Origin of the sequence: Azohydromonas aeria (assembly GCF_009760915.1) — a bacterium.
Lineage (GTDB): Bacteria > Pseudomonadota > Gammaproteobacteria > Burkholderiales > Burkholderiaceae_C > Azohydromonas > Azohydromonas aeria.
In genome coordinates this window covers 1-57,134 of the sequence record NZ_VIDQ01000021.1, presented here as the reverse complement: position 1 = coordinate 57,134, position 57,134 = coordinate 1, and the positions used below count along the sequence as shown (strand labels likewise).

Annotated in this window: 50 protein-coding genes and 1 pseudogene (1 of these 51 running past the window's edge); 23 read left to right on the top strand and 28 right to left on the bottom strand. The window is 66.9% G+C overall.

The features are described 5' to 3' along the window. The 3 genes in view from FJ694_RS36705 to FJ694_RS14560 are tightly spaced (at most 60 nt apart) and all read right to left on the bottom strand, a layout consistent with a single transcriptional unit that may run on beyond the window. Positions 1-38 carry the 5' end (the start) of a winged helix-turn-helix domain-containing protein gene (locus tag FJ694_RS36705; protein ID WP_198320839.1) on the bottom strand. The gene continues 568 nt to the left of window position 1, outside the view, so only the first 38 of its 606 coding nucleotides appear in the window; its start codon is at positions 36-38; its stop codon lies beyond the left edge, outside the window. 48 nt (positions 39-86) lie between these two features. Next, positions 87-1,760 carry an IS1182 family transposase gene (locus tag FJ694_RS14565; protein WP_157267969.1) on the bottom strand — a complete coding sequence of 558 codons (1,674 nt, stop codon included), beginning with the start codon at positions 1,758-1,760 and terminating at the stop codon, positions 87-89. 60 nt (positions 1,761-1,820) lie between these two features. After that, positions 1,821-3,380, bottom strand: coding sequence for a DUF4158 domain-containing protein (locus tag FJ694_RS14560; protein WP_157267968.1), 1,560 nt, complete (start codon positions 3,378-3,380; stop codon positions 1,821-1,823). A gap of 150 nt (positions 3,381-3,530) precedes the next feature. On the opposite strand from FJ694_RS14560, the pseudogene FJ694_RS37930 reads away from it, so the two are divergent. Then, positions 3,531-3,665 (top strand): annotated as a pseudogene (locus FJ694_RS37930) (IS630 family transposase); the annotation flags it as partial. Between the two features lie 89 nt (positions 3,666-3,754). Here the strand turns inward: FJ694_RS37930 and FJ694_RS14555 are convergent. After that, positions 3,755-4,834: a tartrate dehydrogenase gene (locus FJ694_RS14555; protein WP_157267967.1), complete on the bottom strand. Its 1,080-nt coding sequence runs from the start codon at positions 4,832-4,834 to the stop codon at positions 3,755-3,757. A 109-nt stretch (positions 4,835-4,943) separates the two neighbouring features. Here FJ694_RS14555 and FJ694_RS14550 point away from each other — a divergent pair, with 109 nt between their 5' ends. After that, on the top strand, positions 4,944-5,867 hold the full coding sequence (locus FJ694_RS14550; RefSeq protein ID WP_310735043.1) for a LysR substrate-binding domain-containing protein: 924 nt from the start codon (positions 4,944-4,946) through the stop codon (positions 5,865-5,867). A 259-nt stretch (positions 5,868-6,126) separates the two neighbouring features. Here the strand turns inward: FJ694_RS14550 and FJ694_RS14545 are convergent, their stop codons facing one another. Continuing rightward, a complete protein-coding gene (locus FJ694_RS14545) occupies positions 6,127-7,044 on the bottom strand; it encodes a LysR family transcriptional regulator (protein ID WP_157267965.1) in 918 nt (305 codons plus the stop codon). Positions 7,045-7,288: 244 nt separating this feature from the next. On the opposite strand from FJ694_RS14545, the gene FJ694_RS14540 reads away from it, so the two are divergent. The 5 genes from FJ694_RS14540 to FJ694_RS14520 are packed head-to-tail and all read left to right on the top strand — an operon-like array spanning position 7,289 to position 12,655. Next, on the top strand, positions 7,289-8,374 hold the full coding sequence (locus FJ694_RS14540) for an alanine racemase (protein WP_157268005.1): 1,086 nt from the start codon (positions 7,289-7,291) through the stop codon (positions 8,372-8,374). Positions 8,375-8,388: 14 nt separating this feature from the next. Next, a complete protein-coding gene (locus tag FJ694_RS14535; RefSeq protein WP_232540035.1) occupies positions 8,389-8,808 on the top strand; it encodes a RidA family protein in 420 nt (139 codons plus the stop codon). Beyond that, on the top strand, positions 8,805-9,677 hold the full coding sequence (locus tag FJ694_RS14530) for a GNAT family N-acetyltransferase (RefSeq protein WP_157267963.1): 873 nt from the start codon (positions 8,805-8,807) through the stop codon (positions 9,675-9,677). Before FJ694_RS14535 ends, FJ694_RS14530 begins: the two co-directional genes overlap by 4 nt. Positions 9,678-9,720: 43 nt before the next feature. Then, positions 9,721-10,998 (top strand): NAD(P)/FAD-dependent oxidoreductase, encoded by a 1,278-nt coding sequence (locus FJ694_RS14525; RefSeq protein ID WP_157267962.1) that lies wholly within the window; start codon positions 9,721-9,723, stop codon positions 10,996-10,998. Positions 10,999-11,035: 37 nt separating this feature from the next. Beyond that, positions 11,036-12,655 carry an ABC transporter substrate-binding protein gene (locus FJ694_RS14520; RefSeq protein WP_157267961.1) on the top strand — a complete coding sequence of 540 codons (1,620 nt, stop codon included), beginning with the start codon at positions 11,036-11,038 and terminating at the stop codon, positions 12,653-12,655. A 118-nt stretch (positions 12,656-12,773) separates the two neighbouring features. Here the strand turns inward: FJ694_RS14520 and FJ694_RS14515 are convergent, their stop codons facing one another. From FJ694_RS14515 to FJ694_RS14435, 18 genes are all read right to left on the bottom strand, one after another. Beyond that, positions 12,774-13,262 carry an SLC13 family permease gene (locus FJ694_RS14515; protein WP_198320838.1) on the bottom strand — a complete coding sequence of 163 codons (489 nt, stop codon included), beginning with the start codon at positions 13,260-13,262 and terminating at the stop codon, positions 12,774-12,776. A gap of 9 nt (positions 13,263-13,271) precedes the next feature. Then, positions 13,272-13,400, bottom strand: a complete 129-nt coding sequence (locus FJ694_RS37605) for a hypothetical protein (RefSeq protein ID WP_259373165.1) — start codon at positions 13,398-13,400, stop codon at positions 13,272-13,274. A gap of 527 nt (positions 13,401-13,927) precedes the next feature. Continuing rightward, a complete protein-coding gene (locus FJ694_RS14510) occupies positions 13,928-14,437 on the bottom strand; it encodes an Lrp/AsnC family transcriptional regulator (RefSeq protein ID WP_157267960.1) in 510 nt (169 codons plus the stop codon). 33 nt (positions 14,438-14,470) lie between these two features. Next, complete coding sequence (locus FJ694_RS14505; protein WP_157268004.1) at positions 14,471-15,826, bottom strand: aspartate aminotransferase family protein; 1,356 nt, start codon at positions 15,824-15,826, stop codon at positions 14,471-14,473. Between the two features lie 5 nt (positions 15,827-15,831). After that, a complete protein-coding gene (locus FJ694_RS14500; protein WP_232540034.1) occupies positions 15,832-16,827 on the bottom strand; it encodes a phosphotransferase in 996 nt (331 codons plus the stop codon). A 52-nt stretch (positions 16,828-16,879) separates the two neighbouring features. Then, entirely contained in the window at positions 16,880-17,581 is a 702-nt protein-coding gene (locus FJ694_RS14495; RefSeq protein ID WP_157267959.1) for a haloacid dehalogenase type II, read from the bottom strand. Further along, positions 17,463-18,935 (bottom strand): aldehyde dehydrogenase family protein, encoded by a 1,473-nt coding sequence (locus FJ694_RS14490; protein ID WP_157267958.1) that lies wholly within the window; start codon positions 18,933-18,935, stop codon positions 17,463-17,465. Before FJ694_RS14490 ends, FJ694_RS14495 begins: the two co-directional genes overlap by 119 nt. 191 nt (positions 18,936-19,126) lie before the next feature. Next, positions 19,127-19,372 (bottom strand): ATP-binding cassette domain-containing protein, encoded by a 246-nt coding sequence (locus tag FJ694_RS14485; protein WP_198320837.1) that lies wholly within the window; start codon positions 19,370-19,372, stop codon positions 19,127-19,129. Positions 19,373-19,492: 120 nt separating this feature from the next. Next, on the bottom strand, positions 19,493-19,978 hold the full coding sequence (gene fur / locus FJ694_RS14480; RefSeq protein ID WP_157267957.1) for a ferric iron uptake transcriptional regulator: 486 nt from the start codon (positions 19,976-19,978) through the stop codon (positions 19,493-19,495). Positions 19,979-20,069: 91 nt separating this feature from the next. Further along, on the bottom strand, positions 20,070-21,311 hold the full coding sequence (locus FJ694_RS14475) for a M20 aminoacylase family protein (protein WP_157267956.1): 1,242 nt from the start codon (positions 21,309-21,311) through the stop codon (positions 20,070-20,072). A gap of 62 nt (positions 21,312-21,373) precedes the next feature. Continuing rightward, positions 21,374-22,135 (bottom strand): cupin domain-containing protein, encoded by a 762-nt coding sequence (locus FJ694_RS14470; RefSeq protein ID WP_157267955.1) that lies wholly within the window; start codon positions 22,133-22,135, stop codon positions 21,374-21,376. A 286-nt stretch (positions 22,136-22,421) separates the two neighbouring features. After that, a complete protein-coding gene (locus tag FJ694_RS14465) occupies positions 22,422-23,726 on the bottom strand; it encodes a D-amino acid dehydrogenase (RefSeq protein WP_157267954.1) in 1,305 nt (434 codons plus the stop codon). A gap of 244 nt (positions 23,727-23,970) precedes the next feature. Continuing rightward, complete coding sequence (locus FJ694_RS14460; RefSeq protein ID WP_157267953.1) at positions 23,971-25,131, bottom strand: NAD(P)/FAD-dependent oxidoreductase; 1,161 nt, start codon at positions 25,129-25,131, stop codon at positions 23,971-23,973. Next, complete coding sequence (locus FJ694_RS14455; protein ID WP_157267952.1) at positions 25,128-26,516, bottom strand: FAD/NAD(P)-dependent oxidoreductase; 1,389 nt, start codon at positions 26,514-26,516, stop codon at positions 25,128-25,130. Before FJ694_RS14455 ends, FJ694_RS14460 begins: the two co-directional genes overlap by 4 nt. After that, the gene (locus tag FJ694_RS14450) at positions 26,513-26,857 is read right to left on the bottom strand and encodes a (2Fe-2S)-binding protein (RefSeq protein WP_157267951.1); all 345 of its coding nucleotides are present in this window, start codon (positions 26,855-26,857) and stop codon (positions 26,513-26,515) included. Before FJ694_RS14450 ends, FJ694_RS14455 begins: the two co-directional genes overlap by 4 nt. Further along, positions 26,858-27,352, bottom strand: coding sequence for an Lrp/AsnC family transcriptional regulator (locus tag FJ694_RS14445; protein ID WP_157267950.1), 495 nt, complete (start codon positions 27,350-27,352; stop codon positions 26,858-26,860). 34 nt (positions 27,353-27,386) lie between these two features. Next, positions 27,387-28,784: an aspartate aminotransferase family protein gene (locus tag FJ694_RS14440; protein WP_157267949.1), complete on the bottom strand. Its 1,398-nt coding sequence runs from the start codon at positions 28,782-28,784 to the stop codon at positions 27,387-27,389. Positions 28,785-28,939: 155 nt separating this feature from the next. Beyond that, complete coding sequence (locus tag FJ694_RS14435; protein WP_157267948.1) at positions 28,940-29,806, bottom strand: GNAT family N-acetyltransferase; 867 nt, start codon at positions 29,804-29,806, stop codon at positions 28,940-28,942. 209 nt (positions 29,807-30,015) lie between these two features. Here FJ694_RS14435 and FJ694_RS14430 point away from each other — a divergent pair, with 209 nt between their 5' ends. The 9 genes from FJ694_RS14430 to FJ694_RS14390 all read left to right on the top strand — a co-directional run bounded on the left by FJ694_RS14430 (position 30,016) and on the right by FJ694_RS14390 (position 41,767). Continuing rightward, positions 30,016-31,494 carry an aldehyde dehydrogenase family protein gene (locus FJ694_RS14430; RefSeq protein WP_157267947.1) on the top strand — a complete coding sequence of 493 codons (1,479 nt, stop codon included), beginning with the start codon at positions 30,016-30,018 and terminating at the stop codon, positions 31,492-31,494. A 162-nt stretch (positions 31,495-31,656) separates the two neighbouring features. Continuing rightward, positions 31,657-32,322, top strand: a complete 666-nt coding sequence (locus FJ694_RS14425; RefSeq protein ID WP_157267946.1) for a haloacid dehalogenase type II — start codon at positions 31,657-31,659, stop codon at positions 32,320-32,322. Between the two features lie 13 nt (positions 32,323-32,335). Next, positions 32,336-33,628 carry an NAD(P)/FAD-dependent oxidoreductase gene (locus FJ694_RS14420; RefSeq protein ID WP_157267945.1) on the top strand — a complete coding sequence of 431 codons (1,293 nt, stop codon included), beginning with the start codon at positions 32,336-32,338 and terminating at the stop codon, positions 33,626-33,628. 56 nt (positions 33,629-33,684) lie between these two features. Beyond that, positions 33,685-35,301 carry an ABC transporter substrate-binding protein gene (locus FJ694_RS14415; RefSeq protein ID WP_157267944.1) on the top strand — a complete coding sequence of 539 codons (1,617 nt, stop codon included), beginning with the start codon at positions 33,685-33,687 and terminating at the stop codon, positions 35,299-35,301. Positions 35,302-35,322: 21 nt separating this feature from the next. Further along, positions 35,323-36,279 carry an ABC transporter permease gene (locus FJ694_RS14410; protein WP_157267943.1) on the top strand — a complete coding sequence of 319 codons (957 nt, stop codon included), beginning with the start codon at positions 35,323-35,325 and terminating at the stop codon, positions 36,277-36,279. Positions 36,280-36,289: 10 nt separating this feature from the next. Further along, positions 36,290-37,168, top strand: a complete 879-nt coding sequence (locus FJ694_RS14405; RefSeq protein ID WP_157267942.1) for an ABC transporter permease — start codon at positions 36,290-36,292, stop codon at positions 37,166-37,168. Beyond that, on the top strand, positions 37,168-38,805 hold the full coding sequence (locus FJ694_RS14400) for an ABC transporter ATP-binding protein (protein WP_157267941.1): 1,638 nt from the start codon (positions 37,168-37,170) through the stop codon (positions 38,803-38,805). The genes FJ694_RS14405 and FJ694_RS14400 overlap by 1 nt, the downstream gene beginning before the upstream one ends. A 17-nt stretch (positions 38,806-38,822) precedes the next feature. Next, positions 38,823-40,337, top strand: coding sequence for an NAD-dependent succinate-semialdehyde dehydrogenase (locus tag FJ694_RS14395; protein WP_157267940.1), 1,515 nt, complete (start codon positions 38,823-38,825; stop codon positions 40,335-40,337). Between the two features lie 467 nt (positions 40,338-40,804). Then, a complete protein-coding gene (locus FJ694_RS14390; RefSeq protein WP_157267939.1) occupies positions 40,805-41,767 on the top strand; it encodes a porin in 963 nt (320 codons plus the stop codon). Between the two features lie 106 nt (positions 41,768-41,873). Here the strand turns inward: FJ694_RS14390 and FJ694_RS14385 are convergent, their stop codons facing one another. Further along, positions 41,874-42,821 (bottom strand): LysR family transcriptional regulator, encoded by a 948-nt coding sequence (locus tag FJ694_RS14385; protein WP_198320836.1) that lies wholly within the window; start codon positions 42,819-42,821, stop codon positions 41,874-41,876. A 374-nt stretch (positions 42,822-43,195) separates the two neighbouring features. Here FJ694_RS14385 and FJ694_RS14380 point away from each other — a divergent pair, with 374 nt between their 5' ends. Together FJ694_RS14380 and FJ694_RS14375 are read left to right on the top strand one after the other, a co-directional pair. Continuing rightward, positions 43,196-43,399, top strand: a complete 204-nt coding sequence (locus tag FJ694_RS14380) for a hypothetical protein (RefSeq protein ID WP_157267937.1) — start codon at positions 43,196-43,198, stop codon at positions 43,397-43,399. A gap of 483 nt (positions 43,400-43,882) precedes the next feature. After that, positions 43,883-45,208 carry an NAD(P)/FAD-dependent oxidoreductase gene (locus FJ694_RS14375; protein ID WP_157268002.1) on the top strand — a complete coding sequence of 442 codons (1,326 nt, stop codon included), beginning with the start codon at positions 43,883-43,885 and terminating at the stop codon, positions 45,206-45,208. A gap of 203 nt (positions 45,209-45,411) precedes the next feature. On the opposite strand, the gene FJ694_RS14370 is transcribed toward FJ694_RS14375, so the two are convergent. Next, entirely contained in the window at positions 45,412-46,350 is a 939-nt protein-coding gene (locus FJ694_RS14370; RefSeq protein ID WP_157267936.1) for a 2-hydroxyacid dehydrogenase, read from the bottom strand. A 351-nt stretch (positions 46,351-46,701) separates the two neighbouring features. Between FJ694_RS14370 and FJ694_RS14365 the strand changes: the two genes are divergently transcribed. Together FJ694_RS14365 and FJ694_RS14360 are read left to right on the top strand one after the other, a co-directional pair. Next, entirely contained in the window at positions 46,702-47,568 is an 867-nt protein-coding gene (locus FJ694_RS14365) for an ABC transporter permease (protein WP_157267935.1), read from the top strand. A gap of 162 nt (positions 47,569-47,730) precedes the next feature. Beyond that, a complete protein-coding gene (locus FJ694_RS14360; RefSeq protein WP_157268001.1) occupies positions 47,731-49,065 on the top strand; it encodes an NAD(P)/FAD-dependent oxidoreductase in 1,335 nt (444 codons plus the stop codon). Positions 49,066-49,231: 166 nt separating this feature from the next. Here the strand turns inward: FJ694_RS14360 and FJ694_RS14355 are convergent, their stop codons facing one another. Both FJ694_RS14355 and FJ694_RS14350 read right to left on the bottom strand, forming a co-directional pair. Beyond that, positions 49,232-50,266: a tripartite tricarboxylate transporter substrate binding protein gene (locus FJ694_RS14355; protein WP_157267934.1), complete on the bottom strand. Its 1,035-nt coding sequence runs from the start codon at positions 50,264-50,266 to the stop codon at positions 49,232-49,234. 39 nt (positions 50,267-50,305) lie between these two features. Further along, on the bottom strand, positions 50,306-51,286 hold the full coding sequence (locus tag FJ694_RS14350) for a LacI family DNA-binding transcriptional regulator (RefSeq protein ID WP_232540033.1): 981 nt from the start codon (positions 51,284-51,286) through the stop codon (positions 50,306-50,308). Between the two features lie 405 nt (positions 51,287-51,691). Here FJ694_RS14350 and FJ694_RS14345 point away from each other — a divergent pair, with 405 nt between their 5' ends. Beyond that, on the top strand, positions 51,692-53,359 hold the full coding sequence (locus FJ694_RS14345; RefSeq protein WP_157267932.1) for a tannase/feruloyl esterase family alpha/beta hydrolase: 1,668 nt from the start codon (positions 51,692-51,694) through the stop codon (positions 53,357-53,359). Between the two features lie 1,190 nt (positions 53,360-54,549). Here FJ694_RS14345 and FJ694_RS14340 read toward each other — a convergent pair. Next, positions 54,550-55,086 (bottom strand): phasin family protein, encoded by a 537-nt coding sequence (locus FJ694_RS14340; protein WP_157267931.1) that lies wholly within the window; start codon positions 55,084-55,086, stop codon positions 54,550-54,552. A 332-nt stretch (positions 55,087-55,418) separates the two neighbouring features. On the opposite strand from FJ694_RS14340, the gene FJ694_RS14335 reads away from it, so the two are divergent. Continuing rightward, positions 55,419-55,724, top strand: coding sequence for a hypothetical protein (locus FJ694_RS14335; protein WP_157267930.1), 306 nt, complete (start codon positions 55,419-55,421; stop codon positions 55,722-55,724). A gap of 116 nt (positions 55,725-55,840) precedes the next feature. Beyond that, positions 55,841-57,134, top strand: a 1,294-nt coding sequence (locus FJ694_RS14330; RefSeq protein WP_198320835.1) for a DNA polymerase II, incomplete at its 3' end; no start/stop codon positions are given.

Genomic DNA, 57,134 nt, shown 5'->3' with positions numbered 1-57,134 from the left:
CGCCAGTCGACGGCTCGACTTGAAAGCAGTTGTCCCATGCCGGCCTCCTCGAAAAGCCTGATGGAGTTGAGCAATTTACGCGCCGATCAGTAGGATCCGGCAAAGGCAGTGAACAGGCGCTGGAACGCGGTCGGGAGCACGCCGGCTTTCGGTTCACCCGTGACCCAGCGCAGTAGGCGGCCGACGTTGATTGCCGCAGCTGTCATGAGATGGGCCAGATGTGTCTTGGCTTGGCCGATGTAGCGGGTGCGACGAACCGAGTGGCTGCGGACCGCCTCCGAGATGGTGCCTTCGATACCGGACCGCCACGCATGCTCGCTGGCATAGGCGGCGTGCTTTTCCTGCTCGCGTCGCTCAGTCAGAAGCTCACGCTGCCCTTGAGGTCTTATCGTGATCTGCCGTTGCGGAGGCATCGAACTGGTACATCGTGCATGCATAGCACACTGGCCGCAATCGTGGCGCGACCAGCGAATCTTGACGATGGGCTTGCCGAACGGGTTGGCTGTCGGTTTCCAATAGATGCTGTCCTTGCCAGCCGGGCAGACGGCACGGTGATTGTCGTAGTCGATGTGGAAGTCACTGGCTGCGAAGCCGTTTCGTTCTTTGGCTTGCCGTTCGTTGTCGCTGCGGGTCGGTCCAATGAGCTCCACCTGGTAGAGCTCTCGGGACTGCTGGAACAGCGCCGAGTTCACGTACGCGGCATCAGCGACGTGGACACCTGGCAGTACGCCGCGCTTTTGCAAGGCAGCATGGATGTCAGGTGTCACGTTGGCGTCGTACACGGTGGCAGCGGTCGTCTCAACGTTCGTGATCAGGTTCGGCGCGGCGCTGTCACAGGTCTCGGTCAGATGAACCTTGTAGCCGGTCCACACGGTCTTGCCTTTGCTGCAGCGGCGCGCCTGCGTATCGTGAGGCGAGCATATGAAGAGGCCAGCCCGAGGAATGTTGTCCCTGGAGCGCCAGGCAACGCGTTCTCCTTCTGCCGTGCGCACGATCATAAAGTTCTGCACCCATACCTGGCGCAGGGCCTCCAAGGCCGGTAAATGGCGCAAGTCCGCGGGGGCCTCTGGAGAGTTCAAGGCAATGAGCAGTGCCATGCCGTCTTCGCCAATCTGAGCGGCCCACGCGAGGCGCTTGGCTTCACTCCTGGGCACCCGCAGTTCGCCGGTGGGCAGCGCATAGCGGTCTACCCACGCCGGCGTAACGTGCTGGCATAGCCAGTCTGGGTCTGTTCGGGCAAGGGCGTCGAGCGCATGCCGCACCGTCTCGGTCACGAGGTCGAATCGCGTCAAGGCCTGGACGTTGGCCAGCACGTTGGTAGAGTCGCTGCGCTGCCGCCCGCCACCGTGCAACAGCTCGCGATCCCGTGCTATTGCCAGAACCGCCTCGAACACCCGATGCTCCGCGTCGTGGGCAAGCAGCCGTGCGCGGAATTCGCTGAGCACGGTGTGGTCGAACCCTGAGTCTGTCAACTCCAGGCACAGCAGGTACTTCCAATCAATGCGGGTTCGGACAGCGTCTGCTGCTTGGCGATCAGTAAGCCCCTCCATGAACTGCAGCAGCGTCACGAGCGCGAGCCGTGCAGGCGACTCCGCTGGCTGACCGCGGATGGGGAACAGATCCGCGAAGTCTTCGTCAGCCACGGCCAACTGCAGCACGTCGAGCATGTACATGACCGCGTTGCCTTCGGGGTAGATCGACCGCGCCACTCGGGCCGTCTCCTTGGGAACGGCGCTTCTGCGCCGGGCAAGCATGGACATCACCTGCCTCCTGGAACTTGCCGCGCACCCGGGCGCCACCATCACCGCCACGCCGCACGGTCAGAGGCCGAACTGTGCGCCTGCTGCCCCGAATTCGCCACCGGGATCATTCTTTAAGTGGACACGATCCTTAACGCTCGATGCGTCCTCATCAACACGGGATCGCCGCGCGCTTACGAGCATCTGGTCGCGCTCGCGAAAACTCAGCGAGTGATCTACCCAGACCGAGCCGCGGCGCACGCTCTTGCGCAGCGCCATCATCGTGCTGGCCTCGAAGGCACGCCAGGCAGCCTTGGGGTCGACGCCATGGACGAGCGGATTCCACGCCGGGCCTACGTCGGGCAGCGCGGAGCCTGAAGGCAGGCTGCCGGCACTGCGTTGTTGCAGCTCTCGCCATGCCTGCCACTGGACGATGCCGGCGTCCTTGGGTTGGCCCTGGAAGTCCAGGTCCTCAAGAACTGTCAGGCAGGCATGCACCCGCTGCGAGTCCTGTGCCAGCACCGCCCGCACGTGGAAGGCGAATGACCGTTCGGCTTCAGCGCTGCCGTCGATGCCGGCGAGCAAGCGCTGCGCTTCCAGCACGCGCTGCTGCCAATCCTTCGTTTCGTCGTGGAGCACGCCCTTGAGCTGCACGGCCTGCTTCAACAGGTCGACAGCTTCGTGGCCGCGCTGGGCTTGGGCACGCTCGACCGCGGCGCGCAGCAGTTGCTGGCTGCGCCGGCCTGCCTGCTGCAGCGCCGTGTCGGTGAGTTCCAGCAGCACCACGCGCAGGAAGCACACGAGCTCAACCAGCTGGAGCTTGGTGCGGATCTCGCGCGACTTGACCGGGCGGCGCCCCCGGATTTGGCGCGCATAGGCCTGTTGCCTGGCGAGCACCACATCCGACAGGTCCCACTCATGGGCACCCAGGGACTTCAGGTAGCGAACCTTCTCCACGGTCTGCGCCAGCGTCGTGGGGCTGTGCTTCTTTGGCGGCGTCTTCAGCCACTCAAGGTGCGTGGCGTCCCCCGGCGGCCGCAGGGTGTGGACCGCATGGATCAGCTGCTTGCCGCGAGCGCCGGGAACGGCCCTCGCCACGCACGCCACGATCTGATCCTCGCCTTGCCAGAACGCGGCACGGGCCCACTCCAGCAGCCGAAACGACGACGGGATGAGGATGCGGCGCGCAAACAGCCACTGCTTGGCCGCTTCGATGAGGTCATCGGTGTGCGGTGCATCCTGGGCCTGCAGCTTCAGCGCGGCCGTCAGCTCATGTTCGTCTGCCGGAGCAATCTCGGACAGGCCAAGGTAGTCCTTGGCCCAGCGCTGATGAGCGGAATGCGTCTGGCGCCGCCGGTAGATGGCCCTCAGGCTGGCAATGGACGGCGCGGAGACACTGACCGCGTCCGCCGCGTAGCGCAGCAGGTTGCGCGGGATGACCGTAAAGCCGTCTAGTGTCCGACCGGCGACCCGCATGAACAGCACCATCAGCGCTGCCGCCAGCCGGTGCTCGTCGCGGAATTGCTCCTGCAGCGCCTTGATGTCGTCCCGGGAAAGCTGGAAGAAGTGGTCGAGGTCGAAATCGCTCAGCCGTGCAGGCAGGCTGCTTTGTCCGACGAAGCGGTGAGCGAACGCTGACATGGCCGCCTCGGGGGAGCGCAAGGGGAGCTGACTCCACGCAGCAATCGGCCGTCAGCGCGACCGGACTGCCCTCGATGCGGGTACAGAACCAGGGGGCGCGCCTGCTGCTGGGCAAAGCGCACCAAAATTGCGAATTAGTACGAGACCCCCGTCACGAAGCTGGCGCCGGCGCGCACGAAGCTGCAACTGGTCAAGGCCACCGCGCAACGCCTGCGCAGCGTGCAGCGCCAGCCCGACCGCATCCGCAGCTACTTCGAGCACGAGCCGGTTCGCTATGCCGCCTGATTCAAGTTCATTAGTGCCGGCTCAATAAAGGAGCTCACATTGATTGACGCGCCGCAACGGCCGCTGCCGCTCTGATCAGCTGCTGATGATCAGATCAGTGCCGCAATCGCCTGCCCCATCTCTGTCGTGCTAGCGCTGCCGCCCAGGTCACGCGTGCGCGGACCCTCGCGCAGTACGGTTTCGATGGCCTTAACGATCGCGTCGTGCGCCTGGCGCCCCGCGCCCTGACCATGGGTCAGGAAGTCCAGCATCAGCGCGCCCGACCAAACCATGGCTACGGGGTTTGCGATGTTCTGACCAAAGATGTCCGGCGCCGAGCCGTGCACGGGCTCGAACAGGGAGGGGAAGCGGCGCTCGGGGTCGAGGTTGGCCGAGGGCGCCAGGCCGATGGTGCCGGTGCAGGCCGGGCCCAGGTCCGACAGGATGTCGCCAAACAGGTTGCTCGCCACCACCACGTCGAATCGGTCTGGCTGAAGCACGAAGCGGGCGCTGAGGATGTCGATGTGCTGCTTGTCTGCCTGCACTTCGGGATAGTTGCGGCCCATCTCGTCGGCGCGCTCGTCCCACCAGGGCATGCTCACCGCGATGCCGTTACTCTTAGTGGCCACGGTGAGCTTCTTGCGCGGGCGCGACTGCGCCAGCTCGAAGGCGAATTTCAGGACGCGCTCGGTGCCGTGGCGCGAGAACACCGACTCCTGGATCACGATCTCGCGCTCGGTGCCCTCGTAGATGCGCCCGCCCAGGTTCGTGTACTCGCCTTCCGTGTTCTCGCGCACCACGAAGAAGTCGATGTCGCCGGCTTGGCGCCCGGCCAGCGGGCAAGGCACGCCCTCAAAGAGGCGCACCGGGCGCAGGTTGATGTACTGGTCGAACTCGCGGCGGAACTTCAGCAGCGAGCCCCACAGCGACACGTGGTCGGGCACGGTGGAGGGCCAGCCCACGGCGCCGAAGAAGATTGCATCCATGCCCTTGAGTTGCGCCTTCCAGTCGTCCGGCATCATTTTTCCGTGAGCCTGGTAATAGTCGCAGCTCGCCCAGTCGATGTGCGTGACCTCCACCGTGAGGCCAAAACGCTTTGCTGCAGCCTGCACCACACGCAGGCCTTCAGGCATGACTTCCTTGCCAATCCCGTCGCCGGGAATTGCGGCGATTCGATACGTCGTGCTCATGTCCGATCTCCTCGAATGACACGAGGAATGGTAAAAGTTCACGCCGTATTTACAATGCTTTGTACTGTGAACTGATCATGCACAAAACGTGAGCAATAGTGCGCCTGACTTGGAAGACCTGCGCGTGTTCAGCCTGGTTGTGCGCAAGTCCAGCTTCGTTGCCGCGTCCGACGAACTCGGAGCATCGCCCGCCTATGTCAGCAAGCGGGTGCGGGTGCTCGAAGAAACACTGGGAGCACGGCTCCTTCACCGCACGACGCGCCGTGTAGCACTGACGGAAGAAGGCGAACGGGTTCACCGCTGGGCGCAGCGCATCCTTGACGATATTGACCAGCTCGTACAGGAGGTTGGTGGCACGCCGGCACAGGTTCGCGGGTCTTTGCGTGTATGCAGCAGCTTCGGTTTCGGGCGGCAGCAAGTAGCGCCGGCGCTGGGGGCACTGGCCGAACGCCACCCGCGTTTGCAAGTGCGGTTGGAACTCTTCGATCGACTCATCGACATCGGTGCCGAGGGCTTTGACTTGGATGTGCGTGTGGGTGACGAGATCGCACCGCATATGATCGCGCGCCGCCTGGCGGCCAATCACCGGGTGCTCTGTGCTGCGCCCAGCTACTTGGCGCGCAAGGGTGAACCGCGCTCACTGGACGATCTGCGTGGACATGACTGCCTGGCTATCAAGGAGCGGGATCACCCCTTCGGCGTATGGCGCCTTCAATGCGATGGGCGCGAACAGGTTGTCAAGGTGTCAGGGCCGCTGTCGAGCAACCATGGCGAAGTTGCACTGCGTTGGGCGCTGGATGGCCGAGGCATCGTGCTTCGATCGATGTGGGAAGTGGCGCCACTGTTAGCCGCAGGCGTTCTGGTACCCGTGCTTCCTGAGTGGGTCCAGGTGGCCAATGTATGGGCGGTGTACCCGACACGCCTGGAACGTTCGAACAACCTCCGAGTGGCGGTCGAGTTCCTGCTGCAGTGGTTCCGCACATCCGGAGCTGCGGATGGAAACTGGCAGACTGCAGGACCCACTGGTCCATGAGCATTGCTGTTTGAAAGCGTGCGCCATGGCAAGCGAAACATGTCGTTTTCCTGACCCTGGCTGACCTTGTCCCTGCAAATAGGCGCGAGCTGCGGTTCCTTATGCCTGCAATGCATCGGCAAGGTTGATGCACCATGCGAGAAAAACGTTGCTGACACATCTAGATTGTGTCGACCATTTTCGGCTCTTGATCTTGCCGATCGATCACGTGCGTCGCACCGAGGGAAGTAGCTGCAAGAACCGTGGTCCCACCCCGGCGTTATCGAACTGTCTTTTGCCTCCAAGGCGGTGGCGCAAGGGATTGACGCAACATGGCCAGAAAGGCCGTGGTGCGGGCACTTCGCCCGAAGCGCGTGCCAAGCATGGCGACCACATCGGCCGCAGGAACTTCCCAGCTTGGGAGCACGCGCTTGAGACGACCGGCTGCGAGGTCGGCAGCGACATTCCACTCCGAGCGGATCGCGACACCGTGCCCTGCGAGCGCCCACTCGCGCACCACCGCCCCGTCGTTGCTGCACATGGTGGGATGGATTCGGACGGTATCCGGCTCGCGGGAAGGGCGCAGGAAACGCCACAGGGTGACGTCCTCGTCGTTCTCCCTGACCACGAGACATCGATGCCGCGTCAGGTCCGAAGGCGATTGAATGGCTGCGGCGTTGGCAAGATAGTCCGGGCTGGCGCAGAGGATGCGTCGGTTCGGTGCCAGCGTGGTGACGATCTGGTTCAGCGGACCTGGCGGGCCGATGTGAATCACGACGTCGCTGCTTTCGACCAGCCGCGCGCCCGGATGGTCGGAGAGATCCAGGGTCACCGTCACGCTGGGATGGGCTTTTGCAAAGGCGTCCACCACCGGCGCTACATGAAGCCGGCCAAAGCCGTGGGGGGCGGCGACCCGCAGGTGCCCGCCGACGGCATTCTTCCGATCCGCCAAGGCCTCGGACAGCGCCTCCATCGCCTCTGCCACGATCGTCCCGTGCGATGCGACGAGGGCGCCTTCGTCAGTCAGGGTCATCTTGCGGCTGGAACGGTCGATCAACTGAATGCCGAGCCGCGCTTCCAGTGCACGCAAGCGCTGGGTGACGGCTGGCGGCGTGACGTCCAGCTTCCTTGCGGCTTCGGCGAGCGACGCGGACTTGGCCAGCACGTTGAAGAAGCGAAGGTCCTCCGAACTGATCATTTAGCGCCGCCTTAATTAACCATGCAGATTCAGTAAATTGTAGATTGCCTCCTTCCGGCGCAACATCCGGCTCATGTCATTCGCCAATACCAGATGCCGCATCCCGGGATGAGTCGTCTGGAAAGGCACTACTGGAGGCAAGACTTTGGGCCAGGCAATTTCTGTGGAGAGGGCGAAAGCCGACGAGATCGCAACGACGGTGGGAGAACTGGCGACACCTTGCCTTCTCCTCGATGTCGAGCGGATGGAGCGGAACATCGCACGCCTGCGAGCCAGGCTCGACCGTCTGGGCGTATCGTTGCGTCCCCATCTCAAGACGGCCAAATCCGTGGACGTTGCACGGCGCGTCATGACATCGCCGGCGGGTCCCGCCACTGTTTCGACGCTCAGGGAAGCAGCGCAGTTCGCGGCCGCCGGCGTGCGGGACATCATCTACGCCGTCGGCATTGCGCCGTCGAAGCTGCCGCATGTGCTCGAGTTGCGCGCCCAGGGCGCCGACCTTGCCGTGGTGCTGGACACCGTGGAGCAGGCGCAAGCTGTCGCACAGGCTTCGCGCCAGGCGGGAACGCGCATTCCGGCCCTCATCGAAATCGACTGCGATGGCCACCGCTCCGGCGTGTTGCCCACGAACGCGCAGCGTCTCGTCGAGATCGGCCGCGCCCTCGAGGCCGGTGCGGAACTGCGCGGCGTGCTGACCCATGCCGGCGGGAGCTACACCGCACGTGGGAGCGAGGCGTTGCGGCAATGCGCAGAGGCCGAACGCCGCAGCGTTGTCGAGGCCGCCACGACCCTGCGGGAGGCGGGGCTGGCCTGCCCGGTGGTCAGCGTCGGCTCTACGCCCACGGCTCACAACGCGACAGACCTCACCGGCGTGACCGAAGTACGGGCGGGCGTGTTCGTGTTCTTCGATCTTGTGATGGCCGGCATCGGTGTCTGCCAGTTCGAGGACATCGCGGTCTCGGTGCTCGCGACGGTGGTCGGACACCAGCGCGACAAGGGATGGATCCTGGTCGACGCCGGCTGGATGGCCCTGTCTCAGGACCGAGGCACCCGCAAGCAGCCGGTCGATCAAGGCTATGGGCTGGTGTGCGACGCCGCCGGCACGCCCTATGCCGACCTGATCGTTGCCGATGCCAACCAGGAGCACGGAATCATCACGGTGCGGCCGGGCTCGGACGGCGTGCTTCCAGATCTCGCCATTGGCGACCGCGTGCGGATCCTGCCGAATCACGCTTGCGCCACGACCGCCCAGCACCGGTCCTATCACGTCGTCCGGGGCAGCTCAGACAAGGTCGAAGCCGAGTGGTCGCGTTTCGGGGGCTGGCAATGAGCGATGGCCCCATCGTGACCGGCATCCTGACGCAGCGCGCACCCGCGCCGGCAGGGCACTACTCCCAAGGCATCGTCTCGCGCGGACACGTCTTCGTCTCCGGCCAGTTGCCGATCCGCCCGGATAGGCAACCGTTGGCCGACGATGGTTTCGAGGCACAGGCCAGGCAGGCGATCCAGAACATGCTGGAGGTCCTGCGCGCCGCAGGCAGCACGCCGCAACACCTCGTCAAGGTGACGGCCTACATCGTGGGCATCGACCATTGGGCCCGCTTCAACGCGGTCTATGCGTCCATGTTGCCGGAGGCGCGCCCCGCACGCAGCGTGGTTCCCGTGTCGGAATTGCACTACGGATACCTGGTTGAGATCGATGCGATCGCCGTGCACGAGCCTGGCAGCGGCACGGAAACCGACCCCGCGGGATCGCTTCAATGACCACCGCAGCGACCCAGGCCCAACGTCGGGACCAGCACGACGTGGTTCTGGTCCCGTTTGGCAGGAGGCACCTGGAAGGCGCCCTCGCGCTCTCGCAGGAGATGTCCTGGCCCTATAGGCTCGAAGACTGGGCGGTGGCGCTCGAGCTGGGTCAGGGCTTCGTGCTGGAGAGCGCCGGTGTGGTGGTCGGGACCGCGCTCTGGTGGGCCTACGGCGAGACGCAGGCTTCCGCCGGGATGATCATCGTCGCCAAGGCTGCCCAAGGCCGCGGCCTCGGTGCGCGGCTGATGGATGCGCTGCTGGCAGCGGCGCATCCGCGCACCATCACGCTGAACTCGACAGCCGACGGCCTGGTGCTTTATGAGCGGCGCGGCTTCGTCCGCATCGGCGACATCCGCCAGCACCAGGGCGTTCCCACGCAGCGCCATGAGGCGCCGCCCCCGGGCCTCGTCAGGGCGATGGCTTCATCGGATAGGGCCACCGTCAGGCGTCTGGATCAGGACGCCACGGGCTGGGCGAGAGGCCGGATGCTGGAGCGGCTCGTCCAGGCCGGTGACGGCTATGTGCTTGTGCGTGGCGGCGAGCCGCGCGGCTACGCCATTTCACGCCCATTTGGCCGCGGGCATGTCATCGGTCCCGTCGTCGCCGAGAGCCCGACCGATGCGCGCGCATTGATTGAAGCGGCGCTTGCGCGCCTCGGGCGTGTTTTCGTGCGCGTCGATACCTCTGCCATCTCGCAGCTCGGGGACTGGCTCGAAGACATCGGCCTGCAGCAGGTCGGTGACGCCACCACCATGGTCCTCGGGACGCAAGTCCCGTCGACGGGGCCGGCGCGCATGTTCGCGCTCGCCAACCAGTCGTTCAACTAGGAGACACCGAGATGCTGCGCTCGGAGATGCGAGGAACGCGGATATGAAGCTGAAATCCTACTGGCTGGACACATCGGAGCCCTTCAAGAGCGCCACAGCAGGACCGGTGCAGGGCACTTGCGATGTCGCGGTGATCGGCGGCGGGCTGACGGGCGCGTCGGCCGCGCTGGCGCTCGCAAAGAAGGGCGCGCGCGTCGTGCTCCTGGAGGCACAGACCATCGGCAACGCGGCGTCCGGCCGCAACGGCGGCATGTGCAACAACGGCTTCGCCCAGGACTACGGCTCCCTGTCGGCCAAGCTCGGCAAGGAAGTCGCCAACCGGCTGTATCGGGCCTTCGACGCCGGGGTCGACATGGTCGAGCGCCTGGTGGCGGAAGAGAAGATCGACTGCAGCTTTGCACGCGTCGGCAAGATCAAGCTCGCGGCCAAGCCCGAGCATTACGACAAGCTGGCACGCAGCCAGGAGCTGCTCGCCGCCAACGTCGATCCGGACACGGCGATGGTGAGCCGTGCCGATCTGGCCAGCGAGGTGGGGTCGGACCGCTATTACGGTGGGCTGATCTATCGCAAGGGCGCCGGCATGCATGTCGGGCGCTTCGTCCGCGGCCTGGCGGAAGCTGCGGTGCGGCGTGGTGTGGAGATCCACGAGCATGCGCCGATGACGGGCCTGCGGCCTGCCCCCGGCGGAGGCCATCTGATCGACACGCCGAAGGGCCGGGTTCGGGCCTCGCAGGTCCTGCTGGCAAGCGGGACCTCGCAGACGGGGCCGCTGGGCTGGATTCGGCGCCGGATCGTGCCGGTCGGCGCGTTCCTGATCGTCACCGAGCCCTTGCCGATGGAGATGCTCGATCGGCTGATGCCGCGGCGCCGTATGGCGGTCGATACCAAGAACTTGGTCAACTACTTCCGAACGACGCCCGACAACCGGCTGCTTTTCGGTGGACGCGCCCGTTTCGCCGTATCCAACCCGGCCTCGGATGAGAAGAGCGGCGCGATCCTGAAGGCGGCGCTGCACGACATCTTCCCCGAGCTTCGCGCCGCACGCATCGACTATTGCTGGGGCGGCATGGTGGACATGACGCGCGACCGTCTGCCACGCGCCGGCGAGCGCAACGGCATCTACTACTCCATGGGCTACAGCGGCCACGGCACCCAGATGTCCACGCTGATGGGGACGATCATGGCCGAGGTCATGGACGGACGCGCCGAGCTCAATCCGTGGAAGGACTTCGACTGGCCCGCCATCCCGGGCCACTTCGGACGTCCCTGGTTCCTGCCGCTGGTCGGCGCCTATTACCGGCTCAAGGACAAGCTGGCCTGAAGTCGATCCCGCCACCGCATTCATCGAGGAGACAACCATGAGCGAACACAAGGCTCTGCACGGCCTCATCGGGGCCGAGGAAAGCATGCGCCTGATGGGTGAGCTGAAGCGCGGCGCCCGCCGCCGCGACGTGCTGGCGATGCTGATGGCTGGCGGCACGCAGGCCACGCTGGCAGGCTCCGTCGCGACGCTGGCCACCACGGCGCATGCCCAGACGCCGCGCAAGGGCGGCCGCATCAGGGTCGCAGGTACCGCTTCGGGCGTGAACGACACGCTCGATCCTGCCAAACAATCCAACCACACCGACTACTGCCGCGGCTACATGTTCTACAACGGGCTGACGTCGCTGGACGGCGCCCTGACACCGCAGCCGTCGCTGGCCGAGGAGTTCACCACCAGGGACGCCCAGACCTGGGTGTTCAAGCTGCGCAAGGGCGTCACCTTCCACGACGGCAAGCCGCTGACGCCAGCCGACGTGGTGTTCTCGATGATGCGGCACAAGGATGCGGCGACCACATCGAGGGCCAAGGTGCTGGCCGACCAGATCGAGGCGGTGACCGCCACCGGCCCCAACGAGGTGACCTTCCGCCTGACCTCGCCCAATGCCGACCTGCCCGTGATCCTGGGAACCTACCACTTCCATATCGTCAAGGAAGGCACGACCGACTTCACGGCCGGCATCGGCACAGGTCCCTACAAGGTGAAAGAGTTCAAGCCCGGCATGCGCTCCGTCGCCGTGCGCAACGAGAACTACTGGAAGCCGAACCGCCCGTATCTGGACGAGATCGAGTTCGTGGGCATCACCGACGAGTCGGCGCGCGTCAACGCGCTGCTGTCGGGCCAGGTGGACCTGATCGGCGCGGTCGATCCGCGCTCGGTCGAACGCGTCAAGGCCACCGGCAAGCACGCGATCTTCGAGACCAAGTCGGTCTCGTACACCGACCTCATCGTGCGGCTCGACCGCAGCCCGGGCAGCAACCCGGATTTCGTACTGGCCCTGAAGCACCTGTTCGACCGCGAGCAAATGCTCAAGTCCATTCAGCTCGGCTATGGGGTGGTCGCCAACGACCAGCCCATCCCCGCGACCAGCCGCTTCCACTTCAAGGGCTTGGCGCAGCGTCCTTACGACCCCGAGAAGGCCAAGTGGCACCTTCAAAGGGCCAACCTGGGCAGCACGCCCATCCCGGTGGTGGCGTCGCCCGCTGCGACCAGTTCGGTGGAGATGGCGCTGGTGCTGCAGCAGGCGGCCCGGCAGATCGGGCTGAACCTGGATGTCAAGCGCATGCCTGCCGACGGGTACTGGTCCACGCACTGGATGAAGCACCCTGTGGGCTTCGGCAACGTCAATGCGCGCCCCAGCGCCGACCTGGCGTTCACGCTGTTCTTCAAGTCCGATGCGCCCTGGAACGAGGCGGGCTGGAAGAACGAGAAGTTCGATCAGCTGCTGGTGGCTGCGCGCGGCGAAACCGACCCGGCCAGGCGGGCCCAGATGTACGCCGACATGCAGGTGATGATCCACAACGACGGCGGCATCGGGGTCCCGATGTTCATCTCGAGCATCGACGGGCACGCCAGCAAGCTCAAGGGCCTGTCGCCGATCCCGCTCGGCGGGATGATGGCCTCCAGCTTCGCCGAACACGTCTGGCTGGAGGCGTGACGCAAGGTGTTTGTCAACGGACCGCGGCGCGGCCGCGGTCCGGCTTCGTCAGACGCGTCGCAATCAACCGATGACCAGCCCCAGTGCTCACGGCCCGATCAGCGCGGTGAACATCGGATCAGCACGACGCCCAACACGTTGAGAAGGAAACCGCCGCGCGCCATCTCGGCATGCTCACCGCCCCCGTGCCGAAGACGATCGCGTTCGGCGGCGTGCCCACGGGCAGCATGAACGCGCAGGTCGCCGCCAGCGCCGCCGGGATCAGCAGCGTCATTGGGTCCGTGCCGATGCCGAGCGCCACGCCGCCCAGGATCGGGATGAAGGTAGCCGCGGTCGCCGTGTTGCTCGTGATCTCGGTGAGGAAGAGCACGATCAGCGTGACGACGGCGATGAGCGCCACGATCGGCAGCACTCCGAGGCCCATCACCTGCTGGCCGAACCACTTGTCGAGGCCGCTGGACACCACCGAAGCCGCCAGCGACAGGCCGCCGCCGAACAGCAGCAGCACGCCCCAGGGTAGGCCTTCCTCGGCGTCCTTCCAGTCCAAAACCGCGCTGCCCGGCTTGCCGCCCGGCAGCAGGAACAGCAGCCCCGCGGTCAATGCCACGACCGTGCGTTAAACAGGCGTAGCCATGATCGCGTTCGCGAAGGGGGCGGTGCTCTCGGCCACCGTGCACGCGGTCAGCAGCAGAAACAGGATGATCGGCAGCAGCGAGATGACCGACAGCGGGACTGCCTCGGTCATCTACCAGATCGCCATCAGCGTGGCGACTGCCGCGACGACGCGCGCGTCAGCTTTGACGTGCCCAACAGCGCGTACACGAGCAGCGCCGCAGTCAACCCGCTCGCGCGCAGCATCTACACATTGCCCCTGGCGCGCGTTTGTTCTCCGACGCGCGGCTGATGCTCGAACTCGCCTTGCTCGTGAACAATGCCGCCGGCGGCTTCGCTCATAGGCCGATGCCGCAGCGTGCACTTCCATTGCGGGCACAACGAGTGATCTTGCAGGCGTAACTTCTCATTTGCTCGTCGCTGACGCGTTCGCGCGGCGTACCAGCGACGCCGCTGCTCATCCAACCGGCTCAGGAACAGGTTGTCTTGCTGGTGCAATGTGCGTGTCGGGCTGTCAGCCTGCGACGGGCACTCGGGACGCCGGCACACGTGGAGGCAAGGGCGCATCGCGGCACCTCCTGGGTGCCCGAAACACCACGGGCATTACTACGCCTTTGCCCCATCCCGAGTCAACAGTAGAGCAGTGAAGGTCGGACGACGCTAAGGAAGGTCAGGCCCCGATGTCGCTTCCGCGATGAGGCTGAGCGGATAGGCACGCTTGCCGAATGATTCGCGCAACACGATCCGGCTCGTGAACTTCTCGATGCCGATATCGGCCTGCAGCAGGCGCTCCATCAGCGCCTGAAAGCGGGCCACACTTGGCGCCACGACCTTCAGGAGATAGTCGTACCCGCCACTGACGTTGTAGCACTCGACGATTTCGCGGTGCTGAACAGCGGCTTCCTCGAACTTCCGGAAGTCGTGGCGGCGGTGGCTGCTGATGGTCACCTCGGAAAACACGGTCACGCAGCGGCCCAGTTTCTCCAGCTCGATGTCGGCACCAAAGCCGCGAATCACGCCGATCTGCTGCAGCCGCTTGGTCCGTACGAGGCACGGGGTCTGGCTCAAGCCAACGGCGTTCGCCAGCTCGACATTCGAGCAACGACCTTCAAGCTGAAGGTACGCAAGAATCTTCAGGTCGAATTTGTCGAGGGAAACGGCTGAGCACATGGTGCCTGAATGGTAGAGCCAGGTTCCCGATTGTCACGGTCGGGCGCTGGCCGCCTGCGCTTCGCTGAGGGATTCGTCGAGCGCCTGGATGACGAGGCCGGCCTGATCCGTTGACAGCACCAGCGGCGGCCGGATCTTCAGCACGTTGTGTCCCATGGCGCAGGCGCTGAGCAGCACGCCCTTGTCGCGCATCCGATTGACCACTTCGCTCGTGAGCCTGCGATCCGGCGCTCGCGAGGAGCGATCGCTGACCAGCTCGACCCCGACGAAAAGACCCGCGCCACGCACGTCACCGATGGCCTCATGCCGGTGGGCCAGATCGGCAATGCCGTCGCGCAGGACCTTTCCGACCTTGGCAGCCTGCTGCACCAGCCCTTCCTGCTCAATGGTATCCAGGACTGCCAGTGCCGCCGCGCAGGACACGGTGTTGCCCGCAAAGGTGTTGAAGTACCGCGAGCTCTTCCCGAACTCGGCCAGGGCATCAGCGGTCGCCATCAGTCCCGCAATGGGCTGGCCGTTGCCCATCGGCTTTCCCATGGTGACGATATCGGGCTTCACGCCATGGCGCTGAAAGCCCCAGAAGCGGTTGCCGGTCCGGCCGAAGCCGGGCTGGACCTCGTCGCCGATGAACAGGCCGCCTGCCCGCTGGATCGCCTCGACCGCCCCCTTCAGAAAGCCCGCCGGTTCGGGGAGGATGCCGTCGCTGGTGAACAGCGAATCGACAATCAGCGCGGCCGGCCGGATGCCGTGGCGCCGAAGATCGGCGATCGCCGCCTCGACGTCGCGGGTGAAGCGCTCGGAGAGGTCGGCACCCTCGGCGTGATAAAGGCGCGGTGCCGGAACCAGGCGGACGTGCTCGCCCAGATCCACCGTCACGCCGAGCGACGGCGAGAACTTCGAGACGGCGTCGGTGATGCCGTGATAGGCGGTGTCGGTCACGATCACGCCGGTGCCGCCGGTGGGAACCTTCGCGATGCGATAGGCGAGGTCGTTGGCCTCGCTGCCCGTGCAGGTCAGCATCAAGTGGGCAAGGTCCGTCTCCGGCACGGTGCCGAGCAGGCGCCCGGCCAGTTCGAGGATCGTGTCATGGAGGTAGCGCGTATTGGTGGCCAGCGTCCGCACCTGCCGGCAGATCGCCTCGGTCACCGTCGGATGGCAATGTCCGAGCGACGTGACGTTGTTGTAGGCGTCGAGGTAGCGGCGGCCCTCCGGGTCGAACAGCCAGGCCCCTTCGCCCCGCACGATGTGAAGCGGGCGTTCATACATCAACCGGTAGGCCGGGCCCAGCAATGCGTCGCGCCGCGCGATCATCGCCCCGGTGACCGGCCCCACATCGGCGCGTCCTGGGACATAGGCGTTGACCATGTTGAGGTCGATCGTGCTTTCCATGCTTTTCATTGAGTGACTCCGTTTTCGATACCGGCCAGCAGCCGGTCACGTGCCGTCGCGCGGGAGAGGTCTGCCATCCGGGTCAGAGCCTCCCAGGCTGCCGGGTTGTGGCGCATGATGTAGGCGCGGTTCTCCGGATAACGGGCGGCGCGCCATTCCGAGATCAGCGCCGTGATGAGGTGCCGCGTCGCCATGAGATCGGCCACGATCTCCTGCTCGACGTCAGTCAGCGGCAGGGTCGCGTGATAGGCGGCCACAAATTGGGTCGGCCCTTCGAAAGGATCGGCGTTACCGGCCATGTGGAAGGCGGCGGCCGTCGCGACTTCGCCGACCAGCGGCGCATGCAGCATGTCGCCGAAGTCGATGATTCCCACGATGCGCGCATGATCGTCGGGGGCGACAAGCACGTTGTAGAGGTGGTAGTCGTTGTGGATCACTTGCGACCGCAACGAAGCAAGGCGTGGCAGCACGTGGTCGGTGAAGCGCGTCATGAACTTCTCGGCCAGCACGCGGCGTGGCGCATCGACGATGCCATCGAGCTTTTCCGCCAACCGATGCGCGGCGGAAACGTTCCACAGCAGGTCGTGCGTCGCGCCCGGATGTGCGAAGCGATGCAGTGCGAGATCCAGGCGGGCGAGCACCGTTCCCATGGTCCGCCGCTGCGCGGCGGTGCGCACGGTTTCCCGAATCTGGATGCCGTCCAGATAGGTCAGCATCCGCACGCTGGTGCGCAGGCCACCGGGCAGTTCCACCGTGTCGTGCGCGCGTCCTTGCACGGTCCGCACCACCCGCGGCACCGGCAGTTCCGGTGAGGCCTGGGCGATATGGTCGAGCGCAGCGACCTGGAAGTCGATGACTGAAGGCGGCTCGGAGGGGTTGCTGATCTTGACGACGTAACGACTTCCGTCGGCCGTCTCCACGCGACAGTTCTGGTCACGCTCGCCCGCCAGCGGCTGGATGCTGCCTTCGATGCCGTAGAGACGGTGAACCAGTGCCGTCACCGCCTCGGGCGAGAGGTCAGGTGCGGTCGTGCTCAGTGCGGCTGTTGCGGTCTCACAGGCCGAGCAGAGCGGGCAGTTGACGAACGTCGGTCAACCGGTTGACGCCATAGCCGTCGCGGGCCGGTTCGTGACCGCGATCGATGAACGCCCTGGCCATGAAGCCCAGGTCGGACGCCGTCATCAGGTCGTACCGAAAGCTCGACGAGACGTGCATCATCTTGTCCGGCCCGCAGCCGAGCTGGTCGAACATGTATTCGAACGCCTGCATCCGCGGCTTGTACGCGCGCGCCTCCTCGGCGGTGTAGACGGCGTGGAACTTGGCCTTGAGATGGGCGACGCTGGGCGGAATCAGTTCGGCCATCGAGTTCGACAGGATCACCAGCGGGATGTGCGGGGCGATCGCCTCCAGAATCTCGACCACGTTCGGATGGGGTTGCCACGACGGGATGGCGTCGTACAGCGCGGCAGCGTCCGATGGTCGGTATTCCACGCCATGCGCCTTGCATGCCCGTCGAATCGAATTCTCAACGACATCGAAGAAGGGTTTCCAATCGCCCAATACCTCATCGAGGCGATGGGCTCTCCATCGTTGTTTCAGGACTGCTCCGCACTCCGGTACAGCACCAGGGCCGCCCTCATGCTTGCTCCTGCGCCCCGTACCCCAGGATGGCTTTGGTTTCCAGGTACTCCTGGAAGCCTTCCACGCCGTATTCGCGGCCGTTGCCCGAGCGCTTGTATCCACCAAAGGGCGCATGCGGGCTCCAGGCCGGGTTGTTGATGTGCACCTGGCCCGAGCGGATCCGCGCCGCGACCGCGCGGGCCGCCGCCAGGTCCTGTCCCTGGACATGCGCGCTCAGTCCGTAGACCGTGCCGTTGGCAATCTCCACGGCCTCGTCCACGCTGTCGTAGGGAATGATCGCCAGCACGGGTCCGAAGATTTCCTCTTGCGCGATCCGCATTCCGGGCTGCACGTCGGAGAAGACGGTCGGGCGAGCGTAAAAGCCGCGCTCCAGGCCCTGCGGCCGGCCGGGGCCGCCGCAGACGAGCCGCGCGCCCTCGGCGATGCCGGCCTGGATCATTTCCTGCACGCGGTTGAACTGTGCGCGGTTGGCCACAGGCCCGTGCGTCGTCTGCGGCGAGCGCGGGTCGCCCACGACGAGGGTGGACACCGCCTCCTGGGCGAGCCGCTCGACCTCCGGCAGGCGCTCGCGCGGCACGATCATGCGGGTCGGCGCGCTGCAGGACTGGCCGACGTTGCGCAAGCCGGCCGCCACCCCGGCCGGTACGGCGCGTGCGAGGTCCGCATCCGGCAGGATGAGGTTGGGCGATTTGCCGCCGAGCTCCTGGGCCACGCGCTTGACCGTCGGTGCCGCTGCCTGGGCCACCAGCACGCCGGCCCGGGTGGAACCGGTGATCGAGATCATGTCCACATCAGGGTGCGCCGACAGTGCGGCGCCGACCTCGGACCCTTCACCGTTCACCAGGTTGAACACCCCCGCGGGAACGCCGGCATCGGCCATCACCTCCGCGAAAAGCAGGGCGCTCAGGGGCGACAGCTCGCTGGGCTTCAGCACGACGGTACATCCCGCCGCCAAGGCGGGGGCGACCTTCGCCGTGATCTGGTACAGGGGCCAGTTCCAGGGCGTGATCAGGCCGCACACGCCGATGGGCTCGCGCACGATGGCCATGGCCTCTCGATGGGTGATGAAGGCATAGCTGCCGACGATGTCGCGGGCCGCGCGGATGTGCTCCGCTGCCAACGGCACCTGCGCGCTGCGCGCCGTGCCGATGGCGGCGCCCATCTCCAGCGACATCGCCTGGGCAAACAGTTCCGCCCGCTCCAGGACCAGGCCGTGCACGCGGTCGAGAAGCGAGGCTCGGCTCCGGGCGGAGCTCACGGACCAGGTGGCAAAGGCACGCCGGGCCGCGGCCACGGCCACGGCGACGTCTTGCGCGCTCCCCAACGCGATCTCCGCGATCGGTTCCTCCGTCGAGGGGTCGATGACGACGGCTCGGGCCTGCCCCGCTGGAAGGAGCCACTCACCATCGATGAAGATGCGATCCAGACGGCCGGCGCTCGTGAGGCGCTTGATGATGGAGGAGTTCATGCGGGTCAATCCTTTCGAGCGGCGCCGGGAGGTTCCGAGCGGCCTTCCTGGCAACAAGTATCGGCCGCAGGGCGCTTGAGTTGGTTAACTTTCGGGAACGCAAACGCTAAGCGCGCCTTAATGGTGTTGCCCGGCGGGGCGTCGCAAAGCCTGCAAAGATCGGGAGGTGCGCCCGAGCATGTCGCTCCTCGTCAGCAACCCGGTCCGCTGTCGAAGCGCAGCACGCGGCTGTCCACCGCTGCGGCGATGCCCTCGTCATGCGTCACCAGCATCAAGGCCGCGCCGAGCTGGTCGATGGCGTCCAGCAGCAGCGCCAGCGCCTGCCGCTGCGTGAGCGGGTCCAGGCGCGAGGTGGGCTCGTCGGCGAACAGCAGCGCGGGCCGGGCCAGCAGCACGCGCTCGCCGAAGCGCCGCTCCAGGCCGTGCGTGCGCAGCACTTCGGCCCCGCGGCCGGCGGCAGCGCGAACGGAATTCGTGGGTTCTCGGATTTCGTGGGATGTCTATGAGTCGATGTCTTCATGCGCGCCACCCGTGCGATTCGCCCGGCGGCTCAATTCTTATGTGCAACTGGTTGCGGGTTCATCTGCAGGGCGCGATGCAACCGGCATGGGCGAGCGGCACTCCGGCCGGGCGCACAGCCCGTACAGCACCAGCACGTGCTCCTGCAGACTGAAACCGCTGGCCTTGGCGACGGCGCGCTGGCGCTGCTCGATCTCGGGATCTACGAACTCCTCGATGTGGCCGCACGACACGCAGACCATGTGGTCGTGATGCGAGCCCCTGTTCAGCTCGTACACCGCCTTGCCGGCTTCGAACTGCCTGCGCGTGACCAGGCCGGCCTGCTCGAAGTGCATCAGCACGCGGTACACGGTCGCCAGCCCGATGTCCGAGCCTCGGATCATGAGGCGCCTGAAGACGTCTTCCGCGCTCAGGTGCCGCTGCGCGGACTGCTGGAAGACTTCCAGCACCCTGATGCGGGGCAGCGTGGCCTTCAGGCCGCTGGATTGCAGATCGGAGAGGTGCGCGTCGGTTGGCTTGGGCATGGCGAAGTGAGCGGACTCGTACGGAACCCACTCGTTCCAGTTCCAGAGGCGCTCCGATGAGGAGCGCCGACGAAGCGGGCCGGGAATCGACTCAATCGGCCGGTACTCCACACCGCGGCAAGTCGCGGACAGGCGCAAGCGCGTGCTCGGCCACGGCGCAGAACCAGCGCACGCCCAGGGGCAGGGCGTCGTCGTTGAAGTCGTAGCAGGGATGGTGCAGTGGGCGATCTTCCCCGGCGCCCGGCTGGGCCCGGCCTTGGCCCAGCCACAGGTAGGCCCCCGGCCGCTCGCGCAGGAGGAAGGCAAAGTCCTCCGAGGTGAAGGCCGGACTCGGCGCCTCGCTCGCCTGCAGCCCCGCCGCGGCTGCGGCCCGCAGCGCCAGGGCTGCCTCTGTCGCCGTGTTGACCGTGGCAGGGTAGTAGCGCACGTAGGACACCTCGGCGCTGACGCCATGCGCGGTCGCCGTACCGGCGGCGACGTCGCGCAGTGCCGCCTCGATGAGGTCCTGCGAGGTCGCGTCGAAGGTGCGTACCGTGCCTGTGACGGTGACCTCGGCCGGCATCACGTTGTGGCTCGATCCCCCGGCGACGCGCGTCACCGAGAGGACGGCGCAGGCGGTGGGGTCGATCCTGCGGGCGACCACCGTGTTGAGCTGCATGACGAGCTGGCTCGCCGCCAGAAGTGCGTCAGGCGTGCGGTGCGGCTGGGCCGCATGGCCGCCGCGGCCCCGCAGGACGATGTCGAAGCGATCGGCCGCAGCCATGATGGGGCCCGACCGCGTCTGCGCCTGGCCCAGCGGCAGGTCGGGCCAGTTGTGCAGGGCATAGACGGCATCGCACGGGAAGCGCTCGAAAAGCCCCGCCTGCACCATCGCCCGGGCGCCGCCCTGGCCTTCCTCCGCGGGCTGGAAGATGAAGTGCACCGTGCCGTCGAAGGCCCGCGTGCGCGCCAACTGCTGCGCCGCGCCCAGCAGCATCGCGGTATGGCCGTCATGGCCGCAGGCATGGTGTACGCCCGCATGGCGGCTCGCGTGAGCCAGCCGCGATTGCTCGGCGATGGGCAGCGCGTCCATATCGGCGCGCAGCCCGATGGCGCGACCGCTGCTGCCGTTGCGCAGCGTTCCAACGACGCCCGTACCGGCCAGTCCCTCATGCACCTCCAGCCCCAGCAGCCGCAGCGAAGCGGCGACGACGCCCGCGGTTCGACGTTCCTCGAACGCCAGCTCGGGATGCGCATGCAGATCGCGGCGCAACTCGATCAGGGCGGGCACAAGATCGTCTATCGATGCATTCGAGCGGCGGGATGTCGTCTTCAGGGACGCAGGCAAGGGCATGATGGGTACCGGGTCGCGGCGTGAGCGTTCGAGGAAGGAAGAGTCCGGAGATGGAAGCGGCCTCAGGGGGCGGGCCGGAAGGTGGCGTAGACCTTCTTCACCTGCTGGAAGCTGTCCCAGCTGCAACGCGCTCCCTGCTCCACGACGAGGATGTCGCCCTTCATGAAGGTGCGCCTGTTGCCGGCCTCGTCTTCCAGCGTCACCGCACCCTCAAGCAAGTGCATGAGCTCGCAGTGGCCGAACAGCATGGCCTTGCGGCGGTACGGCGTCGAATCCCAGGTGCCGCACGTGAGCTCGCCATCGGCAGAGCGGTAGTCCGTATAGTTCCTGCAGGCAGGCGTCGCGCCGATCAGCAGTTCCACCGGCGGTGTGCCCGAAGGCTGCAGCGTCGCCGATTCGTCGATCCGCACCACCGCTGTCGCATCTGCAGGCTTGCTCTTGTGCCGCAGGTAGATCAGCGTGGTGGGGCCGTCGGTGCGCCAGGAGAAGCTGGCTCCGCGAGGGATGACGGCGCTGTTGCCCGCCAGCATCTCGACCGGTCCGCTGTCCTGCGTCAGGCTCACCGCACCGTCGAAAACGATGATGAACTCGTCCGCAGCCGTCTCATCCACGCGGCCCTGCCCCCGGGGCAGATCGATGGCGCCGACGTCCACGGCTTCTTCAGCTTTGAAGAGGCTGCGCCGCTGCACCTGGAAGGCATCCCCTTGGGCAGGCAAGTAGTTCGGCCGGAAGCCCGTGATCTCCTGCGCGAAGCGGCGCAGATCCCTGAATGAACGGATGCCCGCCGTCGACTGTGGTTCGAACACGCTGCTCGTATCGTTCATGAAAACCTCCGATTGCCGTTGAAGAAGCAGCCAGCTTAGGCGCAGTCTGGCAGAAGCATCCGCGGCTTTCGCGCCTGGCGGCAACGTTATCTGTCGAGCTCTCGCGCTTTGCGGAATGATCTGCTGCCCGGGCCGCGGGCGCGCAAGCCGGGTCCCCCTGCACGGTCACCGGCGTACCGGTGGGCACGGTGCGCGGGCAGCCCTCGGCGTAGCCCATGGCGTTCAGCTCCACGTGTGTGGGTGCCTACGCAACTGACATTTTCGATGTGGGCTTCCGAAGGGCGCGTCATGCCGAAGCCCCGGCGGTGGCGCCTGCACGCGACCACCGTGCGCCGGCGTGCTGGTAGCGCTCCATGGCCAGGCCATCGGTACGGATCTCCGGACGCCGGCCCGTCACCAGGTCGGCGAGCAGCCGGCCGGAGCCGCAAGCCATGGTCCAGCCCAGCGTGCCGTGGCCGGTGTTGAGGAACAGCTCCGGGTAGGGCGTGGCGCCGATGATGGGCGTCCCGTCGGGCGTCATGGGGCGCAGCCCGGTCCAGAACTCCGCGCGCGACAGGTCGCCGCCGGGGAAGAGGTCGCGCGTCACCAGCGCCAGCGTGGCACGGCGGCGCGGGTTGAGCCGCAGGTCGAAGCCGCCCAGCTCTGCCATGCCGCCGATGCGGATGCGCTGGTCGAAGCGGGTCAGCGCGATCTTGTAGGTCTCGTCCAGCACGGTGGACACCGGCGCGCGCGTCTCGTCCACCAGCGGCGCCGTCAGCGAGTAGCCCTTGAGCGGGTACACCGGGATGTCCAGCCCCAGCGGCTGCAGTAAGTCGCGCGTGTAGCTGCCGAACGCCAGCACGTAGCGGTCGGCACGCAGCAGCTCGCCGCCTTCGAGCCGCACGCCGGCGATGCGGCCGTGCCGCAGCTCCAGCGCCTGCACCGCGGTGCCGAAGCGCAGCGCCACGTCCATCGCGGGCAGCCGCTTCGCCAGCTCGGTGGTGAAGAGGTGGCAATCGCCGGTCTCGTCGTTGGGCAGCCGCAGCCCGCCCACCAGGCGGTCGCGGGCATGCGCCAGCGCCGGCTCCGCGCGGGCCAGGCCGTCGCGATCGAGAAGCTCGTAGGGCACGCCGCACTCCTGCAGCACCGCGATGTCGCGCTGTGCCGCATCAAGCTGTGCCTGGCTGCGGAACACCTGCAGCGTGCCCCCGCTGCGCTGCTCGTACTGCAGGCCGGTCTCGGCACGCAGCTCGCGCAGGCAGTCGCGGCTGTACTCGGCCACCCGCATCATCCGCTCCTTGTTGAGGGCGTAACGGCCGGCGCTGCAGTTGCGCAGCATGGCCACCATCCACCGCAACTGGAAGAGGCTGCCGTCCGGGCGGATGGCCAGCGGCGCATGGCGCTGGAACAGCCACTTCAGCGCCTTGAGCGGGATGCCCGGCGCCGCCCAGGGCGTGGAGTAGCCGGGCGACACCTGGCCGGCGTTGGCGAAGCTGGTTTCCAGGGCCGCGCCACCCTGGCGATCCACCAGGGTGACTTCGGCGCCGGCGCGCGCCAGATAGTAGGCGCTGGTGACGCCAATGACGCCACCACCCAAGACAATAATTTTCATGAGTCGATTCGCTGGGAAGGAAATTAAGCGGGGTCCGGGAGATTTGTCCGGTGAAATTCGCCGATGCCGGTTTTCGGCTGAATCAGTTCAGCAGAAAGTGACTTCTCGTTCGGCCCTTGGCAACCGCAGCCGAGCGGGTTCGGGGTATTCATTTCAAACTGCCTGACGAGCGCTGCCGTGCCTGGAACACGTCCTGGCGTCAAAAGCTGCTCGGTACCTCGGTCCTGGTGGCCCGCGTGAAAAATCAGGCCGCCTGCAGCTTCTTTGCCGCGAAGCGCTGAACCGAGAAGGCGTCGATGGGCGTCGATGTGCTGCCCCTGGCCATGAGCTCCGCCATCACTTCGCCGACGCCCGGGCTGATGGCGAAGCCCTCGCCGCTGAAGCCGAAGGCGTAACACACCCCCGGGGTCGTCGCGCTGGGGCCCATGACCGGCGTCCAGTCGTCGGTGTAGCCCTCGATGCCGCTCCAGACCCGGATCAGCTGCACGTTCGCGAACGCCGGCACCAGGCGGCGCAGCTCGCGCAGCTGGCGCAGCGTGTTGTCCGGCTTGACATAGGCACAGATCTCGTCGGCCAGTGCCGGGCCTTTCAGGCCGCCGCCGAAGACGATGTTGCCGCGCCGGATCTGGCGGAAATACAGGCTCTCGGTTTCAATCGGCGTCGACACCCCGATGGACGGTGCGACCGCGTAGGGCAGCGGCTCGGTGACGCCCATCTGCGGCCCGCGGGCCTCCATCGGCACCGCTTCGCCAAAGAGCGACGCGATACGGTTGGACCAGGCCCCGCAGCAAACGAGCAGCTGCTCGGCCCGGTACCGGCCGCCCACGGCGGTGTGGACGGTGAAGCCGGAGCCGTCGCGCTCCACGTGCACGACTTCCGCGTGCTCGATCACCTGTGCGCCGGCGCGCTGGGCCGCACGTGCGAAGGCAGGGCCCGCGATGCGCGGGTTCGCATGCCCGTCACGGGCCGACAGCGAGCCGGCCACCACGCCGGGGGAGAAGATGCCCCAGCGCCGACGCAGCTGCTCGGCGCTGAACAGCTCCAGGTCCAGGCCCAGCGGCTTGACGTCCCGGGCATGGCGCTCGAGCACCGCTGCCTGCTCGTGCGTGTAGCAAACGCGCAGATGGCCGTAGGGCACGAACTCCAGATCCTCGCCGAGCAGCTCCCTGACCCGGCCCCAGACGGCGCGGGCCCGGTTGGCCAGGGGAATCTGGACCAGGTCGCGGCCCTGGCGTCGCACATTGCCGAAGTTGGTGCCGCTGGCCTGGCGGCCGACCAGCTCGCGCTCGAGCAGCGTCACGGAGCGACCGTGCTGCGTGCGCAGGAAGAACGCGGCGGTGGTGCCCATCAAGCCGCCCCCAAGCACCAGCACGTCGCTGCGCGTCAAGACCCGTGAGTCATTCATGCCTTGGCCTCGGGAGTGTTCATCAGCAGCGGCTTGACCGGCGCCTGGGAGCGCAGCCGGCCTACCCATTCGACCGACACGCCAGCCGCGGCGGCCACGACTTCCGCGCCGGCATGGCCGCAGTAGCGTCCCTGGCAGCGGCCCATGCCAAGGCGGCTGAAGGCCTTCACGCGGTTGACCTCGCGCCCGCCCTTGTCGCGCACGCAGGCGCGTAGCTCGCCGACGCTGATGGACTCGCAGCGGCAAACGACGGCGTCATCCGGCAGCGCCGCGGCCTGGCCGTGCGGCCAGGGGAAGGCCTCGACGAGCCCGGCGCGAAACCGGTCCATGCGCATGAGCGTGTGGCGCAACGCCGACCCCTCGGCCGCAAAGCGGCGCGCGCCCTCGGCATGGCCGAGGTCGGCCAGGGCAGCAAGCGCGGCCAGGCGGCCCGCGGCTTCGGCGCCATCGGCGCCCAGGATGCGTGCGCCATCGCCGGCCAGGTACACGCCGCGGACACTGCTGCGTCCGTCGGCATCGATGCGTGGCAGCCACTGGCGGCTGGCCGGTTCGAAGACGAACTCGCAGCGTGCCAGGTCGGCGAGCTGGGTTTCGGCGCGCAGATGCCAGCCCAGCCCGACTGCATCGGTCTCGAAGCGCTGCTCTCGGCCCTGCGCATCGCGCACGCGCACGGCGCTCACCCCGTGCGCGTTGTCGCCGTCGATGGCCAGCGGCGTGACGCCTTGCAGCAGCGGGATGCCGGCGCGGCGGATCGCGCGCTGCAGCATGAGGCCGCGCCAGGCGAGCTTGGGACGGGCCAGCAGCCCGCGCAGCGCGCCCAGCGAAGGCGTGGCGGGGGACGTGTCCAGCACCGCGGCCACCCGTGCGCCGGCCTGCAGGTACTGGGACGCGACGAGATACAGCAACGGCCCGCTGCCCAGGAACACCGTGCGTGCGCCGATGGCACAAGCCTGCGCCTTCAGCGCGATCTGTGCCGCGCCCAGGCTGAAGCAACCGGCACGCTGCCAGCCCGGTACCGGCATCAACCGGTCGGTGGCGCCTGCACAGACGAGCAGGGCATCGAAGGGCAACACGCGCGATTTGCCTTCGCGTGCCACGTGCAGCTCGCCCGCGGTCACGTTCCAGGCCAGCGTTGCACCGAAGTAGTCGATGCGTTCGCGCAGTGCCGCAAAGGTCTGGTGCAGCGCCAGGGCCTTTGGCGCCTCGCTGCCGTAGAGCTTGGCGTACGGCCGCGTGAAGCCCTCGGGCTGGCGGCGGTAGATCTGTCCGCCGTCCTGCATTCCTTCGTCCACGAGCACCGGATGCAGGCCGCAGTCGACAAGGGCCTGTGCGGCCCTGACGCCGGCCGGCCCGGCGCCGACCACCACCACGCGCGGCAGGCTCATGGGGCGACCTCTCTGGCCAAGTGCACCTGCAGGTCCGGCGTGGGCGCCCAGTAGCTCGCCGGCGGTCGCGTCAGCACTGCCATGTCGGGCTGCACAGGGGTGGAGCAGGCACGCAGGCGCGTGCCGTCCTCGCCCCAGACCCAGCAGTCCTGGCAGGCCCCCATCAGGCAAAAGCCGGCCCGTGCCGCGCCATCGAACTCGCTGTCGCGCAGGCGAATGCCGTTCGTGAGCAGCGCCACCAGCAGGGTGTCGCCGGCCAGCGCGCGTGCGCTGCGGCCGTCTATGCGGAGCTCGACCGGCGCCCGGTCACGCTCGGCGAGGCGGATGAAACGGGAATTCAATTACCGCTCCTGGGGAAACAGCTTCTCGATGGGGCAGTGCGTCTTGACGAAGGGTGACTTGATCACGATATAGCTGAAATACTTTTCAATGCCGATATTGCGATCGAGCAGGCCCTCAATGATTTCCTGGTAATGGTTGACGCCCCGCGTGATGAAGCGCAATAGATAATCGTAGCCGCCGCTGACCAAGTGGCATTCGAGAATCTCGTCGATTTCGCGAATGGCCGCCTCGAAGCGGATAAAATCCTCGCGATGGTGGTCGGTCAGCGACACCTCGGTGAACACCGTCAGCGCATCGCCGAGTTTCTCCAGCCGCAGATGCGCGCCGTAGCCGGCGATGAAGCCGGCCTGCTCGAGCCGCTTGACGCGAATCAGGCAGGGGCTGGGCGAGAGCCCCACCGCGTCGGCCAAGTCGACGTTCGTGATCCGGCCATTCTTCTGCAGCTGCGCCAGGATCCGCAGATCGAGGCGATCGAGTTTCAGGGCTTCGGGCATGGCGGTGTCCGGCAGTGACGGGATCGCAGGATTCTTATGCCGCCAGTGCCGCCCGCACATCGGGCCAACCGAGTGCTTCGTCCAGCACCTTCTTCACGCGCTCGAACAGCTCGGCGACGTCGCTCTCGGTGAAGGTCAGTGCCGGCGCGAAGCCGAGGATGCCGTCGCCGAAGCAGCGGAACACCACGCCATGCCGGTAGGCCGCGGCGAACAGGCGATCGGGCAGGCCCAGCGCGGGGTCGAAGCCGCGCTTGGTCGCCTTGTCGCTCACCAGCTCCAGCGCGCCGAGCAGACCGCGGCAGCGTGCGTCACCCACGAGCGGATGAGCGCGCAGCGAGTCCAGGGCGGCGGCGAAGTGCGGGGCCACGCGTTGCGCGTTGGCGAGCACGCCGCCTTCGGTGTAGAGACGCAGCACTTCGAGCGCAACCGCGGCGCCTACCGGATGGCCCGAGTACGTGGCGCCGTGTCCGACCGGCGCGCCGGCAGGCGCACCATCCGCGATGCCCGCATAGACCTTCTCGGACAGCATGGTGGCGCCCATGGGCACGTAGCCCGAGGTAAGGCCCTTGGCCAGCGTCATCAGGTCGGGTTCGACGCCTTCGGCTTCGCAGGCGAACATCGTGCCGGTACGGCCAAAGCCCGTGATCACCTCGTCGACGACGAACAGGATGTCGAGCTCGCGCGCCGCCTCGCGCATGGCCTTGAGCCAGCCCACAGGCGGCACGATCACGCCGCCGGAGCCCTGAATGGGCTCGCAGAAGAAGGCGGCAACGTTCTCCGCGCCGAGCTCCGCAACCTTCGCGCGCAATGCCGCCACCGAGGAGGCGATCAAGGCCTGCGCATCGCCCCCCTGCGGATGGCGATACGGGTTGGGCGAGGGGATGTAGTGCTGCGTCGCCAGCGGCAGGTCGAAGCCGCGGTGGAACACGGGCAGCGCGGTCAGCCCGGCGCCCGTAGACGACGAGCCGTGGTAGCCGCGCTCCAGGGAAATGAAGTGCTTCTTCGACGGGCGGCCGACGGCGTTCCAGTACTGGACGATGAAGCGGACCGCGGCATCGACCGCTTCGGAGCCGCCCAGCGTGAGGTAGGCGCGCGTCAGGGAAGCGGGCGTGATCTCGGCGAGCTTGGCGGCCAGGCGGATCGCAGGCGCGCTCGCGAAGTCGAAATACCCGGTCGCGTAGGGCAGCAGGCGCAGCTGCTCGGTGGCGGCGCGCACCACGCTTTCCTGGCCGTAGCCGACGTTCACGCACCACAGGCCCGCGAAACCATCGAGCAGCTCGTGCCCAGCGGCATCGACCAGCCTGGCGCCGCGAGCCTCGGTGAGGACCAGGGGGCCCCGTTGCTCATGCAACCGCCAGGCGGAGACAGGGTGGACGAGGTGATTGCGGTCCAGGGCAAGCAGCGCGTCGGTATCGGAGCGGGACGGAGTCATGGCGATCGGTATCCGGCAGTCGTTGAGTAGCTGTCAGGTTACGACAGTGAACGGAGGCGGTGGTGCCGCTTTGCATGTGTGCACAATGACTTGCTGCTGTTGTCGCACCCGGCCTTGGCAGATCGTGCGGCGCATCTTTGGCGAGTCATCGAGGGTCAGCCGAGCGCCTGCGCGGCGAGGGCATACAGGCGCGGCGTGTCCACGGCCAGCGGAGCGCCCCGAACCATTGTGGTCGGTGCATCGACGCGCAGCAGGCCGATGCTCTCCAGCCACTCGGCCAGGCCCGTGTCGAAATCGATGTCGATGCGCGTGAAGCGGCCGGCATTCAGCCCCGACAAGTAGCCGATGAGCGCCTTGGCGCCGACCTCGTCGGGTGCGGCCACGGGCCCGACCGAATGGCCGCGACCGGTGCGCCGCAGCATCGCAAAGCCGCATGCAGCGCCCTCGTGGTCGAGCACCACGGTGGCTTCGGACTGCGCGAACAGCTCCTCGATCAAGGCATCGCGCGGCATGCCGCGCGCCTGCGCGTCGAGGGCCGCGAGCGTCATGAGGTCGCTCTGGCTTGCTGGACGCAAACGCCAGCCCGGCTCCAGTGCGATCGGCGGCGACGGCAGCGCAACGCCCTGGTGCTGGCGAATCTCTCCGGCGCGCACGAAGCCCAGCCGCTCATACAGGCCCCGCCCGTCGGCGGTGGCGTGCAGCAGCACGGTGTGGTCTTCGAGCCCGTCGAGCAGCGCGGTCATCAGGCGGTGGCCGATGCGGCGCCCCTGACAGGCGGGCGACACGATCACGAATCCGATCGTCGCGTGGCGCGGTCCCCAGCGGAAACGCATTCCCGTGCCGACGATCGCGCCGTCGCGCTCGGCCACCAGGCCCTCGCCATGGCGAAAGGCCAGCTCCCAATCGGTGTTGCGGTGCGGCCAGCGCAACTCGGTGGTCAGCGCATGCCCCACACCAAGGTCAGACAAGGTCATCGGACGCAGCGTCACGCCGTCGGATGCCACTACAGGGCTGTCACTCATGGGTTCGTTCTCCTTGTTAGGACCCGCATATCTTGGTCGCATATGGGGTTGTCGTGTCGGGGCGAAACGGACCTTCGCGCAAATCGAAATGAAGCGCTTTCCGGCGCCCCGGCTTCGCGATTTCGCTGCAGTGCCGGGCCCCGGAACGGGCACATATGCCGCGGTCCGGCGCCTACCATGCCTCGCGAATCCATGACGGTATTAGCGAGATGCGCACATTCAAACCTGAAGCAATCCAGACGCCCCGCGGCCACTTCATTGGCGGCCGCCTCGTACCGCAGGCCGATGCGCTCACCGTGCACCGGCCCTCGGATGGGCGCGCGCATGCAGGCTTGCCTGCAGCGGACGCCGCCACCGTCGACGCGGCGGTGCAGGACGCCCACGCCGCCTGGCGGCGCAGCGACTGGGCGCGCCGCGCGCCGCGAGAGCGCGCCCGTGTCCTGCGCCGCTGGGCGGACCTGGTGGAAGCCGACGTGGCGCAGCTGGCGCCGCTGGAGGCCGTGTGCTCCACGCGCCCGCTGCGCGAGGCGATCGCCTGGGATGTGCCGTTCACTGCCGAGGGGCTGCGCTTCTTTGCCGAGTACTGCGACAAGCTCGGTGGCGAAGTCGCCGCGACGCGGCAGGATCACCTGGGCCTGGTCGTCACCGAGCCTTACGGCGTCGTGGGTGCCATCACGCCCTGGAACTTCCCGCTGGTGATGGCGTCGTGGAAGGTCGGTGCTGCGCTGGCAGCGGGCAATGCCGTTGTGCTCAAGCCCTCGGAGCTGACGCCCTATTCCGTCATGCGCCTGGCCGAGCTTGCCGTCGAGGCCGGCGTGCCGCCCGGCATCTTCAACATCGTGCATGGCGACGGGGCCACCACGGGAGAGGCGATCACCCGGCACCCGCTGATCTCGAAAATGACGTTCACGGGATCGACAGGCACGGGCGCCGCGATCATGGCGAGCTGCGCGCTGCACGGCCCGAAGCCCGCCACGCTGGAGCTCGGCGGCAAGAGCCCACAGCTGGTCTTCAACGACGCCCCGGATCTCGACAAGCTCGCCAGCATCATCGCGGGCGCCATCACGGGCAATGCGGGGCAGGTCTGCGTCGCCGGGTCGCGGCTCATCGTGCAGCGCGGCATCGCCGACGAGCTCGCCGAGCGAATCACCGAGCGCTTCAAGGCGCACCGGCCGGGCGCCACCTGGGACGACACGGCAACGCTGTCGCCCATCATCTCGGTGCGGCAGGCGCAAAGAATCCACGAGATCGTGCAGGCTGCCCGCGAGGCCGGCGCACAGCTGCGCTGCGGAGGCGGGCTCTATGAGGACGGCCCCGGTGGCGCCTTCTACCGGCCAACCCTGCTGGAAAGTGTGGACGCCACTAACCCTGCCGTCGTGCAGGAGATTTTCGGCCCCGTGCTGACGCTGCAAACCTTCAACGACGAAGAGGAGGGCCTGGCGTTGGCCGCGCACGAGCGCTATGGCCTGGCCGCGGGCGTACATACGGCCGACATCGGACGTGCGCTGCGCGCAATGCGCGGCATCGCCGCGGGCACGGTGTGGATCAACCGTTACGGCCGCACCAGCGACTTCGTGATCCCGACCGGGGGTTTCCACCAATCCGGTATCGGCAAGGACCTGGGCCGCCAGGCGGTCGAGGCCAACCTGCGCCACAAGAGCGTGCTGATCGATTTTGGTGCCGCATGAGGTGTGCCGCGCACCCCTCCAGAGCGCATGGCATGGCATGCCGTACCGGCACCTTCAAACCGCAGTTTGCTCGGTTCAGGACCCGTGATTCACCACCGTTGCGATGCGCACCTATGTTGCAATGACTTTGCCGGCAACAACCCTCAACGACGAGACATGACGATGAAGTTCCGACCCAAGTACATCACGTTCGACTGCTACGGAACGCTGACCCGCTTCCGCATGGGTGAGCTGACCCGCGAGATCTTCGCCGACCGCGTGTCGGCCGAGCAGATGGAGCAGTTCATCGCCGACTTCACGGCCTACCGCTTCGACGAGGTGCTGGGCGACTGGCAGCCCTACGACGTGGTGCTGAAGAACGCCGTGCGCCGCCTGTGCAGGAAGTGGAAGCTGCAGTACCTGGATGCCGAGGCGCAGCGCTACGTCGATGCCGTGCCCACCTGGGGCCCTCACGACGACGTGCCGGCCGGACTGGCCAAGGTGGCCAAGGAGATCCCGCTGGTGATCCTGTCCAACGCGATGGACCATCAAATCCAGACCAACGTCGCCATGCTGGGTGCGCCCTTCCATCGCGTCTACACCGCACAGCAGGCGCAGGCCTACAAGCCGCGGCTCAAGGCTTTCGAGTTCATGCTGGACTCGCTCGGCTGCAACCCCGAGGACGTGCTGCACGTGTCGTCCAGCCTGCGCTACGACCTGATGTCAGCCGACGACATCGGCATCGTCAACAAGGTCTTTGTCAACCGTGGCCATGGTCCGGGCAACCCTGCTTACCGCTATGTCGAGATCCAGGACATCGGCGGCCTGCCGGGCGTCGTGGGCCTCTGAACGGAAGCCAGCGATGAAGCTCACGTCGTACTGGACCGAATCGGCGCCCGCATTCGAGCCGACGGCGCACGCGCTGCCGGCCCAGTGCGACGTCGCCATCGTGGGTGGCGGCTTCACGGGGCTGTCGGCGGCGCTGGCGCTGGCGCGACGCGGCGCATCGGTGGTGGTGCTGGAGGCCGGTGAACGCGTGGCTGCCGAGGCCTCCGGCCGCAACGGCGGCCACGTCAACAACGGGCTGGCGGTGGACTACGCGGAAGTCGCCGCGAAGGTGGGCGTGGAACAGGCGCGAGCCTGGTACCACGCCTACGACGCCGCCGTCGATGCCGTCGAAGGCATCGTGCGCGAGGAAGCCATCGACTGCGACTTCATGCGCACCGGCAAGCTCAAGCTCGCCACGCGCGCGGCGCACCTCGACTCGCTCAAGCGCAGTGCCGATCGGCTGCGCGCGGACCGGGTCGACACCGACATCGAGATCCTCGATGCGGCGCGTGTGCGTGGCGAGGTGTCCAGCGACCGCTTCGAAGGCGGTCTGCTGTACAAGCGCAGCGGCCAGATGCACATGGGGCGTTTCGCCAACGGCCTGGCGGCGGCTGCACAGAGGCACGGTGCCCAGATCCACCTGGACTGCTGCGTCACGAAGCTGGAACGCATCGGCCGCGGCCAGGCGCACCGCGTGCACACCAGCCGGGGCGTGATCAGGGCCGGCCAGGTGCTGCTGGCCAACGGCGCGGCGCGCCATGGCGGCTACGGCACCTTTGGCTGGCTGCGGCGGCGCATCGTGCCGATCGGCAGCTTCATCATCGTCACCGAGCCGCTCGGTGCCGAGAGGGCGCAGGCGTTGCTGCGTGAGCGGCGTACCTACGTCACGATTGCCAACATCCACCACTACTTCCGCCTGACACCCGACCACCGGCTGGTGTTCGGCGGCCGGGCGCGCTTTGCGATCTCCAGCCCCACCTCGGATTCGAAAAGCGGTGCGATCCTGCGTGCCGGGCTGGAACAGATCTTCCCGACGCTGGCCGGCGTGCGGATCGACTACTGCTGGGGCGGGCTGGTGGACATGACGCAGGACCGCTTGCCGCATGCCGGCGAGCGCGACGGCGTCTTTTACTCGATGGGCTACAGCGGACACGGCACGCAGATGTCGGTGCTGATGGGGCAGCGCATGGCTGCGGTGATGGAAGGCGACGCCCAGGCCAACCCGTGGCGCGGCCGCGACTGGCCCGCCGTGCCCGGCCACTTCGGCCCGCCGTGGTTCCTGCCCGCGGTCGGCCTGTATTTCCGGCTCAAGGACCGCCTGGCCTGACGCTCCACCCAATAAATCTAACTATCCCGCCAACTACTTATCTGGAGTGAGACACCATGACCGATCGCAAAATGTTCGAGGGCCTCGTCGGACCTCAGGAGAGCCAGGCGTTGATGGGCGCGCTCAGGCGCGGTGCCAGCCGGCGAGACGTGCTGGCGATGCTCATGGCCGGCGGCATGCAGGCCACGCTGGCCGGTGGTCTCGCGACGGCCGCGATGTCGGCGCATGCGCAAACTCCCAAGCGTGGGGGCAAGATCCGCGTTGCCGGCGAAACGACCTCGGTCAATGACACGCTGGATCCGGCCAAGCAGTCCAACAGCACCGACTATTCGCGCGGCTGCATGCTCTACAACGGCCTGTTCGCGCTCGATGCCAGCCTGACGCCCCAGCCGCAACTGGCCGAGTCCTACAGCACCAGCGATGCAAAGACCTGGGTCTTCAAGCTGCGCAAGGGCGTGACGTTCCACGACGGCAAGGCGCTCACGGCCGAGGACGTGGCGTTCTCGCTGATGCGCCACAAGGACCCGGCCACGGGCTCCAAGGCCAAGGTTCTGGCCGACCAGATCGAGGCCGTCAAGGCCACGGGCCCCAACGAAGTGACCGTCGTGCTGCAGGCGCCCAATGCGGACCTGCCGGCCGTGCTCGGCACCTTCCACTTCCACATCGTCAAGGCAGGTACCACGGACTTCAGCGCCGGCATCGGCACGGGGCCCTACAAGCTCAAGGAGTTCAAGCCTGGCGTGCGCTCGGTGGTGGTGCGCAACGACAGCTACTGGAAGCCCGGCCAGCCTTACCTGGACGAAATCGAATTCGTCGGCATCAGCGACGAAGCGGCGCGTGTCAACGCGCTGCTGTCCGGCGGCTTCGAGATGGTGGCCGCCCTCAAGCCGTACTCTGTGCAGCGCGTGCGCAGCACGCCGGGCTACGCGGTGTTCGTGACGCAGTCGGGCCAGTACACGAGCCTGATCATGCGCAAGGACACCTCGCCCGGCGCAAATCCCGACTTCGTGCTCGGCATGAAGCACCTGCTCGACCGCGAGCTGTTGAAGAAGACGGTGACGCAGGGCCTCGCGACCGTCGCCAACGACCATCCGATTCATCCGAGCAGCCGCTTCTACCATGCCGGCCTGCCGCAGCGGGCCTTTGATCCGGAGAAGGCGAAGTTCCATCTGAAGAAGTCCGGTATCGACAACAAGGTCACTGTCGTGGCGTCCGAGGCTGCAAAGTATTCGATCGAGATGGCCGTCGTGCTGCAGCGGGCCGCCAAGAGCGCCGGGCTGGACATGGACATCAAGCGCATGCCGGCCGACGGCTACTGGTCCAACCACTGGCTCAACAGCCCGGTGGGCTTCGGCAACGTGAACGCGCGCCCGACGGCTGACACGGTGCTCACGCAGTTCTTCAAGTCCGATGCGCAGTGGAACGAGTCGCGTTGGAAGAGCGAGAAGTTCGACCAGCTGCTGCTGGCTGCGCGCGCCGAGACCGACTTCGCCAAGCGCAAGCAGCTGTACGTGGACATGCAGACGATGATCCACGAGCAAGCCGGCATCGGCATTCCGCTGTTCCTGCCCAGCCTGGACGGGCACAGCGCCAAGCTCAAGGGCCTGTCGTCCATCCCGCTGGGCGGCATGATGGCCTACGGCTTCGCCGAAAACGTCTGGCTCGACGCCTGAACAGCAAGCAGGTCGACTGTGATGAACGGAGTCATCATCAAATTGCTGCTGCAGCGCATCGGGCTGGCGCTGCTGTCACTGCTGGCGGTATCGGCGGTTGTGTTCGCAATCACGGCGGTGCTGCCCGGCGACGCGGCCCAGGAGCAGCTTGGCCAGGATGCCACGCCCGAGGCGCTGGCGGCGCTGCGCGCCCAGATGGGCCTGGACGTGCCGGCGCCCGAGCGCTACGTGCGCTGGCTCGGTGGCCTGCTGCAGGGCGACCTCGGCAAGTCGGCAACGACACAGCTGCCGGTGACCGAGCTGATCTCGAGCCGGCTGCCGAACTCGCTGCTGCTCGCTGCCGTGACGGCCGTGTTCTCGGTGCCCATCGCCCTGGCGCTGGGAATTTCGGCGGCGGTCTGGCGCGGCTCGTGGTTCGACCGGGCCGCCTCGACGACGGCGGTGGCGGTGGTGTCGGTGCCGGAGTTCCTGGTCGCGACGCTGGCGGTGCTGCTGTTCGCCGTCCAGCTGAAGTGGTTCCCGGCGCTCTCCTACGTCAACGACATCGAGTCGCTGGGCCAGATGCTGCGGGCGTTCGCCATGCCGGTGCTGACGCTGTGCTGCGTGATCGTGGCGCAGATGATGCGCATGAGCCGCGCCGCCGTGGTGGATCAGCTGGAGGCGCCGTACATCGAAATGGTGCGGCTCAAGGGCGCCTCGCCGCTGCGGATGGTGCTGGCGCATGCGCTGCCCAACGCGGTCGGGCCGATTGCCAATGCGGTGGCCTTGAGCCTGTCCTACCTGCTTGGCGGCGTGATCATCGTCGAGACTATCTTCAACTATCCGGGCGTGGCCAAGCTGATGGTCGATGGCGTCGTGCAGCGCGACATGCCGCTGGTACAGGCCTGCGCGATGCTGTTCTGCGCCGGTTATCTCATCCTCGTGACCGCCGCCGACATCTGCGGCATCGTCGCCAACCCGCGGCTGCGGCACCGTTGAGGGTACACCTATGACCACAACTTCCTCCACATCGGGCAGCTTTCCGCCGCCCACGCTGCGTGCGCGTGCCGGGTGGCTCACCCAGTTCGGCGCATCGGGAGTCCTCGGCCTGCTGGTGCTGGGCTTCTGGATACTGGCTGCGGCACTGGGCCCGACGCTGCTGTCGAACAGCGCCACCCAGGGCGGCGGCGAGGTGTTCGGGCCCATCAGCGCCGAGCATTGGCTGGGCACCGACTACCTGGGGCGCGACATGCTGGCGCGCGTGATTGAAGGCGCGCGCTACACGGTCGGGGTCGCCATCGTCGCGACGCTTCTGGCCGGGGGCGTGGGGACGCTGCTCGCGTTGCTGGCCGCGGCCAGCGGGCGCTGGATCGACGCGACGCTCAGCCGCGGCCTGGACACCCTGACCGCCATTCCGAGCAAGATGTTTGCGCTGCTGATGGTGGCCAGCTTCGGCTCGTCGGTGACAATGCTCGTGGTTGCCGCTGCGATCATCTACGTGCCCGGTGCTTACCGCATCGCGCGCTCGCTGGCGGTCAACATCAACGCCCTGGATTACGTGACGGTCGCACGTACGCGGGGCGAAGGCACGCTGTACGTCATGCTGCGCGAGATCCTGCCCAACATCGCCGGGCCGATCCTGGCGGACCTGGGGCTGCGCTTCGTCTACATCGTGCTGCTGCTCGCGGCCCTGAGCTTCCTAGGACTGGGTGTGCAGCCGCCTGCGGCCGACTGGGGCTCGCTGGTGCGCGAAAACATCGGTTCTCTGGCCGATGGCGGCGCAGCGGTGATCGCACCGTCGCTGGCTATTGCAAGCCTGACGATCTCGGTCAACCTGGTGATCGACAACCTGCCGGGCCGCGCGGCCCGCGAACGTGGAGCACGTTGATGGGCAGCCCTGTTGTTGTGAAGGACCTGTGCATCAGCGCAGGCGGGGTCACGCTGGTTGACCGGGTGAGCTTCTCGATCCAGCCTGGCGAGGTGCTGGCGCTGATCGGCGAGTCGGGATCCGGTAAGACGACGACGGCGTTGGCGCTGATGGGCTACGCCCGGCGCGGCTGCCAAGTCTCCGGGGGCAGCGTCCGCATCGGCGACGTGGATGTGCTGGGGTTGGGCGCAAGCCAGCTGCGCGCGCTGCGCGGCCGTACCGTGTCCTACATCGCGCAGAGCGCGGCCGCCTCGTTCAATCCCTCTCGCACCATCCTCGACCAGGTCGTGGAGCCGGCGGTGCTGCACGGCACGCTGCACCGCGCCGAGGCCGAGCTCAAGGCGATCGCGCTGTTTCGCGAGCTGGCGCTGCCCGACCCCGAGACGATCGGCCAGCGCTACCCGCACCAGGTGTCGGGCGGCCAGTTGCAGCGACTGATGGCCGCCATGGCGTTGATCACCGATCCGGAGGTGGTGATCCTCGACGAGCCCACCACCGCGCTGGACGTGACCACGCAAGTCGAAGTGCTGCGCGCGTTCCGGCGGGTCGTGCGCGAGCGCAAGGTGACCGCGGTGTACGTCAGCCACGATCTGGCGGTGGTGGCGCAGATGGCCGATCACGTGCTCGTGCTGCGCAACGGGTGCATGCGCGAGCTGAACCCGACCAAGCGGCTGCTTGCGGCGCCCGAGAACGAGTACACGAAGAGCCTGCTTGCGGCGGCACGTCCCGCACCGCGGGCCGGCGCCCAGACCGCCGCGGACGCCGAGGTGCTGCTGCGCGTAAAGGGGCTGTCGGCGGGCTACGGGCCGCGGGGTGCCGACGGGCGGCCGGCGAAGATGATCCTTCGGGACATCGACCTGGAACTGCGCCGCGGCCAGGCGATCGGCGTGATCGGGGAATCGGGGTCGGGGAAGACGACGCTGGCCCGTGCCGTCGCCGGGCTGCTGGCGCCGTGCGCGGGCACGATGGAGTTCCACGGCCGCCCGCTGAAGCCGCTGCTGGCACAGCGCACGCGCGACGAGCTGCGTCGCATCCAGATCGTCTTCCAGTCGGCAGACACGGCGCTGAACCCTTCGCAGACCATCGAGAGCATCCTTGCGCGGCCGCTGGAGTTCTACAAGGGCATGAAGGGCGCGGCGCTGCAGCGGCGCATCGGCGAGCTGCTGGACCTGGTGCAGCTGCCGCGCACGGTCGCGCAGCGTCTGCCCGGCGGCCTCTCCGGGGGCCAGAAGCAGCGTGTGAACCTGGCGCGCGCGCTGGCTGCCGAGCCCGACCTGATCCTGTGCGACGAGGTCACCTCGGCGCTGGACACCGTGGTCGGTGCCGCGGTGCTGGACCTGATCGCCGAGCTGCGGCGCGAGCTGGGCGTGTCCTACCTGTTCATCAGCCACGACCTGCACACGGTGCGTGCGGTGTGCGACGAGATCGTCGTGATGCAGCATGGCCGCAAGCTGACGCAGGTGGCGCGGTGCGACTACGACCGTGGGCCGCACCATCCCTATTACGAACAGCTCGCGCGCGCCGTGCCGGAGCTGCGCTGCGGCTGGCTCGACGAGCTGGACGCGCGGCGGCCGGTTGCCGTGGCTTCGGCAGCATGAAACCACAGGAGTACCAGATGACTTCGATTTCCCACATCGACGGGGTGACGAATGGCGACGCGCAGGCGTTGACCTTGCAACGCGGCGACCTGCTGCTCGGCCGCCAATGGATCGGCGGCGAATGGTGCGAGGCGCGCGACGGTCAGCGTCTCGACGTCCAGAATCCTGCCACCGATGCGGTGTTCGCCAGCGTGCCGGACAGCGGTGCCGACGAGGCACGTGCCGCGGTCGACGCGGCTCATGCGGCGTTTCCCGCCTGGCGTGCGGTGCCCGCCAAGCAGCGTGCGCAGATCCTCAAGCGCTGGAACGACCTGGTGATTGCCCACCAGGAGGATCTGGGCTGCCTGATCTCGCGGGAGCAGGGCAAGCCGCTGGCCGAAGGCCGTGGCGAGGTGGCCTATGCGGCAAGCTACATCGAGTGGTTCGCCGAGGAGGCCACGCGCGCCAACGGCGACGTCATTCCGTCCCCGGTGGCCGGCCGGCGCATGTTCGCGCTGAAGGAGCCGGTGGGTGTAGTGGCCGCCGTCACGCCGTGGAACTTCCCGGCCGCGATGATCGCGCGCAAGATCGCTCCGGCACTGGCCGCGGGCTGCACGGTCGTCTGCAAGCCCGCTGAAGACACGCCGCTGACCTCCCTGGCGCTCGTCAAGCTCGCCGAGGAGGCCGGGGTACCGGCCGGTGTGTTGAACATCGTGACCGCATCGCGTGCCCGAGCCGCCGAGGTCGTGGACGTGTGGCTCGATGATCCGCGCGTGCGCAAGATCACCTTCACCGGGTCCACGCCGGTGGGCAAGCACCTCGCGCGGCGCTCGGCCGACACCCTCAAGCGGCTCTCGCTGGAGCTGGGTGGCAACGCGCCCTTCATCGTCTTCGACGATGCCGACATCGACGCCGCGGTCGATGGCCTGATGGTGGCCAAGTTTCGCAACGGCGGGCAAACCTGTGTGAGCCCGAACCGGATTTTCGTGCAGTCGCGAGTACACGATACCTTCGTCGAAAAGCTCGCGGCACGGGTCGGGGCACTGAAGGTCGGCCCGGCCAGCGATCCGGCTGCGCAGATCGGTCCGATGATCAATGCGCGCGCCGTCGACAAGATCGAGCGCCATGTGCGTGACGCCGTCGAGCGCGGGGCACGGGTCATCGTGGGTGGAACGCGGCTGCCGGCCCTGGGTGCGAACTATTTCGCCCCTACCGTGCTGGTCGGCGCTGACAGCCGCATGGCCTGTATCTGCGAGGAAACGTTTGGGCCGGTGGTGCCGGTCACGCGCTTCGAGACGGAAGCCGACGTGGTTGCCACCGCCAACGATACGCCCTTTGGCCTGGCGGCCTACTTCTATGCGTCGGATGTGCGGCGCATCTGGCGCGTGGCGGATACCTTGCAGACCGGGCTCGTCGGCATCAACGAAGGAGCGCTCGCGGCTGAGGCCGCGCCGTTTGGTGGCGTCAAGGAGTCAGGCTACGGCCGCGAAGGTTCCGTGCATGGCCTGGACGACTATCTGCAGACCAAGTACCTCTGCCAGGGCCAGCTCTGAGCTGACACCGTAAACCTTCGCGGCTGAGGCCGTGAAGGCACCGCCCGCGGCCGCAACGGCACCATGCAACATGGGCCGGGCGGCGGCGGGCGCGTTCGTTTTAGGCTCGGGAGAGCCTTTCCGACCATGCCGCCGCGCCTGGATGCCCGCCTTCGCGGGCATGACGAGGAAACATTCAGCTTTGATCAGGAGATGGCATGAAAGCCCGTTCGTACTGAGGTATCGAAGTACGAACGGGCGCTGCGGCTCGCAGCGCCAGCATGTACATCGATACGCCCGCGGGGCTGCCGCAGAGACTGCTGCGCAGCACGCCGACAACGGCAGCTTGAGCGGTGTCCGGGTGCCATTTTGAGATATGTCGCAGCGAGGTCGATGCTTCAATGAGCGCGCACTCAACGGTGTATCAAGAAGGGCGCACACGAAGCCCTTATCGAACCCAACAGGCAAGCAATCAAGTGGAGACACCCATGATCTCGTTCACCCATGTCCATCGCCTGCTCACGGCAGCGGCCCTGCTGGGGCTCGGTGCTGCACACGCGCAGTCCAACGTCACGATCAGCGGCAGCGTGGACGTTGGTGTCTACCGGGACACGGCCGACAGGACGAACGTCGGGCCGATTCAGCGCAACTACCTGCAGTTTGCAGGCTCCGAGGACCTGGGCGACGGCCTGGCGGCCACCTTCAGGCTGCGCATGCGGTTCGATCCGGACACGGGCAGCCTTGAGGGCAATGGCAGCAAGCCGTTCTGGCATGGGGAGTCGACCGTTGGTCTGAAGAGCCGTTTCGGCGCGGTTCGGCTCGGCCGCGCACTGGACGCCATACAAAGCCAGGACTGGGCTTTCGATGCCTGGGGCAACAATGACTGGATCGCGTCCCCCGCGTGGGACCTGTGGCACTGGAACTACTCGGCCGACCCCCGCGGTGGCGGCTCAGGCCGTGTAGCCAATGCGGCTTTCTACGATTCGCCTGCGTTCGCCAACACGACGCTGCATGTCAGCTACTCGCCGGAGACCGTGCCCGGCGACATCACCAAGAACCGGGCCGCATCCTTGGTCTACAGAGGCGGCACGATCCAGGCCATGGTGGGGGCGGCCAAGAACAGTTCCGGAGCGAAGGAGGGCAGCGTCGGCCTGCGGGGCAACATCGGTGCGCTGTCCTTGATGGGGGTATACAACGTCAGCGAGTCGGCCACCGAATCCAAGTCCAAGGTGGCTACGCTGGGCGCGATCTACGACTTCGGCAGGGTGGCGTTGAAGGCCGGCTGGGGCCAGGCGGACGTCGACGGCATCAAGAAGGAGCGCCTGGTGTCGGTCGGCGCCGTCTACGGCCTGTCCAAGCGCACGTCGGTTTATGCGGACGCGGCGTCCAAGCGGTTCCCGGGCCAGGACACGAAGCAGGTCTACGGCGTGGGCATCACGCACCGCTTCTGAGTCGGGTCGCCGGCCCACTGGCGCGTTGCCACGCGGTGGGCCAAACGGAAGGAAGAATATCGCGCGTTCCACGTGGATGAGAAGTCATCCTTCGTGAAGTGCGCATTCACGCTTGCTGCCCAGCGCTGGTCACTTGTGTCCACGCATTGCATCTGCGAATGGCATCCCTGAACCATTTGGCAGCAGGTTGGCGGTGCGTCCTCTCATGCCAAACCATGGAGACGGGCAGCGGGGGGACTTCGAAGGGCAGCCTGAGGACTTGAAGCCCCAGGATGCTGGCGTAGACCGGTGCTCCAATGTTGGCCATGCAGCCCAGCAGGTCGCTGTGCGCCACGGCTTGAGCCATGCCGAATGCAGATTGCGTCCTGAGCATGACGCGCCGCTGCCGGCCGATCCGCTCCAGCGCCTGGTCGATCGCCTCTTCCACGGCAAACTGGCTGGTGCTGGCATTTCCGCGGCAGACATGGCCGGATGCTATGAATGCATCGAGGTCCATGGTTCCATGGATGCTGGGGTGTTGGGCCGACGCCAAGCAGCACATCTGATCGCGATACAGCTCGACGGCGCGCAGGCCCTCGGACAGCTCCCTCAAGTACCCCACCATGAGGTCAATATCTCCGTTCTCCAGCCACTCCCGCACCCGGTTGTGATCGGGGGTCACCAGCACCAGCTGCAGGTCGGGTGCTTCCCGACGCAGCAGCGGCAACAGGTGCGGCATGAGGATGGAAACGGTGTAGTCGGTCACGGCCAGCGTCAGGCGTGCATGCGTGGTGCCGGCATCGAACTCTGTGCCGTCGGACAGGGCCTGGGTGAACGTCCGTAGCGTGTCTCGCACAACACCGCGCAGCTCCAGCGCGCGCGGTGTCGCGACCATGCCGCGGCCTGTGCGTACCAGCAGCGGATCCCGGAACAGGTCTCGCAGGCGGTTCAACGTCTGGGACATGGCGGGCTGGCTCAGCTGCATGCGTTCTGCAGCCCGCGTCACCGAGCCTTCCGACACCAGGGCGTCAAGGCAGGCCAGGAGATGCAGATCGATGCCTTTGAGGTCCTGCATTGCAAGCACGCGATTGGCCGTGACGCAGACATGGTAGTCCTCGTTCCCGTCCTGGGCAGCCCTCTCATTCCCGACCTTGGGGCACCGCCCGGGGCAGCCCATTCGCCGGACCAATTCCCGTATGCGGCGAGCTGCATTGATGGAGTTTTACGCGGGCAGTCCAATGGCATTTGGATATCCCGGCTTGGTGAGCTGAGGGAAATTCGCTCGGGCTTGTTTTGCTGTTTCAGGCCGGCCTGCAGCAATCTGCGGCACTGGACCGCAGCAAGCCCTCACACTGGCATATTCAATTGACGCGGCGAATACCGCCATCACGCACGCTAATTTTTCTGGGAGCCATTCAGGTTCTATTGTTGGAGCGAAAGGACACAGCCATGGACTCCACCCGTTCCCCCAGGTATGAGCTGCGTTTCCCCTCCTTGACCAAAAGTGCTGTTCTGATGGCATTTCCCTGCGATGCGAGGGGCGAGGTCAATATCGATCAACTCGCTGAAGACGCCAAGATCGCTTATCTGTATGCCAGGGCGTTGATCGGCCGCGAGTATCTTCTGCCGCGTGTCGAAGCGCTCGAAGCTTGAACCGATGGTTCTTTCCGCTGCCGCCGGTCTTGAGGATGCAGGCCGGCTCAGGACACTCAATGTCCCCGCTGCGCGGTGTGAGGAGCTCCCACCCGTTTGACTGCGTAACAAAGCGCGGACGCGTGCACGCTCGATGGTCGGCCCCGGTACATGCCGGTTCCTCAAGGCCGAGGTGGCCTTCGAGGACGCTGAGCGGTACCACGGCATTGTACGAATGGAGCCGTAGATCGGACCCATGCCGGTGTGGTGCAGCCCTTGAGATGGTTGCTGTCGCCACCGCATGAGCGAGAGATTTCCTGGCCGCTGAATGCTTGGCGACCCCGAAGCAGATTCCTCTTTCCACGCCCCAACAACAGCATGGCCCACTGCCAGCCGACCGCAATCCAGCAGCACCGGCTGCCCGCCCATGCCTACGATGACCGCATGAACCTACTGCTGACGATCAACCGCGCCCACGGAGTTGGATCAACCATGCCGCCCACCATGCAGCCGCCGCTGCGCAGTCTCGATAGCTCACCCCAGTTGCCGTCGCATGCCGACGTGGTCGTGATCGGCGGCGGGATCATCGGCGTGTTTGCCGCCTACTACATGGCCCGTCGCGGCCTCTCGGTGGCCGTGGTCGAGAAGGGCCGGATTGGCGCCGAGCAATCGAGCCGCAACTGGGGCTGGTGCCGACAGCAGAACCGGGATGCCCGGGAACTGCCGATGGCCACCAGGAGCCTTGAGCTCTGGGAGCAGTTCGCCGCGGACAGCGGCGAGGACACGGGCTTCAGCCGTTGCGGTCTGATGTACCTGAGCAACGATGAAGAGGAAATTGCACGCTGGGCCAAATGGCGCGACTTCGCCAGGACCGCCGGCGTGACCACGCACATGCTGAGCGGCCGCGAGGCCACCGAGCGGGGCCGGGCCACCGGCCGTGCGTGGAAGGGTGGTGTGTTTTCGCCCAGCGACGGCACGGCGGACCCGGGCAAGGCCGCCCCGGCGGTGGCGGCCGCGCTCATGAGACTCGGCGGCAGCGTCCACCAGAACTGCGCCGCGCGGGGCATCGAGCTTGAAGGCGGCCGGGTCAGCGGCGTCGTGACGGAAGCTGGAACCATCAAGACTCGCACGGCTGTGTATGCCGGCGGCGCGTGGGCCTCGTCGTTCTGTCGCCAACTGGGCATTCGTTTTCCCCAGGCCACGGTGCGCCAAACCATCGTGCGCGTGCCGCCGATGGCGCAGCAGCTGCCGGACGCCCTGCACACCGCGCGGGTGTCTGTCACCCGCCGCAGTGATGGCAGCTACAACCTGGCCATCAGCGGGCGCGGGCGGGTGGATCCGACGGCACAGTTGCTGCGCTTCGCCCCGCAGTTCCTGCCGATGTTCGCCAAGCGCTGGCGCAACGTTTTTCCGGGTGGCCTGGAAGGCATTCGTGGGGGCCACGAATCGCTCGCGCGCTGGGGGCTCGACGCGCCCACTCCCATGGAGCGCGCGCGAATACTCAATCCCAGGCCGGATGCGGCGGCTGTCAAGCAAACCTACGAGCGTGCCGTCGAGCTGCTGCCCGCGCTGGGCCACGCGGGCATCGCCAACGCCTGGGCGGGCTTCGTGGACAGCACGCCGGACGGCGTTCCTGGGATTGGCGAGGTGTGGGAGGTCCCGGGTTTCATCCTGGCCGCGGGCTTCTCCGGCCACGGCTTCGGCATCGGCCCCGGCGCGGGCCACCTGATCGCCGATCTCGTGACGGGTGCGGAGCCGATCTTCGATCCCGCACCTTACAACCCGGCGCGCTTCAAGCAGTCGGCCTGGGGCAAGGTGGCTGATTTCTGACCAGCATCGTTCTCGCCGGCGTGGGCCAGGCCGAGTATGGCCTGCCGCGCGTCGGCATGGGCCCGCTTGCGTAGGTACGCGACCCGCAAGCTGCTTCGCCACGGGTGCGCTCCACAGGATCCGGTATGGGCAAGCTGCGCTTGCATCCGCAACCCTGGCTGCTCATCGAACGGCGCCAGGAGAGGGCCCCGGCGCCTGGTCGATCAATAGCCCCGGGTTCGATCCACCAGCCCCACCATGGGCTCGCCCGCCTCGAACCGCCGCAAATTCTCCAGTACCACTTCGGCTGCGGTTGCGGGTTGCGTCATGCTCGCGATGTGCGGCGTGATGCTGATGCGCGGATGACGCCACAGCCGGTGTTCGCACGGCAGCGGTTCGGGAGCGGTCACGTCGAGCACTGCCTCGCTGAGCCGGCCTGCGTCAAGCGCGGCAATCAGGTCGTCGGCGACCAACTGAGGCCCGCGCCCGACGTGAACGAGCGCCGCACCCGCAGGCAGGCGCGCAAACAGCGAAGCATTCAGCAAGCCGCGCGTCGCATCGGTCAGCGGCAATAAGCACACGAGGATGTCGGTGCGCCGCAGGAAGTCACCGAGTTCGTCTGCGCCTGCATGGCAGCTCACGCCATCGATCGCGTGGCGCGAGCGGCTCCAGCCCGCGCAGTCGAATCCGAAAGGCAGCAGGTGCGCCAGCACGGCCTGGCCCAGCGAGCCCAGGCCCAGCACGCCGACGCGGCGTTCGTTCGCAGGTTTCACCTGCAGCGGCTGCCATTCGGCTGCCTGTTGCTGGCGCCTGTACGCGGGCATGTCGCGATGCAGGTCGAGCACGGCATGGGTGACGTACTCGACCATGCCGCGGATGATGCCGGGCTCAACCATTCGCACGACCGGCAGGTCGGGCGGCAGCGCTGCGAAGTCGATCTGGTCGACGCCGGCCCCCGACGAAAGCAGCAGCTTGAGGTTTGGAAAGCGTGTCGCGATGTCGCCCGGCGGCTCCCACGCCGCGAGGAAGCGCACGCGTGCCGGGTCGCCGATGTCTGGCCACACCCGGAAATCCAGCTCTGGCGCCCGTCGTCGGAACACCTCGGCCCACGCGCGGCCGCGTACCGGATCTGCTTTGTAGAGAAAGGTCGTATTGGGCTTCATTCGTGTCGGATCTTCGTCGAACGCAGGCCGTCATGTTGGTGGCAGTCGCGTCCCGGCGCCAGCTCTTGGAGAGGCGCAAATGCAATTCAGCAGCATGCGCCGCGGCAGCGGTCCGGTTCGAGATAAGACGGTGGTGTGGCCGGATCAAACGAACACAAATGCCGCGTGGCGGCGTTTAGCATCTTCCGAGAATTTCGCTGGGCGGTTTGATGAGCTACAACGTCACGGAGAACGTCCGGTCCGACGCTTGAGAGGCTTTCCTCATGCACGCACCGGTCCTCAGGTTGCCGCTGCAACGCATCGGGCTGGCCCTGGTGTCGCTGCTGACGGTATCGATAAGGAGTCGGAGCGATGGCGTCCCTGATCCCGCGCAATGGTCTCCGAGGCAACGCGGCCCGGTCGTGGCGCGAGCGGCTGCCGCATCTCGGGCTCACGGGCTGGCTTGGTTTCTGCATCATCGCCTTCTGGGCGCTGGCCGCCGTGTTCGGGCCCTTGCTGCTGTCCAGCAGCGGCGCGGCGGGCGGTGCCGAGGTGTTCGCGCCGATCAGCGCCGCCCATTGGCTGGGTACCGACTACCTGGGACGCGACATGCTAGCCCGCGTGATCGAAGGTGCGCGCTACACCGTGGGCGTCGCCTTCGTTGCCACGCTGCTGGCCAGCGGTACGGGCACGCTGCTGGCGCTGCTGGCCGCTGCCAGCGGGCGCTGGATCGACGCCGTGCTCAGCCGTGGCCTCGACACGCTAACCGCCATCCCGAGCAAGATGTTCGCGCTGCTGATGGTTGCCGGCTTCGGTTCCTCGGTGACCATGCTGATCGTGACCGCTGCCATCATCTACGTGCCCGGCGCCTACCGCATCGCGCGCTCGCTGGCCGTCAACGTTAACGCTCTGGACTACGTGACGGTTGCCCGCACGCGGGGCGAGGGCACGCTGTACGTCATGCTGCGGGAGATCCTGCCCAACATCGCCGGGCCGATCTTGGCGGACCTGGGGCTGCGCTTCGTCTACGTCGTGCTGCTGCTCGCGGGTTTGAGTTTCCTCGGCCTGGGCGTGCAGCCGCCGGCGGCCGACTGGGGCTCGCTGGTGCGCGAGAACATCGGTGCACTGGCCGACGGCGGCGCGGCGGTGATCGCGCCGTCGCTTGCCATCGCAAGCGTGACCATCGCGGTCAACCTTGTGATCGACAGCCTGCAGGGTGCGGTTGGCCCGCGCGGGTAGCGCGCGCTGAATGGAAGGCGCTGTTGTTGTGGACCAATTCACCTAAAACTCATGATGTTTCGTACGTCTCGAATAACACGTCGCTCACGGGCTGCTGAAGCGAATGCAGGCCTGGCCGCGGAGCGCAGTGAAGGGTTGAGCGGCTGTTCCGCTCACTTCCCGATGGGCAAGGACAAGGACTGTTCGTCACTGCACCGCATCGTCATCGTCGGCGGCGGAGCTGGCGGACTGGAGTTAGCCACCCGGCTGGGCGATACCCTGGGCCGGCGCGGCCTGGCGCAGGTGACGCTCATCGAGAAGGCGCGCACCCACTTCTGGAAGCCGCACCTGCACGAGATCGCCGCCGGCACGGTGGACCTGCACACCCACGCGGTGGACTACCTGGCGCAGTCGCACTGGCACTGCTTCCGCTACCGCATGGGCGAGATGACGGGGCTGGACCGCGAGCGCCGCGAGGTGCACGTGGCGCCGTTCATTGACCCCGATGAGGGCGAGGAAGTGACGGGGCAACGCGTCTTCGCCTACGACACGCTCGTGATCGCCGTGGGCAGCCTCAACAACGACTTCGGCACGCCGGGCGTGCAGGAGCACGCCATCCTGCTGGAGACGCCGGCACAGGCCGAGCGTTTCCATCGCCGGCTAGTCAATGCCTGCGTGCGCGCGCATGCGCAGAGTGCGCCGCTGCGCCCGGAGCAGCTGCAGGTGGCGATCATCGGCGCCGGCGCCACCGGCGTGGAGCTGGCCGCGGAGCTGCACCACACCACGCGCACGCTGGTGTCCTACGGGCTCGACCGCATCGACCCGGAGCGCGACATCCGCATCGAGCTGATCGAGGCCGGCCCGCGCATCCTGGGCGCGCTGCCCGAGCGCATGTCGGCCTCGGCGCGGGCGCTGCTGGAAAAGCTCAATGTCAGCGTGCGCACCCATGCCAAGGTCACGGCCGTCACGGCCACTGGCGTGCAGCTCGCCAGCGGCGAGACCATTCCTGCGGAGCTGGTGGTGTGGGCCGCGGGCGTGAAGGCGCCGGAGTTCCTGGCCACGCTGGACGGCCTGGAAGCCAACCGCATCAACCAGCTCGTGGTCGGCCCCACGCTGCAGACCACGCGCGACGAGAACGTGTTCGCCATCGGCGACTGCGCCGCGGCGCCGTGGCTTGGGCGCGAGGGCACGGTGCCGCCGCGCGCGCAGGTGGCGCACCAGCAGGCTTCGCACCTGGTGAAGCAGATCCGCCGGCGCATGAACGGGCAGCCGACGCAGCCCTGGCGCTACCGCGACTTCGGCTCGCTGGTGTCGCTGGGCAAGTACTCCACGGTGGGCAACCTGATGGGCTCGCTGGTGGGCGGCAACATGTGGATCGAAGGGCTGTTCGCGCGCTGGATGTACCAATCGCTCTACAAGCTGCACGAGTTGGCGCTGCACGGCGCCTGGAAGACCACGCTGGGTACGGCGGCGCGCTTCATTGCCCGGCGCACGGCACCGCGGGTGAAGTTGCATTGAATCTTTGGACGTTGCAAGTGCGTCCGACTTCACATAAATGCAAATGTATCGATATCGCGGCAGGGATCAAGCTCTTTTGCCACGGCAGTTGCACTTATATCGTAGTCGATGCGTGGGCATCGAAAGTAAAGTCGATGTTCAACCTGTAGCACTGGTTGTTGGCATCCTACATTGGCGTGACGCCTGCCTTGCGCAGCACCGGTTCCAGCTTGGACCGTTGCTGTGCCAGGAAGGCGTCCATCTGGCTGTGAGAGAGCATGTCGGTAGAGTCCACGGACTGCAGGCCGGCGGCCTCGATGCCGTTGCGCACAGCGGCATGCCGGCGCATGCTGTCCCAGGCTTCGCTTATCGGTCGCACCATCGATGGCGGCACGCCAGTCGGGGAAAACGCCGTGATCCAGGCGCTGTATTCACAGTCCTGTAGCCCGCATTCCTGAACCGTCGCCACGTCGGGCATCGAACCAAGGCGCTGTACGGCGGTCACGGCCAGCGCACGCAGTCGGCCTGACTTCACATGGGGCAGGGCAACGTTGGGCGCCATGAGCATCAGCTGCAGGTCTCCAGCGAGCAGCGCAATCAGTGCTTCGGCGTCACCCTTGAATGGCACGTACAGGAGCTGCATGCCTGTCACGGACGAGAACAGCCCGGCGGCGAGATGGGCTGTCGACCCTCGACCAGCCGTGCCACAGCTCAGCGGCTGGGGATTGGCGCGACTGAAATGCAGCAGGCCGTGCACGGAGTCCACCGGCAGCGAAGGATGAACCACCAGGACAAGCGCTGCGCCGGCCAGCACTGCCACGGGCGCGAGTTCACGCGCTGTGTCGTAGCCAGGATCTCGCAACAGCTGCGAAGCCAGCAGCGTCGAGGCCGGGCCAGCCACCAGCAACGTTTGGCCGTCGGGTGCTGCACGGGCGACGGTCCTTGCCGCAATGGTGCCACTGGCTCCGGGCCTGTTCTCCACGAAAAACGCCCGGTTGAGTACGCTGCCAATGGCTTGGCTGAACAGGCGAGCCAGGAAATCCACCGGGCCTCCGGCCGCTGCACCCACCAGCACGCGCACGTGCTGGTGGGTGTGCGAACCAACCATCCCGGCCCATGCATGGCCCGTCAGCAGCCCGGCACCAGCACCGGCAAGGAGGCGCCGCCGCGTTGCGCTGTCTGCGCAGGCGCCATGTCCTTGCGTAGTGCTCCGGTGCTTCATCGCAGCTCTGCCGTTCCCGGTGCCGCCGGCTTCGCAGGCTCAGGCGCTCTCGCGCTCGATGATGGTGAAGCCCACGTCTGTCACCCTCTGCGTCACTGTCTGGCCATCAAGGCGCTGCAGCAGCAACCGGGCGGCGATGGCACCGACCTGAGCGCCATCGATGCGCACCGTCGTCAGGGTCGGATCCAGGGTGGCCGCGAAGTCGAAGTCGCCGGAGCCCATGACGGCCAGTGTGCCGGGCACGTTGATGCCGCGTACCCGTGCCTCCGTGAGCACCCCCATGGCGAGCGAATCCGAGCTGCACCAGACGGCATCGGGCGTGTGTCGCTGCACCAGCAACGCTTGGAGCGCTGCCCGGCCCCCGGCGTGGTTCGTCGGTTCCGGAACGACATGGACCACGGGGGGCTCGAGTCCGAGCACTGCAGCACGCTCGACAAAAGCCTGTGCGCGCCGCGCCGCGCGTTCGTTGTCCCCGGACACAAGCGCCAGCCGCCCGCGGCCCCGTCCAGCCAGGAACTCGCAGGCCTGCGCCGCGATGTCCTCGTGCGACGCGCCCACGAGCATGTCCACCGGCCCATCGGTGCAGTCCCAGGTCTCCACGATCGGTATGCCCGAGCCGAGAAGGAGCTCGCGTCCTTGCTGCGAGTGCACGGTGCCCGTGATGACGATGCCGTCGGGCCGGCGCCCGATCACCGCGCGCAGCAGCTCGTCCTCATGCGTGTCGCGGTAACCCAGCTGTCCCACCAGCACCTGCAGGCCGCGCCGGCCCAACGAGTCGGTGAGCGACTGGATCATGCCGGTGAAGTGCAATCCCGCCAGCGTGGGCACCAGCACGGCAACCACGCCGGAGCGTGAGGAGCGCAGTCCGCCAGCCATCAAGTTGGGCACGTAGCCCGTGCGCGCCACCGCCTCGCGCACGCGCTCCAAAGTTCGCGGCGCCAGCTTCTCGGGCTGCTTCAAGGCCCGCGAGACGGTCATGAGCGAGACCTCTGCCAGGCGGGCGACATCGTGGATCGTCACGCTGCTCCCGCTTGGGCGCTTGGACGGCTCGATGGCAGCAGCGGAAGAGGAGGGTTTGGGTGGGCGAGGCATGACGGGCGGGATTCTAGGGAGGCAGCGTTGCACGCCAACGCATGGCGCCGTCGTGCGAGGTCCTGCCAATCACCAGGAAAACCCGGATCCCATTTGTTGATGTTAACGTTAACACTGACGCACCGTTTTGGTTCTCGTCGCCGGGCCCGAGCGTTCGATGCGATCGACACGGTGCGTCCCCGGTTTCCGTTCCGTCCTTTCCATCACGACATGAAGACACACCGCCCCCAGCTTGATCGCCTTTTCCGTCCGAGCCTGTGTGCCATCACGGCTGCTGTCCTGACTGCCTGTGGCGGCGGCCATGGCAACGGCGGCAATACGCCCGAGCCCACCGTGCCCAGCAGCGAGGCGCTCAAGAGCGCCTGCCCAACACTCTCGGGCCAGACGATCGCGGCCTCTGCCATTGGGCTGCCCAGCGGCAACGCCACCGTGACGTCGGCAACCTTCGTCGCCGCCGTGCCCCAGGCGGTCAACGGCTCCGCCACCACGCCTGCAATGCCCGACTACTGCAAGGTGCTGGGCACCATCGCACCGGTGGATCCGGCGGCGCAACTCATCAACTTCCAGGTCAACTTGCCGACCACGTGGAATCGCAAGGCCGTGCAGTACGGTGGCGGCGGATACAACGGCACGCTGGTGACAGGCCTGGCATCGCTGCGCGACGCCGCCCCCGATGACGTCCACCCGCTCACGCGCGGCTACGTCACCCTGGGCACCGACTCGGGACACCAGGCGTCCGCGTTCGCGCCCAACGCCATCGGCCAGTTCGCGCTCAACGACGAGATGCTGGCCAACTACGGTTACGCCTCCTACAAGAAGGTCAAGGACGTCTCCGTCGGGCTGATGCAGTCCTTCTACAAGGTGGGACCATCGAAGATGTACTACTTCGGCGGCTCCGAGGGCGGGCGCGAGGGCCTGACCATGGCCCAGCGCTTCCCCAACGACTACGACGGCATCGTCAGCGTCGTGCCGGTGGTGCAACTGTCGATGCTGTTCGCCTCCTACATCCCCCACCAGGTGCCGCAGTTCAACGGCGGCTGGTTGAGCCCGGCCAAGGTGCGCACGCTGGCGAAATTCGTCTCCGACACTTGCGACTCGCTGGACAACCTGGCCGACGGCGTCATCAACAACTACCTGGCCTGTCCATCGCGCGTGAACTTGCAGGCGCTGCGTTGCGTGGGTGGTGTCGACACTGGCGACACCTGCCTGTCGGACACCCAGATCGCCACCGTGACTGCAGTGCACACGCCGCACACCTATTCGTTCGCGCTGGCCAACGGGCTCACCAGCTACCCGCAGTGGGTCTACGGCAACGAGAGCTCGCCCGACACGCTCAACGGTGTGTCCTCGGTAGACGGCTTGCCAGTGACCACCATGACGCGCTGGGTCACCGGGACGGCCGCACCAACGACGGCGGTCAACGCCACAACCGACGCGCAGCAGTGGCTCTACGGCGCCAACTTCGTGCGCTACTTCATCACAAAGGATCCGAACTTCGATCCGCTAACCTACGACCCCAACAACTACCAGGCGCGCGTGCAGGCGGTGTCGGAGATCATCGACTCCAGCAACCCTGACCTCTCTGCCTTTTTTGCCCGGGGTGGCAAGCTGATCCTCCGCGAGAATATGGGCGACCTGGCGCAAAGCCCGCTGGCAGGCATCAACTACTTCAATGCCGTCGCGGCCAAGGTCGGTGCCTCCGCGGTCGAGCAGTCGGCTCGTCTGTACATCTCGCCGGCGTCTAACCACAGCGGCACGGCCACCAGCGTGACCAATGGCTCGCCGGTGCCGACGATGGTGGACCTGCTCGATCCGCTGGACCGCTGGGCAAGCGCTGACCAGGCGCCGGCGGATTCCCTGGTGCAGACGGTGAAGGCCACCACGCCGCCTTTTGCGCTGCAGGCATCACGGCCGATGTGCCGCTACCCGAACTACCCGCGCTACGTGGGCGGCGACGTCAAGCAAGCAACGAGCTACACCTGCGCGGCTTCGCAGCCATGATCGGCTGAAGTACTGGACGGCAGCACGAGATTTGTTGCTGATGCTGCCGTCTATGTTGTTTCTGTTGTCGGCACCACAGTGGAAATTATGTGAAGTCTGTTGTGCACTCAACAGCATATGTTCAACGTTGATCCATCCCGACGCTTACCCGCTGCATCGACGGGGCAACAATCGGGCGGCGGCTCAGCAGCGTCCCTTCTTCGCTTGTCCGGGCGGGCAGAAACTGCCCCCGCTACTGGGTCGCTCCCCCGGGTCAACCACGACGGACCCGGCAGGGGTATAGACGGCACATCCGTACAACGAGAACACGGCCATGGCCAGGGCAATGACGACGCGCATGGGGGAAAGCTTCTTCGAGTGGCAATGCGTGCATCGTAGCCTTCAATGACCAACGGCTAATGCGCTGCGGCATGCCTCCTCTCGCCACCCCGACGCCCGGCAGAACGCGCTGTGGACACGATGCCGTTTGGTCCAGGGGCACGTCAATGGCGAGTGGCGCTCGCCAGGCAGCCGCTGCGCCCATGTGGAAACGACAATCCAGGCTCATCGGCCAAGATGGTTGACGCCGGCCAACGTGCTGATGCCCAGCACCGCGGCCACCTGCCGCGCGCTCAGGCCGGAGTCGGCCAGTAGTTGTAGTGCTCGTCTGATCTTGCTCATGAGGACCCTTGGTGTTGGCATCGGCTCTCCGGTCAAAAACCGGCCAGCCTATGCCGCGTTAGGTCACTCAGAACACCGCGCCGGTGTCCGCGATCAGGATGGAACGCTGTCCGCCTTCAGCGTGGAACGGTGTCCGTCATCACAGCGGAATGCTGCCCGCCATCAGCGCGGAACGCCGTCCGGGATGGCGCGGAATACGCATCAACCCATCAAAACGGGCTCGGTTCCGCTGCACTGCCGCGGGCGTGCAGTGCCGGCATCCAACCGACTCCCTTTTCGGGGCTACATGCGGTGATCCCCTCCCTTCCTGACCGCCACTCACACCCCTCTCAAAACGGACCATTGCACGGCTGCATGCATTCGGCAACGTCTGCTTGGGCCGCCTGGAGAAATCGGAAGCCTGAAAAGAAAAAGCCCGGCGGATGCCGGGCAAACGGTACCTTTTGCGGATACCGAGGAGACAAGCTTTACGCCAGCTTCCCGCCGGCTACGTCGGTCGGCCAGATCAAGTCCTGGCCGAGCGTTTCGATTCAAGCAGCTTGCTGCTGCGCAGCGTTGACGGCATGGGTCGTCACGCGCTTGAAGTTGGCCTCGGCCACTTCGGCAGCCTGCTTGGCGGCTTTCTGCACACCTTCGAAGGCATTGCTGGCAGCAGCAACGGTGGACTTCACCAGGGCCACGGCATTCTCACTGCCAGCCGGCGCGCTCTTGAGCGCCGTATCCACAGCGGCCAGGGCGGTCTTCTGCAGCTCGGCCTGTTGGGCTTCGACGATCTTGCCCAGTTCGGTGCGGGTCGCAGTGACGATCTCGACCACGTGGCGGCTATAGGCCTGCGCCTTTGCGGCAGCAGGCTGCAACAGGCCGGACTGGAGGGCCAGCAGCTCCTGCGCATCCTTCACGGCCAGGACCGCGCGGGCATGGTCTGCCGCTTCGCCCAGCAGCGCCTTGGCGGCCTGCAGGTTCAGCTCGGCAGTCCTTTCCACGCCGTCGAAAGCCTTGGTGGCCAGCGCGAAGATGAATTCGATGTGGGCTTTCTGGGCGGCGGTCACTTGTTCGACGGTTTGCATGCGAGTTCCTGAAAAGAGAGCTGAAGGGCTGTGAAGCAAATTGCTGCACTGCAACATGACCGCCAGTATAGGCAAAGCCCTGCCCGTACGGAGCGCGTTTGCTGCAATGCAACATTTTTCGTTGGGGTATTCATCAAGGCCTTGGCAAGTCGCTGCGCAATGCGATCGAGGCCGTCCCTTTGCGCTGGCCACTTGGCCTTCAAGCTTCTACCGGCCTTCACACTCCGCGGTGCCCCCCCGGGACGGCTGGGCGTTGTGGGCTCGTGGCGGGGTAGCTGCTCCTGCAACCAAGGAGCTGCATTCATGAACAGCAAGCGAACACCCTTGTCGCCATGGTTCTTGTCGGCGGCCTGTACGCCGGCCTGGCCCATGCGCAAGACGCCGACGTCCATTGGTCAGTGGCGGTCGACTTGACCGAAGGTGTGCCCGTCTTCAGCCAGCGCGCGCCGACCCAAAGCTTCCCGATACCGATGGCGCGGTCTGTGCCTGTGCACATGCCGCAGGGCTATCAGCAGCCGACCCGCTGGGATGGCGTCGGCATCGCCAATCGATACGACCGCCGTGACAACCTGCGCCGTGACCTTGATGGCGATGGCGTACCGAACTGGCGCGACAGCTCAGCTGGGGGCCGGCGCTGAAGGGAAAGCGTGAACGGCAGCCGAAGTGCTTGCTTGGTTGCCTTCGTGGAAAATCCGCAGCCATAGCCGCACGGGGACCCTTCCCCTGGAGAGGGCGAGAACCGAGGTCAAAGGCGTTGGATCAGCAGCAGGGATTCGTGCTCACGCGGCACTGGCGCGACACGCCGCAGGGCACGGAAGTGGAGTTCTGGCTGGCGACCGATGACGGGCCCCGCCTGGTGCAGCTGCCCTGCCAGACCTCGGTAGCGTTCTTTCCCGCCGAGCAGCACGAGCAGGTCGCCTCGCTGCTGCGCAGCGAGCGCGACGTGGAGATCCGCCCGCTCGATCTGCGCGACTTCCAGCACCGTAGCGTGATGGGCCTGTACTGTTGGCAGCACCACCAGTTGCTGCGCGTCGAGAAGCTGCTGCGGCGCGCCCACGTCCCGGTGTTCGAGGCCGACATCCGCCCGCCCGAGCGCTACCTGATGGAGCGCTTCATCACGGCACCGGTGCGGTTTTCCGGCACGCCGGACAAGCACGGCCTGGTACGCCAGGCGCGCCTGAAGCCCGCGCCCGGCTACCGCCCTCGCCTGCGGCTGGCGTCGCTCGACGTCGAGACCAACCGGCATGGCGAGCTCTATTCCATCGCGGTCGAGGGCTGCGGCCAGCGCCAGGTCTGGGTGCTGGGCCCGCTCAGCGGCCGTGAGGAAGCGGTCGATTTCCGGCTCGACGTCGTCGAGTCCCGGGCGCAGCTGCTGCAGGCGCTGTGCGACTGGCTCGCGCGCCACGACCCGGATGCCCTCATCGGCTGGAACCTGGTGCAGTTCGACCTGCGCATCCTGCGCGAGCACGCGCAGCGCCTGCAGGTGCCCCTGCGGCTGGGCCGCGGCGCCGCCGTGATGGAGTGGCGTGAGCACGGCACGCAAGGCGGCCACTTCTTCGCGGCCGCCGCCGGGCGGCTGCTCATCGACGGCATCGAGGCGCTGCGCTCGGCCACCTGGAGCTTCGCTTCCTTCGCGCTGGAGAACGTCGCGCGCGAGCTGCTGGGCGAGGGCAAGGCCATCGACACGCCGCACGAGCGCATGGCCGAGATCGACCGCATGTTCGCCCAGGACAAGGTGGCGCTGGCCCGCTACAACCTCAAGGACTCCGAGCTGGTGACGCGCATCTTCGCGAAGACGCGCGTGCTGGACTTCCTGCTGGAGCGCGCCACCGTCACGGGGTTGCCGGCCGACCGCAGCGGCGGCTCGGTGGCGGCCTTCACGCACCTGTACCTGCCGCGCATGCACCGCCTGGGCTTCGTCGCGCCCCCCCTGGGCGAGGAGAAGCCCGGCAGCAGCCCCGGCGGCTTCGTCATGGACTCGCGGCCCGGGCTCTACGACTCGGTGCTGGTGCTGGACTACAAGTCGCTGTACCCGTCGATCATCCGCA

What these genes read in the sequence shown, in the direction of transcription:
- FJ694_RS14405 (WP_157267942.1), top strand. Translation starts at nt 36,290, where the DNA reads ATGACCACAACTTCCTCCACATCGGGCAGCTTTCCGCCGCCCACGCTG.
- FJ694_RS14440 (WP_157267949.1), bottom strand. Translation starts at nt 28,784, where the DNA reads ATGACTCCGTCCCGCTCCGATACCGACGCGCTGCTTGCCCTGGACCGC.
- FJ694_RS14460 (WP_157267953.1), bottom strand. Translation starts at nt 25,131, where the DNA reads ATGAATGACTCACGGGTCTTGACGCGCAGCGACGTGCTGGTGCTTGGG.
- FJ694_RS14410 (WP_157267943.1), top strand. Translation starts at nt 35,323, where the DNA reads ATGAACGGAGTCATCATCAAATTGCTGCTGCAGCGCATCGGGCTGGCG.
- FJ694_RS14540 (WP_157268005.1), top strand. Translation starts at nt 7,289, where the DNA reads ATGGAGCGGAACATCGCACGCCTGCGAGCCAGGCTCGACCGTCTGGGC.
- FJ694_RS14400 (WP_157267941.1), top strand. Translation starts at nt 37,168, where the DNA reads ATGGGCAGCCCTGTTGTTGTGAAGGACCTGTGCATCAGCGCAGGCGGG.
- FJ694_RS14470 (WP_157267955.1), bottom strand. Translation starts at nt 22,135, where the DNA reads ATGAACGATACGAGCAGCGTGTTCGAACCACAGTCGACGGCGGGCATC.
- FJ694_RS14565 (WP_157267969.1), bottom strand. Translation starts at nt 1,760, where the DNA reads ATGTCCATGCTTGCCCGGCGCAGAAGCGCCGTTCCCAAGGAGACGGCC.
- FJ694_RS14495 (WP_157267959.1), bottom strand. Translation starts at nt 17,581, where the DNA reads ATGCGCCCTTTGGTGGATACAAGCGCTCGGGCAACGGCCGCGAATACG.
- FJ694_RS14355 (WP_157267934.1), bottom strand. Translation starts at nt 50,266, where the DNA reads ATGAAGCACCGGAGCACTACGCAAGGACATGGCGCCTGCGCAGACAGC.
- FJ694_RS14530 (WP_157267963.1), top strand. Translation starts at nt 8,805, where the DNA reads ATGACCACCGCAGCGACCCAGGCCCAACGTCGGGACCAGCACGACGTG.
- FJ694_RS37605 (WP_259373165.1), bottom strand. Translation starts at nt 13,400, where the DNA reads ATGACCGAGGCAGTCCCGCTGTCGGTCATCTCGCTGCTGCCGATCATC.
- FJ694_RS14365 (WP_157267935.1), top strand. Translation starts at nt 46,702, where the DNA reads ATGGCGTCCCTGATCCCGCGCAATGGTCTCCGAGGCAACGCGGCCCGG.
- FJ694_RS14465 (WP_157267954.1), bottom strand. Translation starts at nt 23,726, where the DNA reads ATGAAAATTATTGTCTTGGGTGGTGGCGTCATTGGCGTCACCAGCGCC.
- FJ694_RS14390 (WP_157267939.1), top strand. Translation starts at nt 40,805, where the DNA reads ATGATCTCGTTCACCCATGTCCATCGCCTGCTCACGGCAGCGGCCCTG.
- FJ694_RS14445 (WP_157267950.1), bottom strand. Translation starts at nt 27,352, where the DNA reads ATGCCCGAAGCCCTGAAACTCGATCGCCTCGATCTGCGGATCCTGGCG.
- FJ694_RS14425 (WP_157267946.1), top strand. Translation starts at nt 31,657, where the DNA reads ATGAAGTTCCGACCCAAGTACATCACGTTCGACTGCTACGGAACGCTG.
- FJ694_RS14505 (WP_157268004.1), bottom strand. Translation starts at nt 15,826, where the DNA reads ATGGAAAGCACGATCGACCTCAACATGGTCAACGCCTATGTCCCAGGA.
- FJ694_RS14385 (WP_198320836.1), bottom strand. Translation starts at nt 42,821, where the DNA reads ATGCAGGACCTCAAAGGCATCGATCTGCATCTCCTGGCCTGCCTTGAC.
- FJ694_RS14430 (WP_157267947.1), top strand. Translation starts at nt 30,016, where the DNA reads ATGCGCACATTCAAACCTGAAGCAATCCAGACGCCCCGCGGCCACTTC.
- FJ694_RS14380 (WP_157267937.1), top strand. Translation starts at nt 43,196, where the DNA reads ATGGACTCCACCCGTTCCCCCAGGTATGAGCTGCGTTTCCCCTCCTTG.
- FJ694_RS14475 (WP_157267956.1), bottom strand. Translation starts at nt 21,311, where the DNA reads ATGCCCTTGCCTGCGTCCCTGAAGACGACATCCCGCCGCTCGAATGCA.
- FJ694_RS14395 (WP_157267940.1), top strand. Translation starts at nt 38,823, where the DNA reads ATGACTTCGATTTCCCACATCGACGGGGTGACGAATGGCGACGCGCAG.
- FJ694_RS14360 (WP_157268001.1), top strand. Translation starts at nt 47,731, where the DNA reads ATGGGCAAGGACAAGGACTGTTCGTCACTGCACCGCATCGTCATCGTC.
- FJ694_RS14545 (WP_157267965.1), bottom strand. Translation starts at nt 7,044, where the DNA reads ATGATCAGTTCGGAGGACCTTCGCTTCTTCAACGTGCTGGCCAAGTCC.
- FJ694_RS14375 (WP_157268002.1), top strand. Translation starts at nt 43,883, where the DNA reads ATGCAGCCGCCGCTGCGCAGTCTCGATAGCTCACCCCAGTTGCCGTCG.
- FJ694_RS14560 (WP_157267968.1), bottom strand. Translation starts at nt 3,380, where the DNA reads ATGTCAGCGTTCGCTCACCGCTTCGTCGGACAAAGCAGCCTGCCTGCA.
- FJ694_RS14415 (WP_157267944.1), top strand. Translation starts at nt 33,685, where the DNA reads ATGACCGATCGCAAAATGTTCGAGGGCCTCGTCGGACCTCAGGAGAGC.
- FJ694_RS14520 (WP_157267961.1), top strand. Translation starts at nt 11,036, where the DNA reads ATGAGCGAACACAAGGCTCTGCACGGCCTCATCGGGGCCGAGGAAAGC.
- fur (WP_157267957.1), bottom strand. Translation starts at nt 19,978, where the DNA reads ATGCCCAAGCCAACCGACGCGCACCTCTCCGATCTGCAATCCAGCGGC.
- FJ694_RS14340 (WP_157267931.1), bottom strand. Translation starts at nt 55,086, where the DNA reads ATGCAAACCGTCGAACAAGTGACCGCCGCCCAGAAAGCCCACATCGAA.
- FJ694_RS14490 (WP_157267958.1), bottom strand. Translation starts at nt 18,935, where the DNA reads ATGAACTCCTCCATCATCAAGCGCCTCACGAGCGCCGGCCGTCTGGAT.
- FJ694_RS14435 (WP_157267948.1), bottom strand. Translation starts at nt 29,806, where the DNA reads ATGAGTGACAGCCCTGTAGTGGCATCCGACGGCGTGACGCTGCGTCCG.
- FJ694_RS14370 (WP_157267936.1), bottom strand. Translation starts at nt 46,350, where the DNA reads ATGAAGCCCAATACGACCTTTCTCTACAAAGCAGATCCGGTACGCGGC.
- FJ694_RS14455 (WP_157267952.1), bottom strand. Translation starts at nt 26,516, where the DNA reads ATGAGCCTGCCGCGCGTGGTGGTGGTCGGCGCCGGGCCGGCCGGCGTC.
- FJ694_RS14555 (WP_157267967.1), bottom strand. Translation starts at nt 4,834, where the DNA reads ATGAGCACGACGTATCGAATCGCCGCAATTCCCGGCGACGGGATTGGC.
- FJ694_RS14420 (WP_157267945.1), top strand. Translation starts at nt 32,336, where the DNA reads ATGAAGCTCACGTCGTACTGGACCGAATCGGCGCCCGCATTCGAGCCG.
- FJ694_RS14525 (WP_157267962.1), top strand. Translation starts at nt 9,721, where the DNA reads ATGAAGCTGAAATCCTACTGGCTGGACACATCGGAGCCCTTCAAGAGC.
- FJ694_RS14510 (WP_157267960.1), bottom strand. Translation starts at nt 14,437, where the DNA reads ATGTGCTCAGCCGTTTCCCTCGACAAATTCGACCTGAAGATTCTTGCG.
- FJ694_RS14335 (WP_157267930.1), top strand. Translation starts at nt 55,419, where the DNA reads ATGGTTCTTGTCGGCGGCCTGTACGCCGGCCTGGCCCATGCGCAAGAC.